The organism is Paraburkholderia sp. BR10937, from assembly GCF_040965695.1.
Taxonomy (GTDB): Bacteria; Pseudomonadota; Gammaproteobacteria; order Burkholderiales; family Burkholderiaceae; genus Paraburkholderia.
In genome coordinates this window covers 54192-110808 of the sequence record NZ_JBFRCL010000024.1, presented here as the reverse complement: position 1 = coordinate 110808, position 56617 = coordinate 54192, and the positions used below count along the sequence as shown (strand labels likewise).

49 protein-coding genes and 1 pseudogene (2 of these 50 only partly in view) are annotated in these 56617 nt (G+C 66.2%); 16 read left to right on the top strand and 34 right to left on the bottom strand.

Annotated elements, in window-relative coordinates:
* The 3 genes from AB4Y44_RS20915 to AB4Y44_RS20905 form a co-directional block, all read right to left on the bottom strand.
* Positions 1-778, bottom strand: partial view of an NCS2 family permease gene (locus tag AB4Y44_RS20915; RefSeq protein ID WP_342918958.1) — the 5' portion only. Its footprint begins 524 nt before the window's first position; only the first 778 of its 1302 coding nucleotides appear in the window; it begins with the start codon at positions 776-778; its stop codon lies beyond the left edge, outside the window.
* A 328-nt stretch (positions 779-1106) separates the two neighbouring features.
* The gene (locus AB4Y44_RS20910; protein ID WP_368700762.1) at positions 1107-1382 is read right to left on the bottom strand and encodes a DUF4148 domain-containing protein; all 276 of its coding nucleotides are present in this window, start codon (positions 1380-1382) and stop codon (positions 1107-1109) included.
* Between the two features lie 83 nt (positions 1383-1465).
* Entirely contained in the window at positions 1466-2476 is a 1011-nt protein-coding gene (locus AB4Y44_RS20905) for an AraC family transcriptional regulator (protein WP_368700783.1), read from the bottom strand.
* A gap of 226 nt (positions 2477-2702) precedes the next feature.
* On the opposite strand from AB4Y44_RS20905, the gene AB4Y44_RS20900 reads away from it, so the two are divergent.
* From AB4Y44_RS20900 to AB4Y44_RS20885, 4 genes are all read left to right on the top strand, one after another.
* Positions 2703-3836 (top strand): acyl-CoA dehydrogenase family protein, encoded by a 1134-nt coding sequence (locus AB4Y44_RS20900; protein WP_368700761.1) that lies wholly within the window; start codon positions 2703-2705, stop codon positions 3834-3836.
* Between the two features lie 119 nt (positions 3837-3955).
* A complete protein-coding gene (locus AB4Y44_RS20895) occupies positions 3956-5668 on the top strand; it encodes an AMP-binding protein (RefSeq protein ID WP_368700760.1) in 1713 nt (570 codons plus the stop codon).
* 19 nt (positions 5669-5687) lie between these two features.
* A complete protein-coding gene (locus AB4Y44_RS20890) occupies positions 5688-6473 on the top strand; it encodes an enoyl-CoA hydratase (protein ID WP_368700759.1) in 786 nt (261 codons plus the stop codon).
* A 3-nt stretch (positions 6474-6476) separates the two neighbouring features.
* Positions 6477-7625: an enoyl-CoA hydratase/isomerase family protein gene (locus tag AB4Y44_RS20885; protein WP_368700758.1), complete on the top strand. Its 1149-nt coding sequence runs from the start codon at positions 6477-6479 to the stop codon at positions 7623-7625.
* A 4-nt stretch (positions 7626-7629) separates the two neighbouring features.
* On the opposite strand, the gene AB4Y44_RS20880 is transcribed toward AB4Y44_RS20885, so the two are convergent.
* Together AB4Y44_RS20880 and AB4Y44_RS20875 are read right to left on the bottom strand one after the other, a co-directional pair.
* Complete coding sequence (locus AB4Y44_RS20880; protein WP_368700757.1) at positions 7630-9018, bottom strand: chloride channel protein; 1389 nt, start codon at positions 9016-9018, stop codon at positions 7630-7632.
* 154 nt (positions 9019-9172) lie between these two features.
* Positions 9173-9493 (bottom strand): pyrimidine/purine nucleoside phosphorylase, encoded by a 321-nt coding sequence (locus AB4Y44_RS20875; RefSeq protein ID WP_254316758.1) that lies wholly within the window; start codon positions 9491-9493, stop codon positions 9173-9175.
* A gap of 235 nt (positions 9494-9728) precedes the next feature.
* Between AB4Y44_RS20875 and AB4Y44_RS20870 the strand changes: the two genes are divergently transcribed.
* Positions 9729-11990 carry a TonB-dependent receptor gene (locus tag AB4Y44_RS20870; protein WP_368700756.1) on the top strand — a complete coding sequence of 754 codons (2262 nt, stop codon included), beginning with the start codon at positions 9729-9731 and terminating at the stop codon, positions 11988-11990.
* Positions 11991-12087: 97 nt separating this feature from the next.
* On the opposite strand, the gene AB4Y44_RS20865 is transcribed toward AB4Y44_RS20870, so the two are convergent.
* The gene (locus AB4Y44_RS20865) at positions 12088-12888 is read right to left on the bottom strand and encodes a family 1 encapsulin nanocompartment shell protein (protein ID WP_324161712.1); all 801 of its coding nucleotides are present in this window, start codon (positions 12886-12888) and stop codon (positions 12088-12090) included.
* Positions 12881-13966: a Dyp-type peroxidase gene (locus tag AB4Y44_RS20860; protein ID WP_342918949.1), complete on the bottom strand. Its 1086-nt coding sequence runs from the start codon at positions 13964-13966 to the stop codon at positions 12881-12883. Before AB4Y44_RS20860 ends, AB4Y44_RS20865 begins: the two co-directional genes overlap by 8 nt.
* A 148-nt stretch (positions 13967-14114) precedes the next feature.
* Between AB4Y44_RS20860 and AB4Y44_RS20855 the strand changes: the two genes are divergently transcribed.
* Entirely contained in the window at positions 14115-14387 is a 273-nt protein-coding gene (locus AB4Y44_RS20855; RefSeq protein WP_069261746.1) for a hypothetical protein, read from the top strand.
* A gap of 16 nt (positions 14388-14403) precedes the next feature.
* Here the strand turns inward: AB4Y44_RS20855 and AB4Y44_RS20850 are convergent, their stop codons facing one another.
* The 5 genes from AB4Y44_RS20850 to AB4Y44_RS20830 all read right to left on the bottom strand — a co-directional run bounded on the left by AB4Y44_RS20850 (position 14404) and on the right by AB4Y44_RS20830 (position 22513).
* Complete coding sequence (locus AB4Y44_RS20850; RefSeq protein ID WP_342918948.1) at positions 14404-16482, bottom strand: VTT domain-containing protein; 2079 nt, start codon at positions 16480-16482, stop codon at positions 14404-14406.
* A 267-nt stretch (positions 16483-16749) separates the two neighbouring features.
* Positions 16750-17964 (bottom strand): CaiB/BaiF CoA transferase family protein, encoded by a 1215-nt coding sequence (locus tag AB4Y44_RS20845; RefSeq protein WP_368700755.1) that lies wholly within the window; start codon positions 17962-17964, stop codon positions 16750-16752.
* Between the two features lie 55 nt (positions 17965-18019).
* Positions 18020-19156, bottom strand: coding sequence for an acyl-CoA dehydrogenase family protein (locus tag AB4Y44_RS20840; RefSeq protein WP_368700754.1), 1137 nt, complete (start codon positions 19154-19156; stop codon positions 18020-18022).
* A gap of 10 nt (positions 19157-19166) precedes the next feature.
* Entirely contained in the window at positions 19167-20363 is a 1197-nt protein-coding gene (locus AB4Y44_RS20835; RefSeq protein WP_342918945.1) for an acyl-CoA dehydrogenase family protein, read from the bottom strand.
* A gap of 26 nt (positions 20364-20389) precedes the next feature.
* Positions 20390-22513 carry a 3-hydroxyacyl-CoA dehydrogenase NAD-binding domain-containing protein gene (locus AB4Y44_RS20830; RefSeq protein ID WP_368700753.1) on the bottom strand — a complete coding sequence of 708 codons (2124 nt, stop codon included), beginning with the start codon at positions 22511-22513 and terminating at the stop codon, positions 20390-20392.
* Between the two features lie 147 nt (positions 22514-22660).
* Here AB4Y44_RS20830 and AB4Y44_RS20825 point away from each other — a divergent pair, with 147 nt between their 5' ends.
* Positions 22661-23569, top strand: a complete 909-nt coding sequence (locus AB4Y44_RS20825) for a LysR family transcriptional regulator (protein ID WP_368700752.1) — start codon at positions 22661-22663, stop codon at positions 23567-23569.
* Positions 23570-23622: 53 nt separating this feature from the next.
* On the opposite strand, the gene AB4Y44_RS20820 is transcribed toward AB4Y44_RS20825, so the two are convergent.
* From AB4Y44_RS20820 to AB4Y44_RS20765, 12 genes are all read right to left on the bottom strand, one after another.
* Positions 23623-24414, bottom strand: coding sequence for a DUF4397 domain-containing protein (locus AB4Y44_RS20820; protein WP_368700751.1), 792 nt, complete (start codon positions 24412-24414; stop codon positions 23623-23625).
* Between the two features lie 291 nt (positions 24415-24705).
* Positions 24706-25098 carry a Na+/H+ antiporter subunit G gene (locus AB4Y44_RS20815; RefSeq protein WP_368700750.1) on the bottom strand — a complete coding sequence of 131 codons (393 nt, stop codon included), beginning with the start codon at positions 25096-25098 and terminating at the stop codon, positions 24706-24708.
* A gap of 9 nt (positions 25099-25107) precedes the next feature.
* Positions 25108-25383 (bottom strand): K+/H+ antiporter subunit F, encoded by a 276-nt coding sequence (locus tag AB4Y44_RS20810; protein WP_342918940.1) that lies wholly within the window; start codon positions 25381-25383, stop codon positions 25108-25110.
* Entirely contained in the window at positions 25377-25871 is a 495-nt protein-coding gene (locus AB4Y44_RS20805) for a Na+/H+ antiporter subunit E (RefSeq protein ID WP_342918939.1), read from the bottom strand. The genes AB4Y44_RS20810 and AB4Y44_RS20805 overlap by 7 nt, the downstream gene beginning before the upstream one ends.
* Before the next feature lies 1 nt (position 25872).
* A complete protein-coding gene (locus AB4Y44_RS20800; protein WP_368700749.1) occupies positions 25873-27537 on the bottom strand; it encodes a monovalent cation/H+ antiporter subunit D in 1665 nt (554 codons plus the stop codon).
* Positions 27534-27887: a Na+/H+ antiporter subunit C gene (locus tag AB4Y44_RS20795; RefSeq protein ID WP_028202566.1), complete on the bottom strand. Its 354-nt coding sequence runs from the start codon at positions 27885-27887 to the stop codon at positions 27534-27536. Before AB4Y44_RS20795 ends, AB4Y44_RS20800 begins: the two co-directional genes overlap by 4 nt.
* Positions 27887-30700 (bottom strand): monovalent cation/H+ antiporter subunit A, encoded by a 2814-nt coding sequence (locus AB4Y44_RS20790; protein WP_342918937.1) that lies wholly within the window; start codon positions 30698-30700, stop codon positions 27887-27889. The genes AB4Y44_RS20795 and AB4Y44_RS20790 overlap by 1 nt, the downstream gene beginning before the upstream one ends.
* Before the next feature lie 168 nt (positions 30701-30868).
* Positions 30869-31054 carry a hypothetical protein gene (locus AB4Y44_RS20785; RefSeq protein WP_342918936.1) on the bottom strand — a complete coding sequence of 62 codons (186 nt, stop codon included), beginning with the start codon at positions 31052-31054 and terminating at the stop codon, positions 30869-30871.
* 132 nt (positions 31055-31186) lie between these two features.
* On the bottom strand, positions 31187-32890 hold the full coding sequence (locus AB4Y44_RS20780) for a lactate permease LctP family transporter (RefSeq protein WP_368700748.1): 1704 nt from the start codon (positions 32888-32890) through the stop codon (positions 31187-31189).
* 91 nt (positions 32891-32981) lie between these two features.
* Entirely contained in the window at positions 32982-34448 is a 1467-nt protein-coding gene (locus AB4Y44_RS20775) for a LutB/LldF family L-lactate oxidation iron-sulfur protein (RefSeq protein WP_368700747.1), read from the bottom strand.
* Positions 34445-35164: a lactate utilization protein C gene (locus tag AB4Y44_RS20770; RefSeq protein ID WP_368700782.1), complete on the bottom strand. Its 720-nt coding sequence runs from the start codon at positions 35162-35164 to the stop codon at positions 34445-34447. The genes AB4Y44_RS20775 and AB4Y44_RS20770 overlap by 4 nt, the downstream gene beginning before the upstream one ends.
* A gap of 11 nt (positions 35165-35175) precedes the next feature.
* Entirely contained in the window at positions 35176-35967 is a 792-nt protein-coding gene (locus tag AB4Y44_RS20765) for a (Fe-S)-binding protein (protein ID WP_342918933.1), read from the bottom strand.
* 205 nt (positions 35968-36172) lie between these two features.
* Here AB4Y44_RS20765 and AB4Y44_RS20760 point away from each other — a divergent pair.
* From AB4Y44_RS20760 to ppk2, 3 genes and pseudogenes are all read left to right on the top strand, one after another.
* Positions 36173-36826, top strand: a pseudogene (locus tag AB4Y44_RS20760) (FadR/GntR family transcriptional regulator); the annotation flags it as partial.
* A gap of 240 nt (positions 36827-37066) precedes the next feature.
* Positions 37067-37447: a VOC family protein gene (locus AB4Y44_RS20755; protein ID WP_368700746.1), complete on the top strand. Its 381-nt coding sequence runs from the start codon at positions 37067-37069 to the stop codon at positions 37445-37447.
* 110 nt (positions 37448-37557) lie between these two features.
* Positions 37558-38487: a polyphosphate kinase 2 gene (gene ppk2 / locus AB4Y44_RS20750; RefSeq protein ID WP_342919232.1), complete on the top strand. Its 930-nt coding sequence runs from the start codon at positions 37558-37560 to the stop codon at positions 38485-38487.
* Positions 38488-38568: 81 nt separating this feature from the next.
* On the opposite strand, the gene AB4Y44_RS20745 is transcribed toward ppk2, so the two are convergent.
* Positions 38569-40158 carry an inorganic phosphate transporter gene (locus AB4Y44_RS20745; protein WP_368700745.1) on the bottom strand — a complete coding sequence of 530 codons (1590 nt, stop codon included), beginning with the start codon at positions 40156-40158 and terminating at the stop codon, positions 38569-38571.
* A 172-nt stretch (positions 40159-40330) separates the two neighbouring features.
* On the opposite strand from AB4Y44_RS20745, the gene AB4Y44_RS20740 reads away from it, so the two are divergent.
* Complete coding sequence (locus AB4Y44_RS20740; RefSeq protein WP_342918930.1) at positions 40331-41956, top strand: sensor domain-containing diguanylate cyclase; 1626 nt, start codon at positions 40331-40333, stop codon at positions 41954-41956.
* A 43-nt stretch (positions 41957-41999) separates the two neighbouring features.
* On the opposite strand, the gene AB4Y44_RS20735 is transcribed toward AB4Y44_RS20740, so the two are convergent.
* Positions 42000-42404, bottom strand: coding sequence for a helix-turn-helix domain-containing protein (locus AB4Y44_RS20735; protein ID WP_028202557.1), 405 nt, complete (start codon positions 42402-42404; stop codon positions 42000-42002).
* 4 nt (positions 42405-42408) lie between these two features.
* Positions 42409-42762 (bottom strand): hypothetical protein, encoded by a 354-nt coding sequence (locus AB4Y44_RS20730; RefSeq protein WP_368700744.1) that lies wholly within the window; start codon positions 42760-42762, stop codon positions 42409-42411.
* A 447-nt stretch (positions 42763-43209) separates the two neighbouring features.
* Between AB4Y44_RS20730 and AB4Y44_RS20725 the strand changes: the two genes are divergently transcribed.
* Together AB4Y44_RS20725 and AB4Y44_RS20720 are read left to right on the top strand one after the other, a co-directional pair.
* Positions 43210-43608, top strand: coding sequence for a hypothetical protein (locus AB4Y44_RS20725; RefSeq protein ID WP_368700743.1), 399 nt, complete (start codon positions 43210-43212; stop codon positions 43606-43608).
* Positions 43609-43667: 59 nt separating this feature from the next.
* Positions 43668-44282: a hypothetical protein gene (locus AB4Y44_RS20720; RefSeq protein WP_368700742.1), complete on the top strand. Its 615-nt coding sequence runs from the start codon at positions 43668-43670 to the stop codon at positions 44280-44282.
* A gap of 25 nt (positions 44283-44307) precedes the next feature.
* On the opposite strand, the gene AB4Y44_RS20715 is transcribed toward AB4Y44_RS20720, so the two are convergent.
* From AB4Y44_RS20715 to AB4Y44_RS20695, 5 genes are all read right to left on the bottom strand, one after another.
* Positions 44308-44553 carry a DUF2964 family protein gene (locus AB4Y44_RS20715; protein ID WP_245623541.1) on the bottom strand — a complete coding sequence of 82 codons (246 nt, stop codon included), beginning with the start codon at positions 44551-44553 and terminating at the stop codon, positions 44308-44310.
* 320 nt (positions 44554-44873) lie between these two features.
* A complete protein-coding gene (fliD, locus tag AB4Y44_RS20710) occupies positions 44874-46316 on the bottom strand; it encodes a flagellar filament capping protein FliD (RefSeq protein ID WP_368700741.1) in 1443 nt (480 codons plus the stop codon).
* Positions 46317-46472: 156 nt separating this feature from the next.
* Positions 46473-47066, bottom strand: a complete 594-nt coding sequence (locus AB4Y44_RS20705) for a YigZ family protein (protein WP_342918925.1) — start codon at positions 47064-47066, stop codon at positions 46473-46475.
* An 803-nt stretch (positions 47067-47869) separates the two neighbouring features.
* Entirely contained in the window at positions 47870-48187 is a 318-nt protein-coding gene (locus tag AB4Y44_RS20700; protein ID WP_368700740.1) for a hypothetical protein, read from the bottom strand.
* 311 nt (positions 48188-48498) lie between these two features.
* A complete protein-coding gene (locus AB4Y44_RS20695; protein WP_342918923.1) occupies positions 48499-50169 on the bottom strand; it encodes an acyl-CoA synthetase in 1671 nt (556 codons plus the stop codon).
* 173 nt (positions 50170-50342) lie between these two features.
* Here AB4Y44_RS20695 and AB4Y44_RS20690 point away from each other — a divergent pair, with 173 nt between their 5' ends.
* Entirely contained in the window at positions 50343-51095 is a 753-nt protein-coding gene (locus tag AB4Y44_RS20690) for a Crp/Fnr family transcriptional regulator (protein ID WP_368700781.1), read from the top strand.
* A gap of 119 nt (positions 51096-51214) precedes the next feature.
* A complete protein-coding gene (locus AB4Y44_RS20685) occupies positions 51215-51571 on the top strand; it encodes a DUF4148 domain-containing protein (RefSeq protein WP_368700780.1) in 357 nt (118 codons plus the stop codon).
* 8 nt (positions 51572-51579) lie between these two features.
* Here the strand turns inward: AB4Y44_RS20685 and AB4Y44_RS20680 are convergent, their stop codons facing one another.
* Both AB4Y44_RS20680 and AB4Y44_RS20675 read right to left on the bottom strand, forming a co-directional pair.
* The gene (locus tag AB4Y44_RS20680; protein WP_342918922.1) at positions 51580-53364 is read right to left on the bottom strand and encodes a penicillin-binding protein 2; all 1785 of its coding nucleotides are present in this window, start codon (positions 53362-53364) and stop codon (positions 51580-51582) included.
* A gap of 220 nt (positions 53365-53584) precedes the next feature.
* Entirely contained in the window at positions 53585-55132 is a 1548-nt protein-coding gene (locus AB4Y44_RS20675; protein ID WP_368700739.1) for a methyl-accepting chemotaxis protein, read from the bottom strand.
* Between the two features lie 417 nt (positions 55133-55549).
* Between AB4Y44_RS20675 and aepX the strand changes: the two genes are divergently transcribed.
* On the top strand, positions 55550-56617 hold the 5' portion of the coding sequence (gene aepX / locus AB4Y44_RS20670; RefSeq protein WP_368700738.1) for a phosphoenolpyruvate mutase. The gene runs 624 nt beyond the window's last position; the window shows 1068 of its 1692 coding nt (coding positions 1-1068); it begins with the start codon at positions 55550-55552; its stop codon lies off the right edge, out of view.

Here is a 56617-nt window from a genome sequence, read left to right as displayed (position 1 = left end):
TGCCGGTCGCATCGAACAGCTCGACGAGGAAGAACACGAGCACCACGTTGAGCACGCCCGTGGAGAGCGCGGTCTTGATGTCGAGCTGCGCAAAAGTCGGCATGATCGACGGCGGCGGCGAGAAGACGCCGTGGAACTGGTTGCCGCCGAAGAAGAACGAGAGAATCGTGACGCCCACGATGCCGATCAGGATCGCACCGCGCACCTTCAGCACGTCGAGCGTGACGATCGCGAAAAAGCCGATGATCGCGAGGATCGTGTGCGGATCGTGCAGGTTGCCGAGCTCGACGAGCGTGGCCGGGCTGCCGACCACCACGCCCGAGGTCTTGAGCGAGATGATCGCGAGGAACAGACCGATACCCGCCGTGATCGACACGCGGATCGAATGCGGAATGCCATTGACGATGGCTTCGCGCACGCGCAGCAGCGTGACGATGAAGAACAGGCACCCGGAGATGAACACCGCGCCGAGCGCGGCCTGCCACGTGAAGCCCATGCCCTTCACGACCGTATAGGCGAAATAGGCGTTCAGGCCCATGCCGGGCGCGAGCGCGATGGGATAGTTCGCGTAGAGGCCCATGACGAGCGAGGCGAGCGCCGCGACGAGGCAGGTGGCGACGAATACGCTTTCCTTCGGCATGCCGGCGTCGCCGAGAATGGCCGGATTCACGAAGATGATGTAAGCCATCGTGAGGAAAGTCGTGATACCGGCGAGCAGTTCGGTGCGCAGGTTGGTGCCTGCTTCTTCGAAACCGAAATAGCGTTTGATGGCGTCCATGAAGATCGGGCCCTTGAGAGTCGAGCGGGTTGTTCGCTGCTTGTTGGTGTGGTGTCTTGCGTATAGCCGGCGCGGCAGGTCCTTGACGTGCCCATGCACGCGCGCGCCGCAGCGCGCGGCTACGGGCGCGATTGTAAACAATTGTCTGTCGAGCGCAGAAAAGCCGTTGTGAGCGTGGAACGGGTACAACAGCGGGCGTTGCGGTAGCAAGCGGGAGAGGGCGCGGCGAGTTGCGCCGCTGGCGGGGGAGAGGGGCACGACCGCTCGCGGGCGCCGGGCGTTGCTTCGCCCGGTGCCGGGTTACTGCGGCCGTCCTGCAATCAAGCGATTACTGCTGCATTTGACCGGCGGGAGCGCCATATCCGGCGCCGCCGCGCGCCGCACGCCGCTGCGCGACGATCGCGCCCGCGCGCTGCGCGTTTTCGGGGTAGTCGATCCAGTCGAGCGGATCGTAGCCCGCCTGCCGCCATTCGATCAGATCCGCCCGGACCTGGGCTCGAGTCAGCGGTTGTGAGGGATCGTACGGTTGGGCCACCGCCGCAGCCGACGCGAAGCAGCACGCTGCGGCGAGGACGCCGAGCGCTACACGCGGAAGGGAGTTCATGGCAAGGCCTTTCATATTAGGGATATCCCTAAAAGTATAGGCGCTATCTCATTAACTCAAAGGGGGATCGGGGACTTCCCGGGCTACCCGCGAGGCTTCGAAGAGTCGTTGCGGGCGTTTTCCGTGCGGTAGTCGGTCGGGCGCTGTCCGGTCCATTTGCGGAACGCCCGATGAAACGCGCTCGGTTCCGCGAATCCGACCGCGGCGGCGACATCGGCGACCGAGCGGCCCGGCTCCTGCAGCGCCGCGATCGCCAGGTCGCGGCGCAGTTCGTCCTTGATCGACTGGCAGCTGTGGCCCTCCTGGCTCAGCCGCCGGCGCAGCGTGGCCGGCGCCACGTTCAGCCGTTGTGCGATGGCGTCGGCATCGGGCCACGCGTTGACGGGCAGGGCGCGCAGCGCGCGTCGCACGCGTGCTGCGAACGAGCCCGGATTGCGGTATTTCACGACGAAGTTGCCGGGCGCGTTGCGCAGAAACGCCCGCGCCGAGCTGGCGGTCTGGATCACGGGCAGTTCGAGAAAGCCCGGCGCGAATTCGAACCAGGTGGCCGGCTGATCGAACGCCATGTCGTCGCAGAGCATGAGCTGGTATTCGTGCGCGGCGGCGGGCTGCGGGCAGCGAAAGCGCGCCGCGAGCAGCGGGATGCGCCGCCCCACGAGCCAGCACACGAGCCCGTAGACGAGGATGAACCAGGTGGCGTACGCGAACAGGGTGGGCGTGGGTTTGTCCGCGCGATGCGAGAGCGTGACGCGCACGCGCGTGGCGTCGATGTCGATCTCGCCCGACAGATCGTCGAGCACGAGCCGCATGAAGTGCACGGCGCGCTGCAGCGCCTGGCGGCCCGTGCTGGCGCCGAGCGCCGAGTGCGTCATGGCGATGAAGCTGCCGCTTTTCATCGCGTGCGAATCCTGGCCGAAGAATTCGTCGTCGAGCGCGCGCGCGATGCCCGACCACAACTGGCCATATTGCGCCGCGCTCACGCGCGCCCCGGGCGCGAGCAGCACGGCCGGCGCGATGCCGGCGGCATCCGTGAGCGGGGCGGTTTCGAGGCCGCCCGCGCGCGCCAGCGCCAGCGTCTCGTTCACGAGGCTCATCGAGATCGTGCCTTTTTCGCTCAGTGTCTGGATTTTCGCCGGTTGCACGAAGCCGCCTCTCAAATGGGTTGTAACAGACAATATGGTAAATCCGTTCAGTGACTTTGAGCGTGACGGGCATCGAATACGGCCGCTCGCGTGCCTACACTTTTCGCAAGCCTTGCAGCCGGGGCCGCATCGCGCCACAGTGGAAGGCAAGCGCAAGAGACACAGGAAGGGGACACACATGGACGAGTTCTATACCGACGACCAGCGCATGATTCGCGACGCCGCGCGCGACTTTGCGAGCGGGCAACTAGCGCCGAATGCGGCGCAATGGGACCGCGACGGCAGGCTGCCCGACGAGGTCGTCAAGCAACTGGGCGAGCTGGGTTTTCTCGGCATGATCGTGCCGCAGGAGCAGGGCGGCTCGTACACCGACTACGTGGCCTACGCGCTCGCCATGGAGGAGATCGCGGCCGGCTGCGCCTCGTGCGCGACGCTCGTGAGCGTGCACAACTCGGTGGGCTGCGGGCCGATCCTGCAGTTCGGCACCGACGCGCAGAAGGACCGCTGGCTCGGCAAGCTCGCGAGCGGCGAGCTGATCGGCGCGTTTTGCCTGACCGAGCCGCAGGCGGGCTCCGAGGCGAGCAACCTGCGCACGCGCGCCGAGCTGCGCGACGGCAACTGGGTGCTCAACGGCAACAAGCAGTTCGTGACCAACGGCTCGCGCGCGAACATTGCCATCGTGTTCGCTGTGACCGATCCCGACGCCGGCAAGCGCGGCATTTCCGCGTTCATCGTGCCGACCGAAACGGCGGGCTTCAATGTCGGGCCGCTCGAGAAAAAGATGGGCATCCGCGCTTCGGACACCTGCCCGATCTCGCTGGTGGACTGCGCGATTCCCGAAGGCAATCTGCTCGGCCAGCGCGGCGAGGGCCTGAAGATCGCTTTGGCGAATCTCGAAGGCGGGCGCATCGGCATCGCCGCGCAGGCGCTGGGTATCGCGCGCGCGGCCTTCGACGCGGCGCGTGCCTATGCGCACGAACGCGTGCAGTTCGGCGAGCCCATCATCAAGCATCAGAGTGTGGCCAACCTGCTCGCGGACATGCAGACGCGCATCAACGCGGCGCGTCATCTCGTGCATCACGCGGCGCGGCTGCGCACGCTTGGCAAGCCGTGTCTTTCCGAGGCTTCGCAGGCTAAGCTTTACGCTTCCGAAATGGCCGAGGAAGTGTGCTCCCACGCGATTCAGATTCATGGCGGCTACGGCTTTCTGAACGATTATCCGGTGGAGCGCCATTACCGCGATGCCCGCATCACGCAGATTTACGAAGGCACGAGCGAGGTACAGAGGATGGTGATTGCACGGCAGCTTTGACAGGCAGTGAGGATGACGAAGCAACAATAAGCGAGCGCACGAGCGCGCCGACAAAGGAAAGCTTTGCATGGGACCGGAGTACGCGCATTGCGCTAGCTCCGGCTCGACAGGAGACGACGATGACCGGGTTCACCCCTTCCGCGCAGGCCTTCATCGACGCACGCGAGCTGCTGCTGCGTCACCGCACCGACTACGCACGCGCGTACGATGAATTCGCGTGGCCGACGCTCGACACGTTCAACTGGGCGCTCGACTACTTCGACGTGATGGCGCGCGGCAACGACACCCCGGCGCTCTGGATCGTCGACGATCTCGCGGACGGCGGCACGCGCTATTCGTTCGCGCAGATGTCGGAGCGCTCGTCGCGCATGGCGAATTTTCTGCGCGAGCACGGTGTGGCGCGCGGCGACCGCTTGCTGTTGATGCTGCCCAATCGCGTCGAACTCTGGGACGTGATGCTGGCGGCGATGAAGCTGGGCGCCATCGTGCTGCCCGCCACGACGCAGCTCTCGCCCGACGACGTGCGCGAGCGCGTGGAAACGGGCGGCGCGCGTTACGTCGTCGTGGATGCGGCCGAACTCGGCAAATTCGATGCACTCGATCCGAGCGTGAAGCGCATCGCGGTAGGCGCGGCGCCCGGTGCGTGCGAAGGCTGGATCGACCTTTCGCGCGCGTACGAAGCGAGCCCCGCGTTCGAACCCGACGGCCCGACACTCGCCACCGACCCGCTGCTGCTCTATTTCACTTCGGGCACGACCTCGAAGCCCAAGCTCGTCGAACACACGCACGAGAGCTACCCTGTAGGCCACCTTTCGACGATGTACTGGATCGGCCTCATGCCCGGCGACGTCCACTGGAACATCAGTTCGCCGGGTTGGGCCAAACACGCGTGGAGCTGCTTCTTTGCACCGTGGAACGCGCAGGCCTGCGTATTCGTCTACAACTATGCGCGCTTCGTGCCGAAAGACACGCTCGCCGCACTCGTGCAATGCGGTGTGACCACGCTGTGCGCGCCGCCCACGGTGTGGCGCATGCTCGTGCAGGAGCCGCTCGCAAGCTATGCGGTGAAGCTGCGCGAGATCGTGGGCGCGGGCGAGCCGCTCAATCCCGAGGTCATCGAGCGCGTGCGTCACGCGTGGGGCATTACGATCCGCGACGGCTACGGCCAGACCGAAACGACCTGCCAGATCGGCAATTCTCCGGGCCAGCCCGTGGTGGCGGGCTCGATGGGACGGCCGCTGCCGGGCTACCGCGTGGAACTCGTCGATGCCGACGATCAGCCCGCGAGCGAAGGCGAAATCGCGCTGCCGCTCATGCACCGTCCGCTCGGCCTGATGACGGGCTACGCGAACAACGCGAAGGCGAGCGAATACGCCATGCGCAACGGCTACTACCACACGTCCGATGTCGCCCTGCGTCGCGACGACGGCTATTACGTCTACGTCGGCCGCGCCGACGACGTGTTCAAGTCGTCCGATTACCGCCTGAGCCCGTTCGAGCTGGAAAGCGTGCTGATCGAGCACGAGGCGATCGCCGAGGCGGCGGTCGTGCCGAGTCCGGACGAGCTGCGCCTGTCCGTGCCGAAGGCCTTCGTCATCGTGCGCCAGGGCTTCGAGGCGGGCCCCGAACTCGCACGCGAGGTGTTCCGCTTCTCGCGTGAAAAGCTCGCGCCGTACAAGCGCATTCGCCGCCTGCAGTTCAGCGAGCTGCCCAAGACCATCTCGGGCAAGATCCGCCGCGTCGAGTTGCGCCGCCGCGAAATGGAGCGCAGCGCCGAACCCCCGCGCCAGCCCGACGAGTATTGGGAAGAGGATTTCCCCGAGCTGCGCTGATATCAACACGGAGTCCGAAATGATCGAATTCGAGTACGCGCATGAGGGCGCGGTGGTCCTGCTCACGCTGTCGCGGCCGCCCGCGAATGCCTTTACGGTCGACGGTTTGCGTCAACTCCAGCAGGTCGTCGAGGCGTTCGACCGCGAGCCGCAGGTGCGCGCGGTCGTCATCACCGGCAGCGGGTCGAAGTTCTTCAGCGCGGGCGCCGACCTCAATGCCTTTGCCAGTGGCGACCGTGAGGTCGCACGCACGGCGGCGAGCGCGTTCGGCGCGGCATTCGAGGCGCTGCAGAAGGCGCGGCCCGTGGTCATCGCGGCGATCAACGGCTATGCCATGGGCGGCGGCCTGGAGTGCGCGCTCGCATGCGATATCCGCATTGCCGAAGAGCACGCGCAACTCGCGCTGCCCGAGCCTGCCGTGGGCCTGCTGCCCTCTGGCTGCGGCACGCAGACCTTGCCCTGGCTCGTGGGCGAAGGCTGGGCCAAGCGCATCATCCTCACGGGCGAACGCGTGGACGCGCAAACGGCGCTGCGTATCGGTCTCGTGGAAGAAGTCGTCGCAACGGGCGGCGCGCGCGAGGCCGCGCTCGCCATGGCCGCGCGTGTGGCGGCCCTGAGCCCGCAAGCGGTCACCTTCAGCAAGTCGCTGATCCATCAGGCGCGCAACGGCGTGCCGCGCGGCGCGGCGCTCGCCGTCGAGCGCGAGCGCTTCGTCGACCTGTTCGATTCGCCCAACCAGCGCGAGGGCGTCAACGCGTTTCTGGAGAAGCGCAAGCCACGCTGGCATATTGAAACGGAGAACTAGACAATGAATGCAACACCCGCTTCCGCCCAGGCTGCAACGGAAGCCGAAAGAGACGTGCTGTTCCGCGTGGTCGATCGCGTGGCGATCGTCACCCTCAACCGGCCCGCTGCGCTCAACGCGCTTTCGCACGCCATGGTGCGCGAACTGGCCGTGCTGCTGGAACGCGTGCGCACGGACGACGGCATCGTCGCGCTCGTGCTGGAAGGTGCGGGGCCAAAAGGCTTTTGCGCGGGCGGCGACGTGCGCGCGATCTATCAGCTTGCACGCGAGAAAGCGCGCGAAGACGCAAACGGCTGGCAGCAATTCTTCGTCGACGAATATCGCCTCGACTATGCGATGCACACGTTTTCCAAGCCGCTCGTCGCGCTGCTCGACGGCGTGACGATGGGCGGCGGCATGGGTCTCGGCCAGGCGGCCGCGCTGCGCGTGGCGACTTCGCGCACGAAGATCGCGATGCCGGAAACGCGCATCGGGCTCTTGCCCGATGTGGGCGCGACGCACTTCCTCGCGAAGATGCCGGTGGAGATAGCGCTTTACGTGGGCCTGACCGGCGCGATGCTCAGCGGCGCGGACGCGGTGCATTGCGGCCTTGCCGATGCCTGCGTGCCGGGCGAATGGCTCGATGGCTACGAGGCTCGTCTGCGCGCCGCGCAATGGTCGGGCAATGTGCATGCTTCGTTGCACGAAGTGTTCGTCGCGCCGTGTCACGAGGCCAACGATGGCGGGCTCGTTGCGTTCACGCCGCTCATCGTGCGGCACTTCGACCGCCGCCTGCGTGTCGAGCAGATCGTCGCCTCGCTGCGCGCCGACCTCGAACGCGAGCCCGCGCAAGCCGAACGAGCGTGGCTCGAAGCCACACTCGAAGCGCTCACGCACTATTCGCCCACGATGCTCGAAGTCACGCGCGAAGCGCTGCTGCGCGGCCGCCAGATGACGCTCGCCGAGTGCTTTCGCATGGAGCTTGGCATCGTTGGCCGTGCGATCGAAGAGGGCGACTTCTGCGAGGGCGTGCGCGCGCATCTCGTCGACAAGGACCGTAAGCCGCGCTGGGCGCCCGCCACGCTCGTCGAGGTGCGGCCCGAACGCGTGCAGCATTTTCTTGCGTCGCCGTGGCGCGGCGAGGCGCATCCGCTGGCGGACCTCGGCGCATAACGGTTCAGTCGGAGGACTCGCGCGCCGACGGCTCGCGCAGGGCGGCGAGCCGCAGTTCATGTTCGGCGCTAGCTGCCGGCATGCCGTGAGAAGGACCCTGCGCACGCGTCAGCAGCCGCAGCGTCGCGACTGAACCCGCCACGGCGAGCAGCAGCGGAATCGCGAGATCGTGATTCGCGTGCGTGAATTCGAGAATCAGCACGATTGCGGTGATGGGCATCTGCATCGAGGATGCGAGAAATGCACCCGCGCCGACGATCGCGAATGCACCCGGCGATAGACCCGGCCATACATGATTCACCAGCCCGGCGATCACGATGGCGAGCAGCGCGCCGTTCGCGAGCCCCGGCGTGAGCAGGCCGCCCTTGGCGCCCGCGCGCAACGTGGTCGTCGTGATGAACACGCGCAGCACGAGCAGCGTCGCCGCGAGGCCGATGCCGAGATTGTCGTCGAAGCTCAGGCCGGCCGCGCCCTTGCCGTTGCCGAGCAACTGCGGAAACCAGATGGCCAGCAGGCCAATGCCCGCGAAATTGACGAGCGTGTAGAGCGGCAGCCGCCAGTCTTTGGGCGAGGCGTCGCGCGCGCGGCTCGTCAGGCGCGCGAAACCGTGCGCGGCCGCGCCGAACAGCGGCCCGCAAAGTACCGACCACACCACGAGCTGCGCATTGATGCCATAGGCGGGCACGTGGTATTGCTGCGCGTCGCCGAGACCGATCCATGCGATCACGGCCGCAATGGCCGAGGTGCTGATCGCCGGCACCGCCACCGACCAGCCGAACGTGCCGAGCAGCACTTCGAGCACGAACATCGCACCGCCCAATGGCACGTTGTAGACAGCCGCGAGCCCCGCGCCCGCACCGCACGCGATCATCACGCGTCGCTCCGCAGCGGTGAGGCCCGTGCGCTTCGCGAGCCAGCTCGCGAACGCGGCGCCGATCTCGCGCGGTGCGACTTCGCGCCCGAGCGGCGAACCCATCGCGACGGTCACGATCTGCAGCAGCGCGTGCACGGTGGTCGCGAAGATGGGCATGCGCTTGCCGCCCGGCTTGATCGCCGCGCTGATGCTCACGAGCGGGCGCGCGTAGCGATAGAGCGCCCACCATCCGCCGCCGGCGATCAGCCCGCACGCCACGAGCACCGCTACGCGCCGCCAGGGCGCGGTATCGGTCACGCCCTGCAGAAAGCTCTCCTCGCCGATGATGTGCCCCGCGCCGTAGCCATAGGCGACGTGCTGGATCGCGTGCAGCAGCAGCGCGAGCAGCATGCCGGAGAGACCCGCGCCGATGCCGGTGAGCACGGTCACGAGCGCCAGCGTGACGAGCGGGCTGCGCGGAGGCGGACGATCGGCGTTGGCGCGAGAGCGCGGCGAGGGCTGGGAAGTGAGGGATGACACGGCGGGAAGACAGGCGTGGGAGTCGCCAGGCGACGGGCTGGCGCCCATTGTAGCGAGGGCATGCGAGCAGCGCGTCCAGCACGTTCAGCGCACCCGGTAAAAGCGAAAACGCCCGCCGCGAGTCACGCGGCGGGCGTTCGAATCGATGTCGCGCTTACAGGTAGCTGCAAACGTAGTCGAGCGTCTCGACCACTTCGATGTCGAAACGGCTCTTGCCCGGCACCGAGAACGACTCGCCGGCGCTGTAGGTCTTCCACTCGTCGGTGCCTTCCAGGCGGATGCGGCACTGGCCGGCCTGCACTTCCATCAGCTCGGCGGCGTCGGTGCCGAAGTTCAGCGTGCCCGGCAGGATCACGCCGAGGGTCTTGCGCGAGCCATCGGCGAACAGCACGGTGTGCGACACGCACTTGCCGTCGAAGTACACGTTGGCGCGTTTGATTACGGAAACCTGGTCGAATTGTGCTGCTGCCGTCATGGCGGTCTTCCTCTGTCTTCATGAATGGAACCGGGCGCCGGGACGACGCGTCGTCCGGGGCGAGGCCGCCATCATACCGGCAGTCGGGCGCGGCAGGCGCATGGGACCGCCATGCCGCCATACGGTTTGCGAATTGAATGTTTACAAATAAATAACGAGTTATTACAATCGCTATCACAAATGAGAATCATGCGCATTTGCAACTACGACAATTCGCCGACCAACTCGCCTACTCATGTCCGTCTATTTCCCGACGCGGATGCGCGCCATCGCCTCCGTCGCTGCGCTCTATTGCTCCGGTTTCTTCGCATCGCCGCTCGTTCACGCGCAAACCGCGCCCGCTGCCGATAGTCCTGCCGCCGCGAGCGCAGCGGCAGCCACGCCCGCATCGTCCACTGCGGCCGCAGAAAGCACGCTGCCCGCCGTGAAGGTCGTTTCGGCGCCTTCCGACATGCAGACCAAGACGCTCGAGTCGTACAAGTTCACCGCGCCGCTCATCGACACGCCGCGCTCCATCACGGTGATTCCTGAAGAGGTGCTCAAGCAGAAGAACGTCACGACGTTCCAGGACGCGCTGCGCACGGTGCCCGGCATCACGTTCCTCGGCGGCGACGCGGCGGCGAATCCGTCTGCGGACCGGCCCGTGATCCGCGGCTTCGAGTCGCGCAACTCGATCTTCGTGGACGGCATGCGCGACTCGGGCGTGCAGAACCGCGAGACCTTCGACGTGGAGAACATCAGCGTCATCAAGGGCCCGGACTCCGTGTATGCCGGGCGCGGGTCGGTAGGCGGCAGCATCGACATCACGACGAAAACGCCGCAGGCCGACAACTTCATCAACGGCAGCGTGGGCCTTGGCACCGATAGCTACAGGCGCGCCACCATCGACTGGAACCAGACGCTCAACGACACCACCGCGTTCCGCCTGAACGCCATGGGCCACGACGCCGACCAGGCCGGCCGCACCGACGTGTACAGCAAACGCTGGGGCGTGGCGCCCTCGATCGCGTTCGGCCTGAACACGCCGACCACGGTCACGGTGAGCTACTACCACCTGAACACCTACGACATGCCCGACTTCAGCGTGCCGTTCCGCTCGACGGGCGGCACGCCGGTGTCGTCCAACCGCGGCCAGTTCTACGGCCTGAACTCGCGCGACTACCGCTACGGCCAGACCGATACGGGCGAAGTGAAGGTGGAGCACCGCATCAACGACGCGTGGAAGATCAAGAACACGACGATGTTCGGCCGCTCGACGCTCGACTACGTGGCGACCAATCCGCAGCTGACGAGCGCGACCTCGAACATCCTCAGTCTGCAGGCCAAGAGCGGCAAGTACGCGACCAACAGCGTCGCGAACCAGACCGAGGCGAACGGCAAGTTCGATCTCTACGGCATGCGCCACACGTTCACGGCGGGCGTGGAATTCAGCCACGAGCAGGACCTGTACGAGGGCTATCTCGTGAGCGATTCGGCGGGCAACAACATTCGCTCGGGCGGCCCGTGTTCGGTTGCGTACAACTGCGCGTCGATCAACAACTGGAACCCGAATAACCCGTGGACGGGCAGCATCGTCCTCAATGGCGACAAGAGCTTCCCGGGACCTGCCACGCATACGCAGACGAATATCGCTTCGGCGTACATGTTCGACAGCGTGCAGCTTTCCGAGCGCTGGATCTTCAACGCGGGCTTGCGTTTCGATCGCTATGACGTGAGCGCGCAGCAGGCGGGCGTGGCTGATCTGTCGAACACGTCGAATCTGTTCAGTTACCAGTTCGGCCTCGTGTTCAAGCCGGTGCCGACCTTGAGCCTCTATGCGTCGTACGGCACCTCGGCGAATCCGCCGGGCTCGAATTCGGGCCTCGGCGGCGGCACGGACCAGATCACGGCCACGAACAAGGACCTCGCGCCCGAGCGCTCGCGCAATATCGAAGTGGGCGCGAAATGGGACGTGCTCGAGCAGCGCCTCTCGCTCACCACGGCGTTGTTCCAGACCGACAAGACCAACGCGCGCGTGAGCGACGGCCTGGGCGGGACGATCAACGCGGGCTCGCAGCGCGTGCGCGGCTTCGAGTTCGGCTTCGCGGGCAACGTGACGAACAAGTGGTCGGTGTTCGGCGGCTATTCGTACCTCGATGCGATCACGACCGATGCCGGCCCGGCCAGCCCCGCGCTCTCCGGCTTGCCGATGGTGATGGTGCCCAAGCACAACTTCACGCTGTGGACGAGCTATGACGTGCTTCCGAAGCTCACGGTGGGTGCGGGCGCGACGGTTTCGAGCCTGACTTATGCATCGGTTTCGGCGACATCGCGCAAGTGGACGCCGGGCTATGCGCGCTTCGATGCTGCGGCGACGTGGCGTGTGTCGAAGAAGATCGATCTGCAGCTCAACGTGAACAACATCTTCGACAAGGAGTACTACCAGAGCGCGTACCCGATCTACGCGACCTGGGCGCCGGGCCGCTCGGCGGTCGTGACGGTGAACTTCTATCAGTGATCGCGCACGCCGCTAACGCCGCTTTCGGCGAGGCATGAAAAAAGGGGCGCTCGAAAGAAGCGCCCCTTTTTCGTGGCCTGCAGGAATCAGCGCAGGCTCATTCCGGCTTCACCGCCACCGAAGCCTCGGAAGTCAGCATCATGAACGTGAAGCTCTCCTGCAGATACAGCTTCACGCTCTTGTCGTCATGCGACGAATACCCGATCGACAGGTCCTGGCCGAGGTGGAACGCGAAATCGCCGCCACGCGTGCTCAGGATCGCGCCGCCCTCGATGGCCGGCGCCCAGATGATCTCGCCGTTCACGAGACGGCGAATGTGCTCGAGAATCGGATAGCCCATGTCGCTCGCTTCGCTCACCGCCGTGTACGCATCGGAGCCGAGCAGGACCGCGTACGGGCCGTCCACGCCCTGCAGGCGCAACTGTTCGAGCGCCTTGGCGATGACCGTGGGGTAGTCGGCGATATCGGCCGGCATCGGCAGGATCGGGTTCGACGAGCCTTCGCGGATGCCCGTGATCTGCGCGGCCGTGTAGCCGTCGAAAATCGCGCGGTCTTCCGCGAACGCGAGGCGCGTGGCCGCGTCCTTGGCCGGCTGCCAGTCGGAGTCTTCGGCGCCGCGCTCGACGTCGTCGATGGCGTCGCGCGAAAGTTCGAACGGCACGCGCAGTTCCACGATCGCCTTCACTTCGCGCTGGCGCGCGCGGATGCCTTCGAGCGGCGCTTCGATGCCGTTCTGGTGGCCCGTGCCGACTGCGGCGAGCGCCGGGCCGCCGGGGCCCTCGACGTCCACGACGCGGCGGCCCGCGAGCGAGCGCTTGAAGGTGCGCGCAACTTCTTCTTCGATTTGCGACCACGCGGCCGTGGAAATGGGCGCCAGCTCGCGATGGAGGTTATTCATACCGGGGTGCTCCTTTGAGGGATCCGATGGCGAGCGAGCCGTCCGCGCTCGGCGCGGCGGCAGGCTCGGTTTCTGTTTCCGATGCTGGGTCGGCGCTCACCTCGATGGTGGGCGCGGCGCCCGGGTCGACTTCGGCGAGCGCTTCGAGCAGCGTCTGCGACGGCACGAAGAAGAGGCCCCCCGTGACGGCGCGGCTGAAGTCGAGCAGCCGGTCGTAGTTGCCGGGCGGCAGGCCGACGAACATGTTTTCGAGCATCTGTTCGATCGGCTCGGGCGAGCGCGCATAGCCGATGAAGTAGGTGCCGAATTCGGCCGAGCCGGGCCGGCCGAACGGCATGTTGTCGCGCAGGATCTTGATCTCGTTGCCTGCGTCGTCTTCGAGCGTGGTGAGCGAACTGTGCGACCAGCTCGGCTTCACGGCTTCGTCCAGTTCGATGTCCTGAAGCTTGGTGCGGCCGATGATGTGCTCCTGGGCCTCCACGGAAAGCGCGTTCCAGCCTTTCATGTCGTGCATGTACTTCTGCACGAGCACGTAGCTGCCGCCGCAGAATTCGGGATCTTCGTTTTCGCCGATCACCGTGAAATGGACGGCTTCGTTGCCCGTCGGATTCTCGGTGCCGTCGACGAAGCCGATCATCGCGCGCATGTCGAAGTTGCGAAAGCCGTGCACTTCGTCCACGGTCGTGACCGCGCCTTCCAGGCGCGTCATGAGCTGGGTGGCGAGCTCGAAACACAGGTCGGTTTCGTCGGCGCGAATGTGCAGCAGGATGTCGCCGGGCGTGGCGATGGCCTTGCGCTCGCCCGTGCCGAATTCGCGGAACGGGTGCAGACCGGCCGGGCGCGGCTCGCCGAACAGCTTGTCCCATGCGTCGGATGAAAAGCCGACCACGCACGACAGATTGCCGGCGGGCACGCGCTTGCCGACCGCGCGCACGAGGTTGGCGACGTCGGCGCACCAGGCGCGCACGGTGGCGCGGCTCGCGGCGTCGTCGTTGACGGTCGCGACGATGAAGAAGGCATTGCGCGTGACGGCGCTGGAGACGGACTGCGGTTCCTGCGTGAGAGAGGCCGGCGTCATGATGTGGGGTATCGCTCGTGAGTCCAGAGTCGGGTTTGGGTTCTGCTGTGCCCGCATAGTTTAGCCAAACTCGGGGAAAACGGCCGTTTGCAGGCGAGAGGGTGCCGTGCGAGGATACTCATCATCATGGCCATTGTGGAGACACACCATGTGGGACCACACCGAGCATGAAGGCTTCGAGATCTGGGTGCTGCCGATTCCGGCGTTCGGGCCGCGCGCGCCCGAGCCGCTGTTCCACTACAGCGGCTACATCTGCCGCCACGGCGCGGACGCCCATGTCGAAGGGCGCAGCGTGCGCTTTCACGACATGATGCGCAACTACACGGGCCCCGACGCCGCGCTCGACGCCGCCTACGCGGACGCCCGCAAGCGCATCGACCGCTTCCACGCCACGGGAAGCTGGGCCGAGAGCACGGCCTGAGCCTTCAATTTCCCTTTCAGCGGCCGCCCTGCACGATCAGCTTCACGGGCCGCCCTTCGCAGCTCACCTCGCCCGGCAGCGCGAGCGTACGCCAGCCCGCCGGCTGGCCGGGGGCGCTGAGGTCGGTGACGTCGTCGGGATAGGTCGTGACCACGTTGAACGGCCACGACCCGCGCCGCAGCCGCTCGTGGACGAGCGAGCCGACCCAGATCGGCGTGGGCTCCCCGTCGCTCGCGTGGCCATCGCCAGTGTCGTTCCCATTGCGCCGCGGCGCGAGCGCATAGCCCGAAGGCCAGAAGCGCAGCACGTCGCGGCGGCTGCCCGGCTCGCCCGCGTCGCCAGGCTTCCCGGCGAGGCGCGCGCGGGCGAACACGAGCGGCGAGGGCAGGCCGTTGTTCAGCTTCGGCAGCAGCGGCAGGGACATCACGTCCACATTCGGGGCGACGAGCGACAACACGCTCCTCACCGAGATCTGCGGACCTTCGGCCCAGCCCGCGTCGCGCAGCGCCGTGCGCAGATCGTCGGCGCTCGCGGCCCACTGGATCGTCATCGGTTCGCGGCGCGCGCCTTTCATGTCGAAGCGATAGCACGCAAACGTCCTCCACAGCGAATCGCTCCACTGCATTTGCGAGAGGACGACTGGCGGCGCCGCCGCGGTCGTGGGCGGCGCGGGCGTGCGCCCGCCCGGCACCGTCTGCAGCAGAACGGCGCCGACCAGCACGAGGAGCACGATGGGCGGCACGTATGCGCGTTGCGGCGGCCGCTTGGGGTAGCGCCAGAGCGAGGTGAGCACCACGATCGCCACCCAGATCGCGGCGAAGGCCGCGCCGCCGATGGCGTCCGAGAACAGGAAGCGGTCGAAATAGAGCCCCGCGAACGCCACGGCGACGATGATGCCGTTGCCGAGCGCGGCGACGAGCGCGGCCTCCAGCATGCTCGCGCGGCGCACGAGCAGGAACATCACGAAGCCGTAGACGATCACCATCGACGACACGCGGTCGCTCGGGAACACATAGGCCTCGACGGCCTGGCCGCCGCCCGGCGACGTATGGTGGATCACGAAGCGCAGGATGAGGATGAGCAACTGCGAAACGGCTGCCGCGATCATCCAGTAAGCGATGGTGCGCCAACGCCGCTCCAGCACCATCCAGATGCCCACCGTCGCGATGAGCGCCGCGAGCGTCCAGGTGCTGCCGAGCGTTTCGACGCGCGCGAGGGCCGCGTCGGCCCAGGTGGTGCGGATCGACTGCAGGAACTGGCGCACGGACTGGTCGATCTGCACGAGCGGCGCGCCGCGCAGCACGTTGCCGAGCACATAGGAAAACACGGCTGCGCACACCGGCACGAGGCCCGTGATCACGATGACGGGGCCGAGCGCGGGCTGCGCGGGGTCGAGCAGGCGGGCGATGCGCTTCGAGGCGCGCCCGGGATGCTGCGCTGCCCACTGCGCCGCGCTGCGCCGCGACGCGCCGGCCCAGTTGTCGATGTGCAGTAGCAGCATGCGCACGAAGCGCCAGATGAGCCAGAGCGCGAGAGCGACGATGCCGATGACGACCACCAGCCGGAACGACACCGCGCCCGCGAGCTGGAGCGAGGCGCCGAACACGACGCCCGGCACGATATGCGCGGGCGCCCAGACGAGCGCGGAAATCACGTTCATCATGAAGAAGCGCATGGGCTTCATGCCGGCCATGCCCGCGACGATCGGCACCACGGCGCGCAGCGGCGCGATGAAGCGCGCGAGGATCACGCTGCGCGTGCCGTGGCTCACGAAGTAAGCGTGTGCACGCTCGAGAATGGCGGGGTGGCGGCTGAACGGCCACATCTGGGCCAGCGAGCCGCGGTAGCGATGGCCGATCCAGAAGCTCACGCCGTCGCCGGCCACGGCGCCCGCAATCGCGCAGACGAAGAGCCAGCCGAGGTTGATCGTGCCGGTGGCGGCGAACGCGCCGGCAATGAACATCGCCGTGCTGCCGGGAATGAACGTGCCGATGAACGCGAGCGATTCGAGGAAAGCGGCGACCACGACAAAGCCGAGCGTCCACGTCGCGTGCGCGGCGAGCAGGTGCAGCAAATGATCGTAGGCGTGCTCCATGAGCGGGGCGGGTTCGTTTGCTGGGGCTCGCGGGGCGGGCGCGAGATCGGGCGGGTGCCGGTCCGCACCGGCCTTGCGCAACTAGCCGCAAGCGGCGTGCGGGACCATCAGGCGCAATATAACCGGGCGCGCGCAACTACGTGCGACGCGAGGCCAGACGGGGCGCAGCGAGGGGGCAAAGGCGGGACCGCGTCGCGCGGCGGCGACGCGGAAGGGGGAGCGGCGAATTTTTTGCGCTCGCAAGTCCGGCTATGACCGGGACAAGACTCAGATGACCCCCTTCTCCTTCAACCCGGCCAGTTGTTCCGCCGAATAACCGAGCATCGACTGCAAGATCTCCTGCGTGCCTTCGCCCAGCTGCGGAGGCGCATGCCGCACGGGCATTCGCTCGCCGTCGAAGCGCCACGGCGGCGCGAGCACCGGCGTCGTGCCGCTTTCAGTATGCGGATGCGGCTGCTGCGTGACGAGCCCGCCAAGCGTTGCGCGCGGCGACAGCAGCGCCTCGCGCAAGCCCGCGACTTCGCCGCACGGAATGCCCGCGCCCGCGAGCCGTTCGAGCAACAGTTTGCGCGGACGGCTGCCCAGTTCGCGCGTGAGTTCGGGCACGAGCGTCTCGCGGTTCTGCCCGCGCAGGATGTTGGTCTTGTAGCGCGCGTCGTCGGCGAGGTCGGCGCGCTCGATCACCTCGCGGCAAAAGCGCTCGAACTGCGCGTTGTTGCCCACGGTGATCACGAGCGGACCATCGGCCGCATCGAACACGCCATACGGCACGATCGACGGATGCGCATTGCCGTAACGCGGCGGGTCCTCGCCGATCAGCAGCGCTTCGAGGCCGTAGTAAGCGGTAATCATGAGGCCGCAGTCGAACAGCGCCATCTCGATGTGGCGCCCGCGACCCGTGCGCTCGCGCTCGTAGAGCGCGGCGAGCATCGCCTGTGCGGAATACATGCCCGTGAAAAGATCAACGGCCGCCACACCGAATTTGAGCGGCGGCTGGTCGGCTTCGCCATTCATCGCCATGAGGCCCGTTTCGCCCTGCACGACGAGGTCGTAGCCGGGGCGCTTCGCTTCGGGTCCCGTGCGGTCGTAGCCCGAAATCGAGCAATAGATGAGACGCGGATTCTCCGCGCTCAGCTGCTCATAGCCGAGCCCGAGCTTTTCCGCGCCGCCGAACTTGAAGTTCTGCACGACGATGTCGCTGGTTTGCGCCAGCTCGCGCACGATCTGCTGGCCTTCGGGCGTTTGCAGATCGAGCGTGATCGAACGCTTGTTGCGATTCACGCTGTTGAAGTACGCAGTCTCTGTCTTGCCGACGCGCACGCCCCAGTCTCGCGTGTCGTCGCCGCGGTCGGGATGCTCGATCTTGATGACTTCCGCGCCGAGGTCGCCAAGCACCATCGCGCTCCACGGCCCGGCCAGCACGCGCGAAAGATCGAGCACGCGCACGCCCGATAGAGGCAAGCTGTTTTTGTCCGTCTGCATCAACCGGTACTCCTGGTTCGTTGTCGGGGCAACACAGTCGCCCCTTCTTCATGGCTCACGCCGCCTCACGCCCCAATGCGATATAGCGCGCGAGATGATGATCCTCGTCGCCAAGCTGATGATCGATCATCACGAGCCGCTTTGCATAGTGCGCGAGCGGCAATTCCCACGTCATGCCGATGCCGCCGTGCAGCTGGATCGCTTCTTCGGCCACGCGCGCGCCAATGCGCCCGATCGTGTACTTGGCGGCCGAGAGCGCACGTTCGCGCTGCGCGCGCGGCGCGTCGATCGCCGCTGCCGCGTTGATGACCGCCGAGCGCGCCTGCTCGATTTCGAGCAGCACGTCCGCCATGCGATGCTGCAGCGCCTGGAAACTGCCGATGGGCAAACCGAACTGCTTGCGCGTGCGCAGGTATTCGAGCGTGAAGTCACGCGCGATCTCCATCGCGCCCACGGCTTCCGATGCGAGCGCGACGATGCCGTATCCGCGTGCATGTTCGAGCGTCGCGAAGCCGCTGCCTTGCGCACCGACGAGCGCATCGGCATGCACCTTCACGTTGTCGAGCGCCACTTCCGCTGCGCGGCCGCCGTCGATCTTGCGGTAGCCGCGCAGGCTCACGCCCGCTGCATCGCGCGGCACGAGGAAGAGCGAGATGCCCGCTTCGGCGAATGCATCGCCGGAGGTCCGCACCGAAACGAGCAGCAAATCGGCATGTTCGGCATGCTGCACGACGCCCTTCGCGCCCTGCAGCACCCAGCCATCTCCGCTTTTCTCCGCACGCGTCGCCACGCGTGCCTCCTCGTAGTGCGAACCGGGCTCGTCGTGTGCGAGTGCGGCGATTTGCGAGCCGTCGATGAACGAGGCGATGCGCGCGCGCTGTGCCGCGCTGCCCGCGTGGGCGAGCGCGCGGCCCACGATCAGCGTGTCGAGGAACGGCTCGACCACGAGTCCGCGCCCGAGCGCTTCGAACACCACGGCGACATCGAAGCCCGCGCCGCCAAAGCCGCCATCGGCCTCGTCGAACAGCGCGCCGATCACGCCGAGTTCGGCGAAGCGCTGCCACATGTCTGCGCTAAAGCCTTCTTCGGAGCGCGCGATTGTATCGCGCGTATTGAAACCGTATTGCTCCGTGATGAAACGATTGAGCGTATCCGCAAGCATGCGGCGGTCTTCTGTATGCTGGAAGTCCATGGCGTGCCTCTCAAAGCCCGAGAATCATCTTGGAAATGATGTTCTTCTGAATTTCGTTGGAGCCGCCGAAAATCGACAGCTTGCGGTTGTTGAAGTATTGCGCGGCGGCGCTGGCGGCATCGTCGGGGCCGATTGCCTCGCCCGCATAGCCCTCTTCGAGCGCTTCCTCGACGAACGGCGCCGCATACGGACCCATCGCGCGGCGCAGCAGCGAGGAGATCTCCTGGCGGATCTCGGTGCCGCGAATCTTGAGCATCGAGCTTTCCGCACCGGGTACGCCGCCGCCCGCCACCGCAGCGATCACGCGCAGGTTGGTCGTCTTCATGTTCTCCAGATCGATCTCGACCCTGGCGATGCGCGCCGCAAATTGCGGATCTTCCGCGAGCGGCTTGCCGTTGCGCGTGATGTTCTGCGCGGCGCGCTTCAGGCGCGCGAGCGCCGCCACCGAAAAGCCCACGCCCGCGATGTTCGTGCGCTCGTACGTGAGCAGATATTTCGCGTAGGTCCAGCCGCGGTTTTCTTCGCCAACGAGGTTCGCCACCGGCACGCGCACGTCGGTGAAGAACACTTCGTTTACCTCATGTTCGCCGTCGAGCGTGACGATGGGGCGAACCTCGATGCCCGGCGTGTTCATGTCGATCAGCAGGAAGCTGATGCCTTCCTGCTTGCGCACGTCGGTGGCGGTGCGCACGAGGCAGAAAATCATGTTCGCGTAGTGGCCGAGCGTGGTCCACGTTTTCTGGCCATTCACCACGTAGTGGTCGCCGTCACGAACGGCGGTCGTGCGCAGCGAGGCGAGGTCCGAGCCCGCGCCCGGTTCCGAATAGCCCTGGCACCACCAGTCCGAGCCGTCGAGAATGCGCGGCAGCCAGTAGCGCTTTTGGGCCTCGCTGCCGTACTTGATGAGCACGGGCCCGAGCATGTTGACACCGAACGGCACGATGCGCGGTGCGCCTGCAATCGCGCATTCGTTCTCGAAGATGAACTTCTGCACGGCGCTCCAGCCGGGGCCGCCGTATTCCTGCGGCCAGTGATTCGCGAGCCAGCCTTTTTCGTGGAGGATCGCATGCCATTGCGCCATGTCGTCGCGCGTCAGGTGCCGGCCGTTGCTCACCTTGCTGGCTAGGCGCTGTGGCAGGCGGTCGTTCAGGAACGCGAGCACTTCGCTGCGAAACGCCTCTTCTTCGGCGGTGAATTTCAGGTCCATGTGTGAAAAGCTCCTTCAGGGCACATTCAGGCCGATTGATTGAGGCTCGCGAAATTCTCGCCGCGCTCGACCAGTTCGACGAGCAGCGGCGAAGGACGCCAGAACAGCGGATCTTCCTTCGCATACTCGCGGATATCGGCGAGCACGTTGGCGAGGCCCACGCTATCGGCGTACTTCATCGGGCCGCCGCGATAGCGCGGGAAGCCGTAGCCGTAGAGCAGCGTGACATCCACATCGAGCGGGCGCAGCGCGATCTTTTCATGCACGACGTTCGCGCCTTCGTTGATCATCGCGGCCATGTAGCGGCGCATGATGGCTTCGTCGCTGAAGCTGCGCGGCGTGATGCCCGCGCGTTCGCGTTCGCTGTGGATGATCGCTTCCACTTCGGGGTCGGGCGTGCCCGTGCGTGCGCCTTCCGGGTAGAGATAGAAGCCGCGGCCCGTCTTCTGGCCGAACCAGCCGCGCTCGCAGATGCGGTCGGCGATCTGCACGTAGCGCGCCTGCGGGTCGCGCGTGGCGGCGCGGCGCTTGCGCGTGGCCCAGCCGATGTCGCCGCCCGCGAGATCGACCACCTGGTACGGGCCCATCGGAAAGCCGAAGTCGCGCACGGCCTTGTCGATCTGGTACGGCGAAGCGCCGTCCTCCATCAGATGATCCGCAGCGGTGCGGAACACCGCGAGAATGCGGTTGCCGATGAAGCCGTCGCACACGCCCGCGCGCACCGGCACCTTGCGCAGCTTCTTCGCCAGCTCGAATGCCGTGGCCACGACATCGGCACTCACCTGCTTCGGCACCACGATTTCGAGCAGCTTCATGATGTTGGCGGGCGAGAAGAAGTGCAGGCCTACCACGTCCTGCGGGCGTTGGATGCTGGCGGCAATGGCGTCGATGTCGAGATATGAGGTATTGGTCGCGAGCACGGCGCCGGGCTTGCACACGCGGTCGAGTTCGGCGAACACGGCCTGCTTCACGGCCATGTCCTCGAACACGGCTTCGATGACGAGATCGGTGGTCGCGAGCGCATCGTACGAGGTGCTGCCGTTGAAGCGCGCGAGGATCTGCGCCTTCGCTTCGGGCTTCATGCGGCCCTTGGCGATGAGGCCGTCGTAGACTTTTTCCACGTGGGCGCGGCCGCGTGCGAGCGAGGCCTCGTCGCGTTCGATCATCGTCACGGGCAGGCCCGCGTCGAGCACGGCCACCGCAATGCCCGCGCCCATCGTGCCGCCGCCGATCACGCCGACGGTGTCGATCGCGCGCGGCTTCGCGCTCTTCGTTTCAGGGGCCTTCTGCACTTCGCGCTCGGCGAAGAATGCGTGCACGAGACCGGCGCGCTGCGGGCTTTCGAGGCATTCGAGGAACTGCTTGCGCTCGAAGCGCAGGCCTTCGTCGAACGAGAGATCGAGCGCGGCCTGCACGCAGTCGACGATCTTCAGCGGCGAGAACAGGCCACGCGACTTCTTCGCGGTCTCGGCGCGCGCGGCGTCGATCGCGGCTTGCGCCTGGGAGCGATCGGCGAGCGCCTGGGCGTCGCGCGTGCGGCGCGCCGGCGCATGGCTCGCGAGCAGTTCCTGCGCGTAGGCAAGGCCTTCGGCGAGAATGTCGTCGCTCGCGCCCACGCGGTCGACGAGGCCCAGCTTGCGCGCATCCTGCGCGCTCGCGTGACGGCCGCTCAGCATCAGCGAGAGCGCCGCTTCGGCGCCGATCAGGCGCGGCGTGCGTTGCGTGCCGCCGGCACCAGGCAGCAGGCCCAGCTGCACTTCGGGCAGGCCGAGCTTCGCGCCCGCCACGGCGAGCCGATAGTGCGCCGCGAGCGCCACTTCGAGGCCGCCGCCGAGCGCCGCGCCGTGAATGGCGGCGATCACCGGCTTGTGGCAGGCCTCGATGCGGTTGCACACGTCGGGCAGCGCGGGCGGTTGCGGCGGCTTGCCGAACTCGCGGATGTCCGCGCCGGCAATGAAATTGCGCCCCGCGCCGACGATCAGCACGGCCTGCACGGCGTCGTTCGCCTCGGCGTGCTCGATGGCGGCGGCGAGGCCGCGGCGCACGTCCACGCCCAGCGCGTTGACGGGCGGATTGTCGACGGTGACGAGCAGCACCTTGCCGCGCAGTTCATGAGTGACGGGGGAGGTGTTCACGGGATCGGATGCCATGGCGATGCTGTCTCCATAATGAGGGCCGGACTGGCGGGCCAGACGGCAATGTTTCATGTTCGCGTCGATTCTCGGCGTGATAGGGACAATTGACAATCCCATCGCTCGTTGACAGACTGTCAAAGTATTTTTGACAGTGGATGTGCCATGGACGTCAACGCGCTGACCCTGCTGGTCGAGATTCTCGACGCGGGCAACCTGAGCGAGGCGGCGCGCCGGCTCAGGATGAGCCGCGCGAACGTCAGCTACCACCTCAACCACCTGGAGAAGTCGATTGGCCTGCAGCTCGTGCGCCGTACCACGCGCCGTGTCGAGCCGACCGAAATCGGCCTGAAGCTTTACGAGCACGGCCGGGCGATCCAGAACGCGCTGCTCGCCGCGCGCGAATCGGTTTCCACCCTCGGCCAGAGCCTGCAGGGGCGCGTGCGGCTTTCGGTGCCGAGCGGCTACGGGCAGCTCGTGATGTCGGACTGGCTGATCCAGTTCAAGCGGATGTACCCCGGCATCGTGCTCGACGTGATGTTCGAAAATCGCGTGGAAGACCTGCTGCGCGACGAAGTCGATATTGCCGTGCGCGTGATGCACGAGCCGCCGCAGAATCTCGTGGCGCGCGACATGGGGCCGGTGAAGTACATCGCATGTGCGTGTACGGAATGGGCCGATAAGCACGGCATGCCGCAAACGCTCGAGGATCTGGCGCGTGCGCCCGTCATCACGGCAACGGTGGTGGGGCGGCAATTGCGCCTTGCGGGTTATCTAAACGAGGACCGGCACGAGGTGTTGCTCGAGCCCTCGATCATTTCGGAAAACTTCCTGTTTCTGCGCCAGTCGATTCTTGCGGGACTCGGCGTGGGCATCGTGCCCGACTACGTCATGCACGACGACATTCGCCAGGGCGCTGCCGTCACGTCGCTCGACGCGTGGCGCCTGAGCATATTCGGTACGCATATGTACATGCTCTATATGCCGAACCGCCATCACACGCGGGCGGCGTCCACCTTCATCGATTACGTGCTGGGCGAGGCCCGCAAGACCGGGCGCGGCGCTGCCGCGTGAGCGGCGGACGTAGCACGCCGCCACCCGGCCGCGCCGGTTGCATGCGCAACGGCCTATTGGCCCGTGAGCGTGTTGCTGTACTCCACGGCGGGCTGCGAGGTGTTGCCGCCCTGCGCGACGAGCAGGTGAATCTGCCCCGGCAGGAGCTGCGAGAGCGTGCCCGAGATCGGCACGGTCGTAATGAGCCAGTCCGCATTGTTCGCGAGGTTGAACGAGGCCGACTCGAAAATCGCCGTCTTGCTGCCCGCCGTCGTGACGATCGCCACGTAGTTGCCGCCGTTCATGTAGATCGAGTCCTGGCCGCTCGCGGGCACGGCGTTCTTGTATCCCACGGCCGGCAAGGTCGGCTGCACGCCGTTGATATCCGTGCCGGGAGCGACGATGTAAATGTCGAGGTTCTGCGCATTGACGGTGGCGTTGAACGCGCGCAGGCGTGCGCTGCTGGAAAGCAGGCCCTTGTCGAACGGATCGTCGATCAGGCCGATGTCGCCGCCCGAGAGCGCGGGCAGCGCGAGCACGGTGTACTCGTGACCCTTCGCCACGTCGGGGAAGGCGCCGCTAGCAATCGGCGCGGTCGTGCCCGTGTTCGCATACGAAACGTTGGTATTGCCGGTGTTGATGTTGGCGAAGTTCGTGACCTGCTTGTACGCGATGTTCGTCTGCAGCGCGCTGCCGTTCACCAGAAAATCGACGTTCGGGCCGCCCGGCAGGGCATGCACGAAATGAATCTCGGGGTTCTGCACGCCGATTTCCTTGCCCACGTCGTTGCTGCTGCTGCTGCCGCCGCATGCCGTGAGCAGGGCTGCCGCGCTCGCAAACGCGAGCAGGGTGCGTATCGTCTTCATTGTTGACCTCATTCGTTTCGTTCAGGCTGCACGGTGTACGGCCTCGATTGCGGCCGCGCGTTGTTATTGCGCCCCTGCGCGAGCCGGGACGGCGGCGCGATGCTGCATAGGGGCGAGCAAGATCAGCAATTGGTGTGCCGTGCGTGGCGATTCGACGCGATGCGTGTGTGCGCAACGGGATGAGGGGAGGGGGAGTGATGGGGGGCGGCGCGCGGATGAAGCGTGGCGCGCCCGACCTTTGCGACGTTCGATGGCAGCTTTTACCGGCGGCGCGAAGATCCGCGCCGATATTCAAGCGTCCTGTGCGGCATTGTTGTCCGGGTTCGCGTCTTGCTTGCCGACTGCACTGGCGCTGGCGGCATCCGGCCGTCCGCGTGTGGCGGACGAAACGGCTACGCGTTGCTGAATCCCGGCCTTGGTGAGCATATGCGCGCTGATCGGCGCGGTGAGAAACAGGAACGCCGGAATCAGCACTTCGTGCAGGCTCGCAAAATTATTGTGCGCACTGAAGTACACGACGGAGGCGAGCACGACGCCGCCTACGCCGAGCGTGGTCGATTTGGTCGGTCCGTGCAGGCGCATATAGAAGTCGGGCAGGCGTGCGAGGCCGATCGCGCCGATCAGCGTGAACGCGCTGCCGAGCAGGAGCAGCACGCAGACAAACGCTTCGATGACGGTTTGCATGGCGAAGCCCTAGTTCAGTTCGATGATGTCGCCGCGCTGCAGGTACTTCGTGAACGCGACGGTCGCCACGAACCCCATGACCGCGATGAGCAGCGCGATTTCGAAGAAGACCGTCGAGCGCAGCATGATGCCGTAGACGACGATGAGTGCGATTGCGTTGATATTGAGCGTGTCGAGCGCGACGAGCCGGTCGGGCAGCGAAGGCCCGCGCACCAGGCGCGCGAGTGTGAGCAGGAACGCGAGCCCGAGGATCGCGAACGACACCGGAATGACGATGGCTAGCATGCGAAGATCTCCATGAGCGGGGCTTCGTAACGGGACTTGATCAAGGCGACGAGCGCGGCTTCGTCTTCGAGATCGAGCACGTGCACGACAAGGCGCCTGCGGTCGTCGGAGAGTTCGGCGCACAGCGTGCCGGGGCTCAGCGAGACGATGCTGATGAGCGCCGAGAGCGCGATTTCGTGAGTGCTGTCGAGCGGCACGTCGATGAAGGCAGGGCGCAGGCGCTGCGTCGGGCCGAGCACGAGCAACGCGACTTCGAGATTTGCCACGAGGATGTCGTAGAGCACATGTCCGAAAAGCCGTACGAGCAGCCACGGTCTGCCGAAGCGCACGGGCGCGAGCCATAGCCCTTCGCCCACGCGGTAGGCGATGGCGGTACCGAGCACGAAGCCAAGGAGCAGGTTGCCCGGCGACACGTCGTTCATCAGCAAGACCCAGCATACGAGCAGCACGACGGTGAGCCAGGGGTGTGGAAAGAGCCTCTTGAGCATGTCAGCTTCCTCCGCCCTGTGACGTTTGCGCGGCCTGGGCGGGCAGGATCGCGTGAACGTAGGCTGCGCGGTCGAGCAACTGCGCGGCGGTGGCGTCGAGATACTGCTTGAGCGGGCCGGCAAATACCGTTGCGGCCACCACGCCCGCGAGCAGCAGCGCACACGCGGCGAGCTTGGCGCGGCTGCCGCGCGGCGCGGTGGCGGGTGCGCCGTCGTAGGCGCGCGCAGCGGGAACTGCCCACAGCAGGCGTGTGCCTGTGCGGCTGAGCGCGACGATCGACAGCAGGCCCGCGACCAGCACGGCGGGCCAGAGCACGACAGCCCGTGAAAGCGGCGTGGCGGCGAGCACCATGGCCTTGCCCAGAAAGCCCGAGAGCGGCGGCAGGCCGACTGCGCCAACCGCTGCCGCGAGATAGAGCACGCCGGCGAGGTTCGAAGGCCAGGGCTTGGGCGTTTTTTCGGGGTTCGCTGCCTTGGGAGGCGTTGCGATCGGCTCGCTGTCTGCATCGGGTGTGATGGCTGGCGCGGTGGCGTCGTCGAGCGATTCGAGCGAAGCGGGCTCGCGCGTTTCGGCTGCAGCGGGCACGGCCGCCGGTTCGCTTGCTTCGGACTCCAGCGTATCGGCGAGCATGAACAGCGCGCCCGTGCATAGCGTCGTGCTGATGAGGTAGTACAGCAGCGCGCTCCAGGCGAGCACGGTCTGCAGCGTGACAGCCGCAATCAGCAGGCCGACCGAGACCAGCACGAGAAAACCGGTCGTGGTCTTAAGGCTCGATACCGCGAGCGCGCCGAGCGCGCCATAGACGATCGTCGCAATCGCAAGCCACCACGCCCATTGATGCAGGAACGCGTCGAGCACGCCGCCCGCTGCGCCGAACACGAGTGCGTCGCAGCGAAGCATCGCGTAGATGCCCACCTTGGTCATGATCGCGAACAGCGCGGCCACGGGCCCGATCGCGCTTCGATACGCCAGGGGCAACCAGAACGACATGGGGAAGACGGCGGCCTTCAGGCCGAATACGAGCATGAGCGTCGCGCCCGCGAACTGCGCGAGGGGCAGCGAGGCGGGGTCCAGCTGCGCAAGCCGCTCGCCCGCGTCGGCCATGTTGAGCGTGCCCGTGAGGCCGTAAAGCACGCCCAGCGCGATGAGAAAGAACGACGAGCCCACGAGGTTCAACAGCATGTAGTGCAGGCCGTTGCGCACGCGGCGGCGTCCGCCGCCATGCAGCAGCAGCGCGTAGGAGGCGATCAGCAGAAGTTCGAAGAAGACGAACAGGTTGAAGAGATCGCCGGCGAGAAACGCGCCGTTCAGGCCCATCAGCTCGAACTGCACGAGCGCGCGATAGTAGCGCCCGCGCCGGACATCGGCGCTCGTGGTGCCGAGCAGGCAGCAGCACGCGAGCAGCGCGGTCAACACGAGCATGAGTGCGCCGAGCCGGTCGATCTGCAACACGATGCCGAACGGCGCGGGCCACGCGCCGAGCGCATAGCTCGCAACCTGCCCTTGCGCGGCGAATTCGGCGAGCGCCACCGCGATGGGCAGCAAGGCGAGCGTGGCAATCACGTTGATCGCACGCTGCAAGCGCTTCGCGCGCAGCGGCAGCGCAACGATCGCGCCGGCCGCGAACAGCGGAATCAGGATGGGGAGGATGAGAGCATGACTCATTCGCCGCGCATCTCCAGGCCGCTGCGCTGCGGGTTGTCGCCGTCCACGTGATCGGTGCCGTCGATCGCTAGCGCGCGCAGCGCGAGCACGACCGTGAAGGCCGTCATGGCGAAGCCGATCACGATCGCAGTGAGCACGAGCGCCTGCGGCACCGGGTCAGCATACTGCGCGCCCGGCGCGATCACGGGCGGCTTGCCGGTGGAGAGCCGGCCCATGCCGAGCAGGAACAGGTTGATCGCATACGAGAACAGCGTGATGCCGAGGATCACCGGCAGCACGCGCGCGCACAGCAGCAGGTAGAGGCCGCTCGCGCAGAGCACGCCGAGCGTAATGGCGAAGGCGGCTTCCATCAGCTTTTCTCCACGGATTGCATGTCCTTGTCGCGCACGCCGAGGTGCGAGACGATCGTGAGCGTCGTGCCGACCACGGCGCCAAGCACGCCGAGGTCGAACAGCATGGCCGTGCTCAGCTCGATTTCGCCGATCAGCGGCACGTGCAGATGGCCGAACGCGCTAGTGAGGAACGGGTGGCCGAGCACGATCGCGCCTACGCCCGTCGCGGCCGCGACGAGAATGCCGAGGCCCGCGAGCCCGCGGTAGTTGATGCGGATGCGCGACTCGGTCCACAGCACGCCGCTCGCCACGTATTGCAGCAGCAGTGCAATGGAGATCACGAGCGAGGCGATAAAGCCACCGCCGGGCAGACTATGGCCGCGCAGAAAGATGAACACGGCAACGAGCAGGGTGAGCGGCAGCATGAGGCGCGCGAGAATGGCGAGCAGCAGCGGATGCGACTGCGACGACCATGGCAGACCGCCCGGGCCCGTGTCGGGCGATTTCAGGCGCAGGCCGCGCAGCAGTGCCTTCACGGCGAGCCCCGCCACCACCAGCACGCTGATCTCGACCATCGTATCGAAGCCGCGGAAATCCACGAGGATCACGTTGACGACGTTGTGGCCGCCGCTGCCCGGCAGCGCGTTCGCGAGAAAGAATTGGCCGACGCCGTCAATGGGAGCGCGCGTCATCACCGCATACGCCACGGCGCCGATCAGCGTGCCGCCCGCGAGTGCGAGCAGCGCGTTGCGGGTACGCGCGGCTGGAGGCTCCTGCGCGCGCTGCACGACAGGCAAAAAGTAGATGGCGAGCACGAGCAATAGTACCGTGACCACTTCCACGGAGATCTGCGTGAGCGCGAGGTCTGGCGCGGAAAAACGCACGAACGCCAGCGTGACGAGCAGCCCGCAGGTGCTCAGCATCACGAGTGCGTAGAGCGTATTGGCGCGCACGAGCACGACGCCCACGGCCATCAGCGCCATCAGCACGAGGCCGACGAGCGTCATCGCATCGAGCGGCGCCGAGCGGTACGCGCCGTCCAGCGAAGTAAGCGCGAGGAGCGCCGCACCCGGCACGATCAGCATCGCCGCGATCATCCACGCGAGATAAGCCGGCAGCGAGCGCGTTTCGAAGCGATTGACCACGACGCCCGCGGCCTTTTCGAGCTGCTGCACGAAGCGGTCGAAGCCTTCACTCGCGTTCATTTCGGAGAGCACCGAACGATGATGGCGGAACGCGTCGCGGCGATAGAAGAACAGCAGCGCGCCCCCCGCGAACGATACGCAGCTCATCAAGAGCGGCAGATTGATGCCGTGCCACAAGCTCAAGCTGTACGTGGGCACGCTGCCGCCCAGCGCGAACCATGCCGCGGACTCGAGCATCCTGCCGATGGTTTGCTGCGGCACGAGGCCCACGAGCAGACAGATGACGACGAGAATCTCGACGGGCAGCTTCATGAAACGCGGCGGCTCGTGCGGCGGATAGTGAGGAAGGTCGTGCGGCGTCTCGCCGTCGAAGAACACGCCCCACACGAAGCGCAGCGAGTACGCAACCGAGAGCCCCGCCGCGATGACGGCGAGCGCGGGAATGATCCAGCTGAAGTCACCGAGGAGTCCTTGTGCAAGCGTTTCGCCGAAGAACATCTCCTTCGAGAGGAAGCCGTTGAGCAGCGGCACGCCTGCCATCGCGAGCGATGCCACAGCGGCTAGCGCAGCGGTATGCGGCATGAAGCGGCGCAAGCCACGCAGGCGGCCCAGGTCGCGCGTGCCCGTTTCATGGTCGATGATGCCCGCCGCCATGAAGAGCGAAGCCTTGAACACCGCGTGATTGAAGGTGTGAAAGAGCGCGGCGACGGTGGAGAGCTGCGTGTCGAGGCCGAACAGCAGCACGATGAGCCCGAGATGGCTGATGGTGGAATACGCGAGCAGCCCTTTGAGATCGCGCTGCACGAGCGCCAAGGCTGCACCTCCCGTGAGTGTGACGAGGCCGATCAGGCTCGTCACGTAGAAGAACCAGTCGGTGCCTTCGAGCACGGGGTAAAAGCGCGCGATGAGGAAGATGCCCGCCTTCACCATGGTCGCCGAATGCAGGTACGCGGAAACGGGCGTGGGCGCCGACATCGCATGTGGCAGCCAGAAGTGGAACGGGAACTGTGCCGACTTCGTGCAGGCCGCGAACAGAATGAGCAGGAGAATCGCCGGGTACAGCGGATTGCGCTGCACGAGGCCCGCATGCGCAAGCACGACGTCGAGGTCGTAGCTTCCGCAGACGTGGCCGAGCAGCAGCACGGCGGCCAGCAGCGCGAGACCGCCCGCGCCCGTGATGGTGAGCGCCATGCGCGCGCCGCGCCGCGCCTCGGGGCGCGAAGGCCAGAAGCCGATCAGCAGGAACGACACGATGCTCGTGAGTTCCCAGAAGATCACGAGCAGCAGCAGGTTGTCCGACAGCACCACGCCGAGCATCGCGCCCATGAAGAGCAGCAGCAGCGCGTAAAGGCGCGGCAGCGACTCGCTGCCCGCGAGGTAGTAGCGCGCGTAGACAAAAACGAGCAGGCCGATCGCGAGCACGAGCAGCGCGAACATGAACGAAAGACCGTCCAGACGCAGCGCGAACGAGAGGCCGAGCTGCGGGATCCAGTCGGCTTGCCAGTGAAGCACGCCATGGGTGGCCATGCCTACACGTTCGCTGCCCAGCAGTCCCAGGCCGAAGAGCGCGGCCGCGAATGCGATCCACGTGCCGGAGGGGGACGCCCAGCGTCCGGCGAGCGGCCCCGCGAACGCGACGAGCGCTGCGGCGACGAACGGTAATACGACGAGCCACCCCATTGCCATTCGACACTCCCCGTGAATCCGACAGGGCGCCGAGCCGCCGCGCCGCAGTTCACGATCATAGCCGCAAACGGGGACGGAGTTCATTCATGTGGCATCAAGGCGGCCATGGGGTGTCATACGAACGAAACGTGCGTCAGGTCCTCCGGCCTGGGGGCTCATCGACGATCTTCACATCGGCCAGACGAAGGTTTCGTGAGCGCGTGTCGTTTTGCCGATGTCCACCGTGCGCCGCTCCGTGTTGCCGCCATGGCTCGCGGTGATCACATAGCGGCCGTCCGGAATCGAAACGAGCATGAACGGGCCGCGTGTGCGCGTGGAAAGGAGCGGCGTGCCGTACATGTCTGCGATCTTCACGAGCACGGCGGCTTAAAAGCCGCTTAAAAACCCGCTTTTTTCGCGCCCACATGCAAGAAGGCCATCGCCCGCGCGCGGCGGGAGACGGCCTTCGTCACTGCATTACGGCGCGTTGCTACCGCGCCTACTTCATCACTGCGGAATCATGCCGGTCAGCACATACGCCTGAATCAGCGTCACCACGCCCACGACAGCCGCAAAGAACAGGCTGTGACGCACGGTGAAGCGGAACAGAGACGACTCCTTGCCGACGAGGCCGGTTGCCGCGCAGGCCACCGCGATCGACTGCGGCGAAATCATCTTGCCGCTCACGCCGCCCGAGGTGTTGGCCGCCACGAGCAGCGTGTCCGACACGTTGATCTGGTGCGCCGTGGTGTGCTGCAGCGAGCAGAACAGCGCGTTCGACGACGTATCGGAGCCCGTGAGGAACACGCCGAGCCAGCCGAGGAACGGCGAGAAGAACGGGAAGGCTGCGCCCGTTCCGGCAAGCGCGAGAGCGAGCGTGGACGACATGCCCGAGTAGTTCGCGACGAACGCGAAGGCGAGCACGAGACCGATGGACAGCACGGGGCGGCGCAGTTCGCCGAGCGTCTCGAAGAACGCGGTCACGGCGGCGCGCGGCTTCATGCGCAGCAGGATCGCGGAGAGGATCGCGGTGATCATGATCGCGGTGCCCACGGCCGAGAGCCAGTCGAGCTTGAACACGGCCTCATAGGGCTTGGGCGACGCGACGATCGGCGCCGTGCGCACCACGAGCTGATCGAGGCCCGGTACGTGCAGGCTCAGAATCGTGCCTGCGAGCGGCCCCTTCGCTGCGAAGAGCGCCTTGAACGGCTTGACGCTCCACACAGTCACGATGGCCGTGAGCAGAATGAACGGCGACCATGCGCGCACGGTTTGCCCGATGGTGTACGGCGAAGCCTTGCGGCTCGAAGCCGTCGCACGCGAACCGCCGCCGCCGAAGCCGCCCAGCGCAGCGGCACCGCCGCTGACCTTCACGCTCGTGCCTTGCGTTGCCCGGCGCGGCTGCCACACATTGAGGAACGCGGCGAGCGCGACGAGGCTCACGAGCGCCGAAGTGATGTCCGGCAGCTCCGGCCCAATGTGGTTCGACGTGAAGTACTGCGTCACGGCGAAGCTGCCGCCGGCCACGAGCGCGGCGGGCCACGTTTCCTTCACGCCGCGCTTGCCGTCCATGATGAAGACGAGCCAGAACGGCACGAAGAGCGAGAGCAGCGGCAACTGGCGGCCCGCCATCGCGCCGATCAGGAACGGATCGATGCCCGTCACCTGGCCCGCAACGATGATGGGAATCCCCATCGCGCCGAATGCAACTGGAGCGGTATTGGCGATGAGGCACAGGCCCGCGGCATAGAGCGGCTCGAAACCGAGGCCGACGAGCAGCGCCGAGGTGATCGCCACCGGCGCGCCGAAGCCCGCCGCGCCTTCGAGGAACGCGCCGAACGAGAAGCCGATCAGCAGCAGCTGCAGGCGCTGGTCGTCGGTGATCGAGAGCACCGAGGCGCGGATGATCTCGAACTGTCCCGTCTTCACGACGATCTTGTAGAGGAACACCGCGGTGACGATGATCCACGCGATCGGCCAGATGCCGTACGCAAAGCCGAAGCCCGCGGAAACGAGCGCCTGGCGCACGGGCATGCCGTATTCGAAGATCGCCACGGCGAGCGCGAGCAGCAGGGTGATCGCCGCGGCGACATGGCCCTTCATGCGCAGGCCGGCGAGCGCGACGAAGAAGAAGAGAATGGGAATGGCGGCCACGAGCGCGGACAGCCACAGACTGCCGAGCGGTGTGTAGATCTGGTACCAGGGTTGCACTACGGTCTCCTCCGATGATGCGGGTAGAAAATTTATGTGAGGCCGTCAGGCTCGCTTTGAGCGTTATTTCGCAGGCCTGACGACGTAAATGCTATTGCGGCTGGTCGCGTTCGCGCAGCAGGTCGTGCAGGCTGCGCGGGGCGGGCTTGAGCGGCGTGCGATGCCGCGTCCAGCCCATTTGCTGCGAGGGCGCGAGGCCGCGCAGACGCGTCACGGCCCAGCGCAGCGCACGGTAGGCGCGCGGATGCGCAAACGCGCCGCTCCAGAAGCGCCAGATGAACTGCTCGCTCCTGCTGTGATTCGCGCCCTGGCCGCGCAACGGATGCGCCACGCTTTCCTCGGGGTCGCGGTTCGCCTCGGTGCGCAGGCGCACGAGCAGTTGCGGAATCGGAATGCGCACCGGGCAGACTTCGCCGCATGCGCCGCACAGGCTCGAAGCGGTGGGCAGCTCGGCGGTCGCATCGAGCCCGAGCAGATGCGGCGAAATGATCTTGCCGATCGGCCCCGGGTACGTCGTGCCGTACGCATGACCGCCGATGCGCGTGTACACCGGGCAGTGGTTCATGCACGCGCCGCAGCGGATGCATTGCAGCGTGGCGCGCAATTGCTCGTCGGCGTAGGCCTGGCTGCGGCCGTTGTCGAGCAGGACGAGATGCACCTCGCGCGGGCCGTCTTTCTCGCCTGCGCGGCGCGGGCTGCTGATCAGGTTGAAATACGTCGTGATCGGCTGGCCCGTGGCCGAGCGCGTGAGCAGGCTCGAAAGCGGCACGATGTGCTCGAGCTTTGCCACCACCTTTTCCATGCCCATGATCGCGATATGCACGTCGGGGACCGTGGTGGAAAGGCGGCCGTTGCCTTCGTTTTCCACGAGCCAGAGCGTGCCCGTGTCGGCGGCGGCGAAGTTCACGCCGGAGAGGCCGATCTGCGCATCCACGAAGGCGCGGCGCAGCGCGCGGCGGCCCGTTTGAATGAGCGTATCGACGTCTTCCGTAAACGGCGTATCGGGTATGTGTTCCTCGAACAGGTGGCCGATATCGCCCTTCGTCTTGTGAATGGCGGGCATCACGATGTGCGAGGGCTTTTCGCCTGCGAGCTGCACGATGTACTCGCCCATGTCCGATTCGATGCAGTCGACGCCGCGCGCTGCGAGGTAATGGTTGAGCTCGATTTCCTCGCTCGCCATCGACTTGCCCTTGATCACGCGCGTGGCCGCGTGACGCTGCGCGATGGCGTGGACGATACGGTTCGCCTCGTCGGCGGTCTCGGCCCAATGCACCTGAATGCCGTTCTCGCGCAGCTTCGTTTCCAGTTGCTCGAGCAGTTCGGGCAGGCGCGCGAGCGCATGCTGGCGCACGGCTTCGCCGAGATCGCGCAGGGCTTCGAGTTCGTCCGCTTCGGGGAACTGCGCGGCGCGCTTGCCTTGCAGGAAATCCATCGCGCCGCGAAAGCTCTTGCGTAACTGCGGGTCGTCGAGCGCCGTGCGCGCGCGCTGGCGGAATTGCGCAGTCGGGACGAAATGGAGCGTGTTTTCCTGCGAGATCTGCGTGGTCGTGCTCATTCGGCGGCTCCGTGCTGCGCACCCGCTGCGCGATCCTCATCGGTCACGACGACGACCCACAGGGCGCGGGGACCATGCGCGCCATAGGCGGTGGTCTGCTGGATATCCGAGGTCTTCGAAGGACCCGAGATCATCACGAGATTGGTGGGCATGCCGTCACGCCAGCGTTCCGCGGCCACGGCGGCGTGCAGGTCCGCGTGCAGCGTGCTCGCGTGGATCAGCGCGACGTGCAGCGGCGGCACGAGCGAGACCGTGCGCGGCGCGTTCGCGTCGGGCACGACCACGAGCGTGCCCGTCGCCGCGAGTCCCGAGCGCGCGACGGTGAAGCCCGCGTCGACGGTGTCGAAGAGTTCGGCCTTCCACTGCTCGATCGGCTGCGCGTAACTGCGCGCCTGCACGGCGGCCGGCAGCGCTGCGGTGAGCGCCTGGCCTTCGGCGCAGGCGGTGTCGAGCAGCAGGCTGCGCACGCCTGCCGCTGCGAGCCGCCCGGCGAGATCGATGGCCCATGTTGCGGCGCTCGCGCAGATCACCTCGGCGTGCGCGGCTTCGAGCATGCGCTGGAACTGCGCGATGCGTTCGTTCAGCGCCAGCGGGGTGAGCGCCCGGCGCCCGGTGAAATGCGCGTCGATGCGCGCGTCGAGCGCTTCGAGCGTCGTGGAGGGCGCGGCGGGTGCATGGCCGCGCAGGCGTTCCAGCGTGCGCGCCCGCGCGCTCATCGTATCGAGGTTCATGCGGCCTCCCCGCCGGTGCGGCGCCAGAGGAACGAGGCGAGGTGTTCCACGGCGAGCGGCGCGCCCTTGTGCGCCGCCGCGTGGCCGATGTTGAGCAGGCACCCGCAGTCGGCGGAAACCAGGCGCTCGCAGCCCGTGGCGCAGGCGGAGGCGATCTTGTCGGCGACCATCGCGCCGGAGATGTCCGGGTGCTTGAGCGAGAACGTGCCGCCGAAGCCGCAGCATTCCGATTCGCGTTCGTGCTCGATGCGAGTGACGCCCGGCAGCGCATCGACGACTTCGACGCCGTGCACACGCGTGCCCATCTCGCGCCGCGCGCCGCATGAGGTGTGCAGTACGACGCGCTCGTCGGGCTGGCGGACGGCAGCCTGTACGCCATACGCGTCGAACTCGACGTTCAGCACGCGCACGAGGAATTCCGTGAGTTCGTACACGCGCGTCGAGAGTCCCTCGGCGCGCGCGGCGTTGGCCGCGTCGCCATCGAACAGCGCGGGCCAGTGATGGCGCATCATGCCCGCGCACGAACCCGAAGGCACGATCACGGGCCAGGACTTTTCGAAGAGACCGAGTTGCGCGAGCGCGACCTCGCGCGCCTGGCGCGGGTTGCCGCTGCTGTACGCAGGCTGGCCGCAGCAGCTCTGGCTGCGCGGGAAATGGACCGTGAGTCCTTCGCGTTCGAGCAGCTTCACCGCGTCGAGGCCGGCTTGCGGCACGAACAGGTCGACGAGGCAGGTGGCGAACAGATAGACGTCGGTGGGGCGCTCGGTGGGGTATTGCCGTGGCTTCATGTCTCGCTCGGTGTCTTGGCGCGCTTTCGTGCTCCTTTCCCGGGACTGGGGCCGGGCAGCTTGGAGACGAGCGCTGGTTTGGGCGCATAATTCCCGCTTCGGCCGAACGGTTCAAACTGGTTGGACCACTTGCCGCAAGCTAGAACGAGACTCGGGTATGACAATGAGGGACAGGGCAGGCTCGCGCGGGCGCGTGGAGACTGTGATGCGTCAGATGGAGACGTCGCTGCTCGACGGTACCTGGCGCGCGGGAGCGAAGCTGCCATCCGAGCGCGTGCTCGCGCTGGAATACGACGTGGCGCGCAACACGGTGCGCGAGGCGATCCAGCGCCTGGCCGCGCGCGGCCTCGTGCAGAGCCGGCCGGGAGCGGGCGTGTTCGTCACCGACCAGTTGCGCACGGGCTTTGCTTCGCCGTGGGGGCAACTCGTGGCCGATCATCCGGCCTTGCGCGAAGACATCCTCGAGTTTCGTCGCGTGCTGGAAGGCGCGACGGCGTATTTTGCGGCGCTGCGCGCGAGCGACGAGGATCTCGAGCGCATTCGCGCGCTCATGCAGGAGCTGGAGCGCACGCGCGAAGTGGACGACAAGGCCGCCGAAGCCGACACCGATGCGAAGCTGCACGAAGTGATCGCGCAGGCCTCGCACAACGCGATGTTCCTGCATCTGCACACGAGTGTGCTGGGCGTGCTGCGCGAGCACATCACGATCAACGGCACGGGGCTGCGCGTGCAGAACGAAGACGCGCCGGACCAGTTGCTGCTGCAGCACCGCACGCTGTGCGACGCGATCGTTGCGCGGCGTCCCGAGGAGGCGCGCACGGCGATGCAGACGCATATCGACTTCGTGCGCACGCGGGTGGGAGAGGAGATCGGCTGGCCGGAAAGTGGTCCGACCAGTGACGATGCGCCGCGCGCCGCGCCAGCGGCTGCGCAGGCGGGCAAGCCGGCGCGCAAAACCGCGCGCAAGGTGGCGGGCGGCAGAGAGAAAACGCCAGTGGCCCGCGCCGGGCGGGCGAACGCTGCTAAAGTCGGCTGATCGGGCCGACGGGCCTCGTTCCGGGCCGCAGGCAGTACCTGGCCACATGAGCAGGAGGAGCAGATGAACGAACGCGCCGCGCAAATCGTGGCGTTGAGCGCCGTGACGCTGACCGTCAGCGACATCGCGCGGTCGGTGCCCTTCTACGAGGCGCTCGGCTTCGGGCAGAGAGCCGGGCCGGCGGTGCCGGGCTTCGCGTCGTTCGAACTGGGCGGCGCGGCCGGCGTCTCCTATCTGAACCTGCTGGAGGGACCGCACGGCGCCGTGAACGGCTGGGGCCGCGTGATCCTCTACGTCGCCGACGTGGACGCGTTCTACGCCCATGCACTGGCCGCGGGCGCGAAGCCCGAATTCGCACCGCGCGACGCGCCATGGGGCGAGCGCTATTTCCATCTCGTCGATCCGGACGGCCACGAGCTGAGCTTCGCCAGGCCGCTCACCTGAGCCGCCGCAATGCATTTGAAATATTCGTGACACTCGCTGCGCCGATAGTGGCGCGAGTTGACAGCATATCGACCAAGGAGAGAGTCGCCATGAATGAACTGGACCGCACGATGGATGCCGAACAACGGGATGCGCAAGAGCAGGAAGCCGAACTGCATCGTCGTCGGCGTCTGGATGAAGAGCTCATCGACGCCTATGACGAAGAGCTCGAAATGGAGGTCGACGACCGGCTGCAGGAAAGCGGTCTGCAGATCAGCGACGAGGCGCGTGCGCTGCGACGCGTCTATTTCCGCGAGCTGATCCGCCTGCAGGGCGAACTCGTGAAGATGCAGGACTGGATCGTGAGCACGGGGCACCGGCTCGTCGTGATCTTCGAGGGACGCGACGCGGCGGGCAAGGGCGGTGTCATCAAGCGCATCACGCAGCGGCTGAACCCGCGCATGTGCCGCGTCGCGGCGCTGCCCGCGCCGAACAACCGCGAGCGCACGCAATGGTATTTCCAGCGCTACGCGCAGCATCTGCCCGCGGGCGGCGAGATGGTACTGTTCGATCGCAGCTGGTACAACCGCGCGGGCGTGGAGCGGGTGATGAACTTCTGCACTGACGAGGAATACGAAGAGTTCTTCCGCTCGGTGCCCGAGTTCGAAAAGATGCTTGTGAGGAGCGGCATTCAGATCGTCAAGTACTGGTTCTCGATCACCGACGACGAGCAGGAAGTGCGCTTCCAGAGCCGTATCGACGATCCGCTCAAGCAATGGAAGCTCTCGCCGATGGACCTCGAAAGCCGCCGCCGCTGGGAAGCCTACACGCACGTGAAGGAAGTGATGCTGCAGCGCTCGCACATTCCCGAGGCGCCGTGGTGGGTCGTGCAGGGCGTGGACAAGAAGCGCGCGCGCCTGAACTGCATTCATCACTTGCTGAGCCAGGTACCGTATCACGAGATCGAGCACCCGCACGTCACACTGCCGGCGCGCGTGCATCATCCGGATTACATTCGCCAGCCGGTGCCGCAGGACATGATCATTCCGGAGATTTATTGAGGGGTTGGCCCGTTCGCAGCGTTCAATTGAAAAGCCGTGCTCCCATCACAGGGAGCGCGGCATTTTTCTGGCCGCTCGTGCTCAGAACACGTGCTTGAACACCCAATAGAGCGCGCCAGCCAGCACGATCGAAGCGGGCAGCGTGAGCACCCATGCCATCACGAGGCTGCGCACCGTATTCCATTGCAGGCCCGAGCCGTTCGCGGCCATCGTGCCCGCCACGCCCGAGGAGAGCACGTGCGTGGTCGAGACCGGCAGACCGTACACGTCCGCCGCGCCGATCGTCACCATCGCCACGACCTCCGCGCAGCCGCCCTGGCCGTAGCTCAGGTGCTGTTTGCCGATGCGCTCGCCCACCGTCACCACGATGCGCTTCCAGCCCACCATCGTGCCGAGCCCCAGCGCGATCGCCACGGCCACCTTCACCCATGTCGGGATGAATTTCGTCGCGTGGTCGATCTGGCTGCGGAAGTTGTTGATGGACTTCAGGTCGTCGGCCGAGAAGGGCACCGCCTTCTGCTTGTCGAGCAGGCGGATCGCTTCGGAAACCACGTACATGTTGTTGCGCACGTTATCGACGACCGATTGCGGCACTGCCGCGAGCGAGCCGTAGCTGCGCACCTGTTCGGTCACCTGGTTCGAGAGCGCGGCGAGCGCGGGCACCGTCGTGCTCGACAGCGTGCGGCGGCCGATGAAGCGTTCGACTTCGGCGCGCGGATCGGCGGGCGCGGCCACGCCGTTCGTGTAGCGCTCGAGCGCGCGCGTGGCGTCGTGCGCGACGGCGATGAAGGTCTGCGTCTGCTCGGCCGTCACGGCGCGGTTCAGCGCATATGCCGTGGGCACCGTGCCGATCAGGATCAGCATGATGAGGCCCATGCCCTTCTGACCGTCGTTGGAGCCGTGCGCGAACGACACGCCCGTGCAGGTGAGGATGAGCAGCGCACGGATCCAGAACGGCGGCGGCTCCTTGCCCTTCGGCTCCGAGTAGAGCGCGGGCACGCGCACGACGGCCTTGAGGATGAGCAGCAGCAGCCCGGCCAGCAAAAAGCCGACGATCGGCGAAAAGAGCAGCGACTTGCCCACGCCGAGCGCCTGGCTCCAGTCCACGCCGCTCGTGCCGTTCGCGCCGTGCATGAGCTGGTTCATGAGGCCCACGCCGATGATCGAGCCGATCAGCGTATGCGAGCTCGACGAAGGCAGGCCGAAGTACCACGTGCCCAGGTTCCAGATGATCGCGGCAATGAGCAGTGCGAACACCATGGCGAAGCCGGCGCTGCTGCCCACCTGCAGGATCAGCTCCACAGGCAGCAGTTGCAGGATGCCGAAGGCCACCGCGCCGGTGGAGGTGAGCACGCCGAGGAAATTCCACGCGCCCGACCACATCACGGCGATATTGGGCGAAAGCGAGTGCGTATAGATGACGGTTGCGACCGCATTCGCGGTATCGTGGAAGCCGTTCACGAACTCGAAGCCGAGCGCGATCAGGAGCGCGATGCCGAGCAGGATCCAGGGCATCGCCGAGCTTTCGCGCACCGGCGAGAGGTCGTCGGCGAGATGCATCCCCACGTACACGGCGCCTGCGGCGATGACGACGAGGAAGGCGAGCAGGCTCGCGTTGCGCCCACGTGCGGGGGCGGTGCCCGGTTGCGGTGACAGGGAAAATTCTGGCATGGCAGGCGGGCTCCTGGGGGAGGGAGTGGGCAAAGGTTTCGCCTCCGATCCTGACGCGCCCAGGTGTCCGTTTGATGACGGATTCGTGCCAGCCATGCCCGATGCATGCCCGACAGACCGGGGCTCCATCGAATGAATCGCGCCGTCAGCAGACAGCAAGAGGATTGCGCAGATGCCAAAACGGGTTCTTTCGCTGCGTCTTCTGGTGCACCGCTGGGCCCACGCTCGGGCGAAGGCGGCGACGCGCCTGATCGGCAACTATCCCTTCTTCGCGGGGCTTTCCGGCACGCTCGTCGCGACGGTGATGGCGATCCTCACCTACGCGGCGCTATACGAGGGCCGTGCCGAGGAATTGCGCCACGCGCAGGAGAATTCGCGCAACCTCGTGCAGCTCATCAGCAACGACATTGCGCGCAACGTCGAGATTTACGACCTGTCGCTGCAGGCCGTGGTCCAGGCGGCGCAGCAGCCGCAGACCTGGAGCATGCCCGAGGCGCTGCGCCAGCGCGTGCTGTTCGACCGGGCGACGGCGGCGTCGAGGCTGGGTGGAGCCTATGTGATCGACGCCACGGGCCATGTGATAGCCTCGCACAGCAACGCCTTCGACGCTTCAGCCGCCGGCATTTCGTTCGCCGACCGCGATTACTTCGTCGCGCAGCAGCGCGACCCGCATGTGGGCCTGTTCTTTTCGAAGCCGTTCCATTCCCGCCTGCGCGGCGGCGCGCTCACGATCGGCCTCACGCGCCGCATCAACGCGCCCGACGGCTCGTTCGCGGGCGTCGCGCTGCTCGGGGTGCGCCTCGACTATCTCGAGCAACTGCTCGAGCGCATCGACCTGGGCCCGGGCGGCCACCTCTTCATCCTGATGCGCGACGGCACGTTGCTCGCGAGCAAGCCGCCCTCGATGCGCGGCGCCGGCTGGAGCTACGCGGACCTGCCGAATTTCGCGTTCTTTGCGCGTCGCGACGCCGGCACCTACACGTCGCACTCGGCAATCGACGGGGTCGAGCGCATCTACACCTTTGCGCATGTGGGCAACTCGCCGTTCATCGTCGTCGTGGCGCCCGCCGTCGGGGACGTGCTCGCCGGCTGGCGGCGGCGCAGCTATATCGCACTCGTGATGACGACGGTGTTCGGCGGCGCGTGGGTCGCGGTGTCGTGGATGCTCGCCTTCGCGCTGCGCGACAAGGTGGTGGCCGAGGGCAAGCTCGTGCGTCTCGCGGTGACCGACCCGCTCACGGGTCTTGCGAACCGCCGCGCGCTCGACAGCCGTCTCGCGGAGGAATGGCATCACGCGGTGCGCGAACGCACGCCGCTTTCCGTGCTGTTTTTCGACATCGACCACTTCAAGCTCTTCAACGACACCTACGGGCACGCCGCCGGCGACGAGGTGCTGGTGTTCGTGGCCGGGCGCATCGCTGCAGGATCGCGGCGCGCAACCGATCTCGCCGCGCGCTTTGGCGGCGAAGAGTTCGCGGTGGTGCTGCCGGGCACGGCGCTCGACGCCGCGACGCGCATGGCGGAAAAGATCCGCAAGCGCATCGAGTCGGACAATCTCACGCTGAGTGGTACGCACCATGGGTGCGTGACGGTGAGCGCGGGGTGTGCGAGCTGCAATCCGCCGGACGGCGGCAGCGGCGCGAAGCTGCTGGCCGCCGCCGACCGCCTGCTCTACGAGGCCAAGGAAGCGGGCCGCAATCAGGTTCGGTCGCAGCAATGGACGGGCGAGGGGGCGCAGCCGCTGGTGGATTCCGAAGCAGGAAGCCGAGGCCGCGATGCACCCGCGACGCGAGGCTGAGGCGCACCGGCTTGCGTGCGGCGCGCGACGCCCGCCATGCCGTTCAGCGCGCGGACTTCGACAGCCGGTGGCCGAGGCCGAGGTTCGAGACGATCTGCCAGGTATAAACGCGCGAATAGTGCACGCCGAACTGGCGGCCGATCAGCTCGCGCACGCGGCTGTTGGTCCACGCATCGCTCGCAAAGCCATGCTCTCGCGCGGAGCCGTGCAGGGCGCTCGCGATCCAGCCTAGCGCGGCCTGATCGAGCACTGAAGGCCGGCCACCCACGCTCATCTGCTGGAGCGCTGCAAGGCCGCCGTCCTCGACGATGGACTTGTAGCGCCTCACCGTCTGGGCGGAAAGGTGGAGTGAGTCGGCGACGCTATTCACGGTCGCGCCTTCCATCAACATCTGGCCGGCGGCCATTCTTCTCGCGACGCTCGGCAGGTTCTCGGTTCGGGTAAGCATGTGTTCACTCGTCGACGAAAGATTCCGGACACGCGGCATTGCGGATGTGCCGCTCCTGTAACCCTTCCTGCAAGCGGGTCTTGTCGCTTGCCATGGATCCGGCGCCGGTGCGGTGACGCGGGAGCCATGACGGACGGCGAAATCGACGCCCGGTGAAGGGCGCTTGTTGCGAAACGCCTCGGTGTTCCGCAGCGGATATTAATAATTGTTTTTGTAGGGAATGTGTATAGCTAGCGGAAAAATAGTCTTCTTGACTTGTGGATAATCCTGAACTAATGGAAAAAACAACCGACTCGCGTCGGTCAACAATCGGCGCCGCCGTTTCGCACAGATTCCGCAATGCGAAGTTTGCTCCCATTGCAGCCAGTTATCCTGACTTAATTGCTCAAACATTGAAAAGCAACACTTCGTCTTGTTTTGTATGACTAATTCAGTATTCAGCATATATTGAGTTGAAACGGTTTTATCCAAAATGAATTAAATAGCGATGGTCGCACCTTTAAATGTTTGTTAGCGTTTTTGATCTGCGCGGTAAAAATTGGCATGGTCCAGCGCGGGTGATGACGGCTATGGGGCAATTTCAGGGAGTGATTTGGCTTTTTTGTGCAGAATGGTTTTCGCGAACATTTCGAATCGATTGCAATGCAGATTGGATTCGAATGAACGAATGCAGAATGCCGGATTCGCCGCGCAGCGTATCGCGAAGCGAAACGGGCCCCTGAATCCCTCGGGCCGCCAAATGCGTCCGTGCGTTTCGTCAAACGACGCGCGGCATGGGCGGCGGCCCGCTTTCTGGCCGCTGCGGATGAATCAAGAACTCGATGAAAAGGTAGGTCGTTTGTTGCGCCGCGCTGCGAGCCGGCGCTCGCTCGTGCCGTACGGTGCGTTTCATGCCCTGTTCGCGGGCGACGTGCCGTTGCGGGTGCGTTACGAAAAGCTCGAGGCGGCTGCAGCCGCGTTGTGCGAGCCGCGCGAGGCCGACTATGCCTCGCTGCTCTCGACCGATTCGGGCCTGCCCGGCCCGGACTTCTATACGCGCTTCAAGCGCTTGCATACCGAGCGCTACTACGAAACGCTCGGCGCGGACCGGCACCGCATGCTGCGGCTTGCCGAAAAGCGCCAACTCGCCAACGAGGAACGCGAGCGTGTGTATGCCCATTACCTGCGCTGCGCGGCCGAAGAAGCCTGCATGAACAGCGCTTGATGCGTGCGAGCGGCGCCATGCCGCGCTCTTGTCATTCACGATCCACACAAGGAGGCTTCATGTTCACGCGCTACCATTCTTCCGCGCCGCTGCTCGGCGCCATACTCGTGCTTGCCCTCGGCGTGTCGCCGCATGTACCGCTGTTTGCGCAGACGGCGTCCGATGCCGCGCCAGAGAGTGCGCCCAACGCCACGCTGCAGATCGGCGAGGTGCAGACCACGGCGACCGTCGTGAGCATCGACGCGGCCACCAACTCGGTCACGCTGCGCGGCGCGCGCCGCAACCTGGTGACGGTCGCCGTCGATCCCGCAGTCGGCGATGTGAGCAAGCTCAAGCCCGGCGATCATGTGAACATCCTCTACAAGGAGGCGTTGCTGCTGCGTGCCGAAAAGGTGGCCACGAGGGGCATCCGCTCGCGCGTCGATACAGTCGCCACCACGCCCGCTTCCGGTGGCATGACGGCGACGGCGCGCAGCGTGCAGGTGATCGCGACGGTGGAGAAGATCGACCGCAAGAGCCGCAAGGTCGCGCTGCGCGGACCGAATCGCACGGTCGTCGTGGTGGCGCCGCCGGACGTGCCGCTCGAATCGATCAAGGTGGGCGACAGCATTCGCGCCGACTACGTGGGCGCGACCGCCGTGCATGTCACGCGCGACGGCCAGAACCTGCAGTGAGGCAGTGACGCCTGGGCGGCGTGCGTTAGTCGGCGCGATTGCGGTCGCGCACGAGGATCGACACGTAGATCGCCGTGCAGACGATGATGACGGCCACGCCGGCAATCACCTTCTGGTGGTCGAAGTTGATGAGCCCGACCACTGCGATGGCGATGCCGGCGGCAGAGCCGAGCGTGCCCATTGCGGCCACGAAAATGCGCACCTTGCTCCAGACGCGATGGCGCCGCTCGGGACCTGCGCCTTCCATAAACCGATGCAGTCGATCAAACATGGCGGCTCTTCCGGGTTGGGTAGAAGACGGTCATGCGGGCGCGAATGAATGCGCGGCCCGGACCAGATCAAGTATAGCCAGCCCATTATTACGCGTTCTTTCAATTGCCTGCGCCCTGGTGCGCCGGAATTCCCGATCGTTTTTTGCGCGCGTTTAAGTTTGTCTTAATTTTCGCTCGCCATGATGGAGCGGTCGGGTCGATTCGATAGTTCGATTCGCGGTTGTTCTTCACGTCCCCTGTTGGCCGCCGATTCACTCGGCGGCCTTTTTTTCGTCTGCCGTCGACGTTTGCTAGCGTCGATCACCGCGCATTCACGCCTTTATTTGTGATTCGTCGCGAGGGCGCCCGCGCTGTTTGCACCGCCAAAGAGCTGTGTCAGATATTGCTGGTTGTTGTTCATGATCGACATGAGGTTATTGAGCGCGGTGAACTGGCGGTTGAATTGCGCAGTGAGCTGGGTTGCGCGCACATCGAGCATCGACGACTGCTTTTTGATGTCGTCGAGCTCCTTGTTGATGGCCGTGCTGCGCCGCTCGATGATGCCGCTCGACTGCACGTAGGGCGTAATGGCGCTGTTGAGCTTCGTGGTCATGCCGCTGCTGCCGAACAGCGCCGCAATCGCAGTGTTGCCCGGTTGCAGCGCCTTCTTGAACGCCTCGTCGTCGATCTCAAGCTTGCCGCTCTTGTCGAGCTTGATGCCGATCTCGCCCAGCGAATGGCTCACGCCGTCGCTGCCCTTCACGCCAGCCGAAACGACCGCGGGCAGACTCGCCGCGAGCGTGCGCGCGATCGAGTCGCCGAGCAGCGCGCCCGCTTGCGCGCTCGTCGAAGCGGTCGCGGCCGTGTAGGAGGTCAGCCCGTTCAGGGCATCCACATAGCTGTTGTACGCCTTCACGAAGTCGCGGATGGCGGTGCCCGTCGCTTCAGTGTCGGGGGCGATGGTGAGCGTTTGCTTCGTGCCCACCGAGGCGCTTGCGAGCTTGATCGTGATGTCGCTCACCACGCCTTCGAGCGTGTTGCTCGCGCTCGTGACGCGCGTGCCGTCGATGCGCAACTCGGCGTCGCTGGCCGCCTCGACCTCGCGCATCTGCGAGGAAGCGAGGCGCGTATCGACGCCTGGGCCCGCCTGCACATCGATCGCGTTGGCCGCGCCGGTCTTGTTCGCGGTCAGCACGAGGTGCTGGCCGTCGGCGCCGTTGACGATCGAAGCCGTGACGCCGGGGTTGTCCGTCGCCCGGTTGATCGCCGCGACGACGTCGGTGAGTTTGTTGCTGCCCGCGGCGATCGTCAGATGCATGGACTTGCCGCCCATCGAGATGTCGAGGTTGCCTTCCCCGAGCGCCTCGCCCGTGTCGAAGCTGTCCGAGGCGAGCTTGTGCGCCGTCGCCAGGCGATCGACCTCGACCGTGAAGCTGCTCGCCACCGCGTTCTTGCCGGCGACCGCGCTCAAGCCCTTGTCCTTCTCGCTCGTCGTGACGGTGAAGCTTTGCAGCGCGGCGCCATCCTTGAACCGCTCGAGTGCGGTCTGGAGCGAAGCGAGCGCCGACTTCAGCGTGCCGAGCGCCGAAAGTGTTGTATTGCTGGTGGTCTGCTTCGCGCTGAGGATGGCGCTCGGCCCCGCGATCTTTGCGTTGACGAGCGCCTTGACGAGCTGGTTGACGTCGAGCGTGGAGTTGGTCGCGCCGCTGATGATCGACTGGGCGGCGTCGCTCAGCGCGCTGTTCGCGCTGGCGGTCGTGGTGTTCGTGATCGTGCTTGCCATGAAAGAAGTCCGTTCGTTCTGGTGCGTCGAGTCGACGGAACGCGCGAATGCGCGGCCATGCTTTCATTACGGCAAGCTTTCATGAAACTTTATGAAAGAAATGAAAAGAATTTGAAAGTGCGCGATCTGCGATGCGACGGCAGCCAGCCGTCCGCGTCAAACGTGCTCGGGGAAGCCCGAGCGGCCTTGCGTGAGATCGGTGAGCGTGGTGCGCGCGGCGTCCACGGCGCTGGCGGGCAACTGGATCGTGAGGCGGACCGTCATGGCGTACTGGCTTTCCACGAGGGTGAACTGCTCCTGGTCGATCCAGTGGCGCACGCGGGTTTCGTCGGGATAGCCGAGTTCGACAGTGAGGCGCGCCTGCGCAATGCGCTCGACGCGCTCGGCTCGCTGCAGGGCGCTGGCAATGGCGTCGGTATAGGCGCGCACGAGGCCGCCCGCGCCGAGCTTCACGCCGCCGTAGTAGCGCACCACGGCGGCGAGCACGCCGTCGAGGTCGTGATGGCGCAGCACTTCGAGGATCGGGCGCCCGGCGGTACCGGAGGGCTCGCCGTCGTCGGACATGCCGGACTGGCCGCCCGCGAGCAGCGCCCAGCAAACGTGCGTGGCGGTGGGATGTTCGTCGCGCAGACGGCGGATTTCGGCCATGGCCGCTTCGCGGTCGGCAACGGGAATGGCGTGCGCGATGAAGCGGCTCTTGCGGATATCGAGTTCCGCGGTGACGGGACGGGCGAGCGTGAAAGTTGGCACTAGCGGGGTGGCACGGCTGGCGAAACCCCCATGTTAACCGATGCGCACAGCCCGGCTTTCCACGTCCGTCCCCAAATCTTGCCAGTTTATGTAATGGTTCTTTGCGCGAGACGCTAGTGACGCCCCGGCCTTCCGCCCGGATAATGCACGGCATGACGGATCTAGCTCTGGCTGGAGCGAAGCCGAACTCCTCATTCGGTGATCCGTCATAGCTCTTTCTCTCGCGGCGCCGCTGTACCGTTCCGGCAGACGCGATTCTCCAAAGCCCGGAAGCCAAAAAAATCCCCGGTCGGACGGTGTCGCGACCGGGGGTCACAAGGCTCGCCTGTTCTCAAGAGGCAATCCCACCTTACGTCCGCAAAATTGCGGCCGCAATCGGAAAAAAAACCTGGTGCGCGTGCCACCCGAAGGGCGCTAGTGTTCTCATCCGTGCGCAAAAAAATCCCGGCCATCTCTGGCCGGGCAATGAGAATACACCGTGCGCTCCGGGGAACGAAACGCCCATCAACGTTACCCGCGGGCCGTGCGGCCGGCAACACTTCCGAATTACCTGCAATTACTGACGTTTGCCTTTCCGGTCGCACCCGGCGCGCGGCGCGTCAGGCCATGTCCTCCATGCGGCGGGCATTGCGGTCACATTGATTCGCATGCCGAACGAAATCAATGCGCTCGCACGCGCGTGGCGAAGTAAGGCGCCGAAATGCGCCGAGGCCGGTCTCCCTTGGGGGGAAGACCGGCCTCGGTGTGCCGCTTCAGGGGCCTCCGGAGAAGGCGGCCCCTGGATCACGCGTGCGTCACGCGGATCAGTAACGCGGCGGGGGCGGCGGACGATGGTCGTCGTCGCGGTAGCGCGGGGGACCCGGATCGTGCGGATGATGGTGCATCCACTCGTCGTGTTCCCAATAGCGGTGGCCGTCGTAGTAACGGTTTTCATGCCAGCCGATCGAGACGTGCGCGTCCACCGGCATCATGTGCGGTTGACCGTATTGCGGCGCCGATTCGGCACGCAGCCCATACGGTGCGGATTGAGCGAAGGCGCTCGAGGCGCCCATCAATGCGCCGCCGGCGATCAGTGCTGCGGCGATGGCGCGGGCGGGGGTCTTCCAGTTCTTCGTGTTCATGAGTTACCTCCTCTTTGGTTGCGTCGTCAGTCACGCGGCATCGGGATGCCTTTGTGTTGCGACCACGGTTCAAAGCTTATCGGCCCGAAGCGGAGGAAAACGTGACCACTTGTAAGCTTTCGTTTCATACGATTCTTCATGCAAGAAAGGCCGCTTTGACAGTTGGCCCTTGATGCAGAAAGGATTAAGCACCGCACCTGACAATCGCGACCGAGCCACTGGGGGTCGAGTTGTCAACTGACGTTACATTCGGGCGGTATGGGCCGCCCGAATGCGTCACCTGTACCGGCCAGCTGAGGCCGCTGTCGTTCTTACCGAGGTGTTTTTGGCGCAGGCGGGGCGCCAGCCACGTCGATCGCACTTTGCGAACCTAGTTGCGCGCGCAACTCATATTTCTGGATCTTGCCCGTGGCCGTGCGCGGCAGTTCGCCGAATCGCACCGCGCGCGGCACCTTGAAGTGCGCGAGAAAGAGCCGGCAGTGCGCGATGATTTCCTCGGCCGTGGCGCTCGCGCCGGGCCGCAGTTCGACGAACGCGCAAGGCACTTCGCCCCACTTCGGGTCGGGCATCGCCACGACGGCGGCGAGCGCGACGGCCGGATGGCGATACAGCGTGTCCTCCACCTCGATGCTCGAAATGTTCTCGCCGCCCGAGATGATGATGTCCTTGCTGCGGTCGGTGATGCGCACGTAGCCGTCGGGCGTCATCACGCCGAGGTCGCCCGTGTGGAACCAGCCGCCGCGGAACGCCTCTTCGGTTGCGCGCTCGTTCTTCAAATAGCCCTTCATGCAGATGTTGCCGCGGAACATGATCTCGCCGAGCGTTTCGCCGTCGGCGGGCACGGGTTCCATCGTCTGCGCGTTGCGCACGCTCACGCCGCTCTGCAGGTGATAGCGCACGCCCTGGCGCGCGGCGAGGCGCGCCTGTTCCTCGTCGGGCAGCGTCTGCCAGCGCGCCTGCACCGCGCATACGGCAGCGGGGCCGTACACCTCGGTCAGACCATAGACATGCGTGAGTTCGATGCCGATCGCCTTCATCTTCGCGATCACGGCCGGCGCGGGCGGCGCGCCGGCCACCATCGTGCACACCGTGTGAGCGATACCTTCGCGATACTCCGCGGGGGCGTCGGCGAGCGCGCCCTGCACGATGGGCGCGCCGCAATAGTGCGTGACGCGCTCGCTGCGAATGAGGTCGAACACGAGCTTCGCGTCGAACTTGCGCAGGCACACGTTCACGCCCGCGCGCGCGGCGACGGTCCACGCGAAGCACCAGCCGTTGCAGTGAAAGAGCGGCAGCGTCCAGAGGTACACGGCGTGCTTGGGCATGTCCCATTCGAGGATGTTGCTCACCGCGTTGAGGTACGCGCCGCGATGGTGATAGACCACGCCCTTGGGGTCGCCCGTCGTGCCCGAGGTGTAGTTCAGTGCAATGGCGTCCCATTCGTCGCGCGGCGGCTCCCAGGCGAACTCGGGATCGCCTTGTTCGAGGAACGCCTCGTAGTCGGTTGCGCGCGGGAAGTACTCCGGGTCGGCGGCCGCGATGTCGGCCACGCTGATGATCCTGAGGTTGGGGAATTCGAGCGCCGCGCGCTGCGCGAGCGCCGCGAATTCGGTATCGACGATCAATGCCTTCGCTTCGCCATGGCGCAGCATGAACAGCATGGTTGCGACATCGAGTCGCGTGTTGAGCGTGTTGAGCACCGCGCCGAGCATGGGTACGCCGAAGTGCGCCTCGACCATCGCGGGGATGTTGGGCAGCAGCGCCGCCACCGTGTCGCCGCGGCCGATGCCCGCCTGCGCGAGCGCGCTCGCGAGCCGCCGCGTGCGCGCATAGGTCTCGCGCCAGTTGCGGCGGACCTCGCCGTGGACCACGGCCAGGCGGTCACCATAGACTTCGGCGGCGCGGGCGATGAAATCGACCGGCGTGAGCGGCACATAGTTGGCTTCGCGTTGCGCGAGCCCTTCTTCGTAGGGATGCAACATGGCGGTGTCTCCGAACGGTTATTGGTTTGTCGATATGATTCGCGCTACCGTAGCAGGGCCGCGCATGCCAGTCTGTCGCCGGCGCGACAGAGCGGGCCACGACGCACGGTCCGCCCGAGAAGATCGACCCAAAGATTGACCTAACCCAGGAAAGCGCGATGTCGCAATCCATTATGCCCCCGGACGGGACACCGCCCGCCCGCGATTCATGGCGCGAAGGCGAGCGCATCGACGCCGCCAATGCCGCGCGCCTGGCCGCGCTGTTCGAGCGCTACGCGTGGTTCCGCGCGCTCGCGCCCGAGCATCGCGAGTGGGTGCTCGCGTCGTCACATGCGCAGGGCTATGCCGCGGGCGCGATCGTCGCCGCGCGCGAAGCGCCCTCCGACTGGTGGCTCGGCGTGAGTTCCGGCCTCGTGAAGCTGGCGATCTTCAATGCGTCGGGGCGCGGCTGCACGTTCTCGGGCGTGCCGCACGGCGGCTGGTTCGGCGAGGGGAGCGTGATCAAGCGCGAGCCGCGCAAGTACGACGTGATCGCACTGCAGCCGTCGCTCGTGATGGCTGTCGCCACCGATACGTTCCACCGGCTCATGGACTGCAGCCTGCCGTTCAACCGCTTCGTGATCCATCAGCTCAACAACCGCATGGGCGAGTTCATCGCGTTGATCCAGAACAGCCGCTTGCTCGACGTGGATGCGCGCGTTGCGCAGTCGCTCGCGCAAATGTTCAATCCCGATCTCTACCCCGAGACGGGGCGGGCGCTCGACATCTCGCAGGAGGAGATCGGCATGCTGGCGGGCGCGTCGCGCCAGCGGATCAACCAGGCCCTGCAGACGCTCGAGCGCCAGGGGCTCGTCGCGCTCTCGTACAACCGCGTGGACGTGCTCGATCTCAACGGGCTGCGCGCGTTTGGCCGCGATCAGATCTGAGGATCGCAGAACTCCTTATCAATCTTGCGAGGGATGGAAGACTCTCTCCCTCGCGAGCCGGTTTTTAGGCATGGCCGCGCTGCGTAGACTTGGCTCACTGAATTCATACGGAGAGCATGGTGAAAAGCGCAATGCTGCGCGCAGCGCTGGTGTCGATGATGGCGATCGTTCCGGCGCTCTCGTTTGCCCAATCCGCCGGCACGCATAACGGCCCGGTGACGCGCGCCCAGGTGCTGCAGGAATTGGTCGATCTGGAGTCGGTGGGGTACAACCCGGCCTCGGCGAACGACGCCACGTATCCGGAAGATGTGCAGGGCGCCATGCGCCGGCTCGCCGAAAAGCGCGCCAGCGAAGCGCGTCTGGCGCAGGAGCAGGTCGCGCAATCGGGTTACGGCGCACCGCCCGCGCCCAATGCAGAAGCGGGCGTGCCCGCCGTCTCGGGCGGCGAGCCGCCGCCCGCGTATCGCCACCACTGATTGCGGCGCTAACCGCGCCCTGAGCCGCCCCGGGTGCCGCTGGCACCTTTGGCGCTCTCGGGGCCGGCGGCGACATCGGGCGGCACGCCGAGCAATTGGAGCGTGCCGGCCGTCACGCCCGAGAACACCGGTCCCGCGACCGTGCCGCCATAGAACGCCTTGCCCGCCGGATCGTCGATCATGACCGCGACGATCACGCGCGGCGCGCTCATCGGCGCCATGCCGACGAACAGCGCCCGATAGCGATTCTTCGCGTAGCCCGCGCCGATCTGCTTGCGCGCCGTGCCGGTCTTGCCGCCCACCCGATAGCCTTCCACATTGGCGGCGCGCCCCGTGCCGCCGTCGCTCGTCGCCATTTCCAGCATCTTGCGCATCGCGGCGGCCGTGGCCGGCGTCGTGACCGCGCGCGCCGCCGTCGCGGAGGCACCGCCCGCGCCGCCTGACGCTTCACGCAGCAGCGCGGCCGGATGCAGCGTGCCGTCGCCGGCGTAGGCCGTGTAGATCTGTGCCATCTGCAACAGCGAAGTGGACAGGCCGTAGCCATATGCCATCGTCGCCTGCTCGATGGGGCGCCAGCGCGCCCACGGCCGCACGCGGCCAGGCGCCGCGCCCGGGAACGTGACGCCGGGCCGCTGCCCGAGCCCGTACTCCTGATACTTGTCCCAGATCGTTTGCGCGGGCAGGTTCAGCGCGAGCTTGGCGAGCGCGATGTTGCTCGACTTCTGGATCGCCTCCGCCACGGTCATACGGCCGTGATTCGAGGTGTCGTGAATCGTCGCGGGGCCGATGCGGTACGTGCCGGGCGCGGTGTCGATGATGGTGTTCGCGTTGACCTTGTGCAGGTCCATCGCCAGCGAAACGACCACCGGCTTGATGGTCGAGCCGGGCTCGAACGTGTCGACCACGGCGCGGTTGCGCAACTGCTTGCCCGTGAGCCGCGCGCGGTCGTTCGGGTCGAACGACGGCCAGTTCGCGAGCGCGAGGATTTCGCCGTTCTGGGCGTCGAGCACGACGACGCTGCCCGCTTCCGCATGATTCTTCGCCACGGCGGCCTTGAGCTGCGTATACGCGAGCTGCTGCACGCGCCGGTCGATGGTGAGCTGGACGGTGTCGCCGTTGCGCGGCTGCACGCGCTCGCTCGGCTCGGAGACGACGCGCCCGAGCCGGTCGCGGATCACCTCGCGCTGGCCCGGCGTGCCGCGCAGGCGCGCGTTCGCGGCAAGCTCCACGCCTTCCTGGCCGGCGTCTTCGACGTCGGTGAAGCCCACCACGTGCGCAGCCGATTCGCCTTCGGGGTAATAGCGCTTCGAGTCGGCGATCAGGGTGATGCCGCCCGCGCCCATCTCGTCGATGTGCGCGGCGGTTTCGGCGTCGACCTGGCGCTTGAGCAGCACGAAGGAGCGGTCGCCGGCAACGCGCCGCTCCAGTTCCGCGAGCGGCATGTCGAGCAGGCGCGCGAGCGGCGTGTGCGCGGCGGCGTCGAGGAGCCGCGGATTCACCCAGACTTCGAAGGTCGCGAGACTCACGGCCAGCAGCGCGCCATTGCGGTCGACGATGCGCCCGCGCATGGCGTCGAGCTCCAAGGTGCGCTGGTAGCGCTTTTGGCCCTGCTTCACGTAAAAGCCGTGATTGGCGACCTGAATCCAGAACGCGCGCCCGGCCAGCGCCGCAAAGGCCGCGAAGGTGATGAACACGATGAACTTCGAGCGCCACGCGGGCAGACGCGGCGCAAGCATCGGGTGGCGGGTCGCGGCTGCGTGCGGGTCGCGCGGCGGTTTCCTGGAACGGATCATCGGCAAGGCGGGATGGCGGGGGGTAGAGTCACATTGTAAACAGTATGTAATTGAATTGAAATGTTGGGTGCGCACGGCCGCGAGGCAATAGGGCGCGCGGTGCACGCCGTCATGCGGCGAGCATGCAGGGGAGCGGGGAGAGGCGCAAAGCGAACCGGGCCGCGAATGCGGCCCGGCGGCTAGACATGCAGACCGGCGGTGAGCCGGTGTGGCGACAGCGTTACGCGTGCGCGGGCAAGCGGAAACTCGCGATCGATTCGCGCAGCCCGCTCACCTGATCCTTGAGCGAGTGGGCGGCGGCGGCAGCCTGTTCCACGAGCGCCGCGTTCTGCTGCGTCACCTGATCCATTTCGCCCACGGCGCGGTTGACCTGCTCGATGCCGGCGCTCTGTTCGCGCGACGCGTTGCTGATCTCTTCGAGGATCTCGTGCACGCGTCGCACCGACTGCACGATCTCGGTCATCGTCGAGCCCGCGTTGGTCACGAGATGCTGGCCTTCGGTCACGGTGCCGGTCGACTTTTCGATCAGCGCCTTGATCTCCTTGGCGGCGGTGGCGGAGCGCTGCGCGAGGCTGCGCACTTCGGCGGCCACCACCGCGAAGCCGCGGCCCTGCTCGCCCGCGCGCGCCGCTTCGACGGCCGCGTTCAGGGCGAGGATGTTGGTCTGGAACGCAATGCCGTCGATCACGCCGATGATGTCGCCGATCTGCTGCGAGCTCGTCGTGATGTCGCCCATGGTGCGCACCACGTCGTCGACCACGGCGCTGCCGCGCGTCGCGACGTCGGCGGCCTGGCTCGCGAGCGACGCCGCATGCTGGGCGCTGTCCGCGTTCTGGCGCACGTTCGCCGTCATCTGATCCATGCTCGACGCCGTTTGCACGAGCGCTGCCGCCTGTTCCTCGGTGCGTTGCGAGAGATCCGTGTTGCCAGCCGCAATCTCGTTCGCGCCCACGTTGATGTTTTCCGCGCCGCTGCGCACGCGCGAGACGGTTTGCACGAGCGCCGTCTGCATCGTCGCGAGCGCGCGCATCAGGCTGGTCTCGTTCGTGCCCTGCACCTGCAGGCGCAAGGTGAGGTCGCCCTGGGCGATGCGATTGGCCGCGTCCACCGCGCCCTCCAGTTCGCCGCCGATGCTGCTGCGCACGCTGCGCACCACGAGCACCATCACCGTCGTGGCGGCGGCGCCCAGCAGGAACGTCACGCCGAGCCAGCGCAGCAGGCTGTCGTAGAACTCGGCGCGCACGTCGTCCATGTACATGCCCGTCACGATCACCCAGTCCCACGGCGCGAAGCGCCGGCCATAGCCCGTCTTCGGCACGGGATCGCTGTGGCCGGGCTTGGACCAGAGGTAGTCGAGGAAGCCGCCGTTCGGGCCGCTCGCGGCGTTCACGAGCCCGGTGAACACGTGGGTGCCCGCGGGGTCGGTGAAGTCGCTGAGGTTCTTGCCGTCGAGCTCGGGCTTGATCGGATGCATCAGCATGACCGACTGCGAGTTGTTGATGCTCAGGTAGCCATCGGTGCCGTAGCGGATCGAGCCGATCATGGCGAGCGCCTGCTTCTGCGCATCGGCTTCGGGCATGGCGTTGCGTTGCGAGAGCCCGTAGTAATAGTTGACGATGCTCGTGGCTTCGTCGACGAGCGTGGTGAGCTGCGCGCGCCGCTCGCGGATCATCGCTTCGCGGCTTTGCCAGGCGCCAAAGGCGACGATCAACAGCAGGCCGATCCAGAGGATCGCGATCATCGAGCGGAGCTTTTTGTTGAGGGTCATGTTCTGCATGGTCGGTCGGGTATTTCACAGGGCTGGAGCGGTACGACAGGCGATGCGTTGCCGCCAGAGTGTGTTTACGGCCCACGCAAACGTGCGCGAGACCCAGGGTGAACCCTGCTTAGGCAGCTTTTTCTTCATACAAAACAAAGTCCTTGATCTGGCGCATATGACGCACCGCTGAAACACCAGCGAACGCGCCCGTAAAAGCCACAAATTTCACTGTATCTCCATGATTTGCCACTCTTTGCAGGGATCGACTGCGGATAGGAATCATTTCCGATATAGTCGCGACTTTGCCCCGGCCGGCCTGAGTTCGAGGCCTGCGATCAAGCCGGGATGAAGGACTTTTCCCAACGATGCGACGCACACGGCGCAGCCCCCGCTGCCGCCCGCATGACGTCCACTGGAGCAACAAGAATGAACGCACGCGAACCCGCCCTGGTCCCCGCCGCTCTTGCCACATCGCGCAGCGCGCGGCTGCGCCAGATGCTGACCAGCAACGAACTCGAATTCCTGATGGAAGCGCACAACGGCCTTTCCGCACGCATCGCGCGCGAGGCGGGCTTCAAGGCGATCTGGGGCTCGGGCCTCTCGATCTCCGCGCAGTTCGGCGTGCGCGACAACAACGAGGCGAGCTGGACCCAGGTGGTCGACAACCTCGAGTTCATGGCCGACGCGAGCGACCTGCCCATCCTGCTCGACGGCGACACCGGCTACGGCAACTTCAACAACGTGCGCCGGCTCGTGCGCAAGCTGGAGCAGCGCGGCATTGCGGGCGTGTGCATCGAAGACAAGCAGTTCCCGAAGACCAACAGCTTCATCAAGGGCGAGGCGCAGCCGCTCGCCGACATCGACGAGTTCTGCGGCAAGATCAAGGCCGGCAAGGACTCGCAGACCGACGAGCACTTCTCGATCGTCGCGCGCGTCGAGGCGCTGATCGCGGGCTGGGGCATGGACGAAGCGCTCAAGCGCGCCGAGGCGTATCGCCGGGCCGGCGCGGATGCGATCCTCATCCACAGCAAGCTTTTCAAGCCTGACGAGATCCTCACGTTCGCGCGCGAGTGGGCGGGCCGCGGCCCACTTGTGATCGTGCCGACCAAGTACTACAGCACGCCGACCGAGGTGTTCCGCAAGGCGGGCATCAGCACGGTGATCTGGGCGAACCATCAGATCCGCGCGGCCGTTTCGGCCATGCAGGCCGTCACCAGGACGATTTACGAAACGCAAACGCTCGTCGATGTCGAAGACCGCATTGCTACAGTTAACGAAATTTTCCGCCTGCAGGACGCCGACGAATACTCGGAAGCCGAAGACCGCTATCTTTCCGCTTCGTCGCGCGGCGCAGGCTCGGCGATCGTGCTGGCCGCGAGCCGCGGCTCGGGCCTCGACGCCTACACGGAAGACAAACCCAAGGTCATGCTGCCGGTGGCGGGCAAGCCGCTCCTGCGCTGGCTCGTCGATGCGTTCAAGAAGCAGTCGGTCAAC

Excerpts from the sequence above, each read along its gene's own strand:
- AB4Y44_RS20910 (WP_368700762.1), bottom strand. The coding sequence starts at position 1,382 with ATGAACTCCCTTCCGCGTGTAGCGCTCGGCGTCCTCGCCGCAGCGTGC.
- AB4Y44_RS20905 (WP_368700783.1), bottom strand. The coding sequence starts at position 2,476 with ATGAGCCTCGTGAACGAGACGCTGGCGCTGGCGCGCGCGGGCGGCCTC.
- AB4Y44_RS20900 (WP_368700761.1), top strand. The coding sequence starts at position 2,703 with ATGGACGAGTTCTATACCGACGACCAGCGCATGATTCGCGACGCCGCG.
- AB4Y44_RS20895 (WP_368700760.1), top strand. The coding sequence starts at position 3,956 with ATGACCGGGTTCACCCCTTCCGCGCAGGCCTTCATCGACGCACGCGAG.
- AB4Y44_RS20890 (WP_368700759.1), top strand. The coding sequence starts at position 5,688 with ATGATCGAATTCGAGTACGCGCATGAGGGCGCGGTGGTCCTGCTCACG.
- AB4Y44_RS20885 (WP_368700758.1), top strand. The coding sequence starts at position 6,477 with ATGAATGCAACACCCGCTTCCGCCCAGGCTGCAACGGAAGCCGAAAGA.
- AB4Y44_RS20875 (WP_254316758.1), bottom strand. The coding sequence starts at position 9,493 with ATGACGGCAGCAGCACAATTCGACCAGGTTTCCGTAATCAAACGCGCC.
- AB4Y44_RS20870 (WP_368700756.1), top strand. The coding sequence starts at position 9,729 with ATGTCCGTCTATTTCCCGACGCGGATGCGCGCCATCGCCTCCGTCGCT.
- AB4Y44_RS20865 (WP_324161712.1), bottom strand. The coding sequence starts at position 12,888 with ATGAATAACCTCCATCGCGAGCTGGCGCCCATTTCCACGGCCGCGTGG.
- AB4Y44_RS20860 (WP_342918949.1), bottom strand. The coding sequence starts at position 13,966 with ATGACGCCGGCCTCTCTCACGCAGGAACCGCAGTCCGTCTCCAGCGCC.
- AB4Y44_RS20855 (WP_069261746.1), top strand. The coding sequence starts at position 14,115 with ATGTGGGACCACACCGAGCATGAAGGCTTCGAGATCTGGGTGCTGCCG.
- AB4Y44_RS20850 (WP_342918948.1), bottom strand. The coding sequence starts at position 16,482 with ATGGAGCACGCCTACGATCATTTGCTGCACCTGCTCGCCGCGCACGCG.
- AB4Y44_RS20845 (WP_368700755.1), bottom strand. The coding sequence starts at position 17,964 with ATGCAGACGGACAAAAACAGCTTGCCTCTATCGGGCGTGCGCGTGCTC.
- AB4Y44_RS20840 (WP_368700754.1), bottom strand. The coding sequence starts at position 19,156 with ATGGACTTCCAGCATACAGAAGACCGCCGCATGCTTGCGGATACGCTC.
- AB4Y44_RS20835 (WP_342918945.1), bottom strand. The coding sequence starts at position 20,363 with ATGGACCTGAAATTCACCGCCGAAGAAGAGGCGTTTCGCAGCGAAGTG.
- AB4Y44_RS20830 (WP_368700753.1), bottom strand. The coding sequence starts at position 22,513 with ATGGCATCCGATCCCGTGAACACCTCCCCCGTCACTCATGAACTGCGC.
- AB4Y44_RS20825 (WP_368700752.1), top strand. The coding sequence starts at position 22,661 with ATGGACGTCAACGCGCTGACCCTGCTGGTCGAGATTCTCGACGCGGGC.
- AB4Y44_RS20820 (WP_368700751.1), bottom strand. The coding sequence starts at position 24,414 with ATGAAGACGATACGCACCCTGCTCGCGTTTGCGAGCGCGGCAGCCCTG.
- AB4Y44_RS20815 (WP_368700750.1), bottom strand. The coding sequence starts at position 25,098 with ATGCAAACCGTCATCGAAGCGTTTGTCTGCGTGCTGCTCCTGCTCGGC.
- AB4Y44_RS20810 (WP_342918940.1), bottom strand. The coding sequence starts at position 25,383 with ATGCTAGCCATCGTCATTCCGGTGTCGTTCGCGATCCTCGGGCTCGCG.
- AB4Y44_RS20805 (WP_342918939.1), bottom strand. The coding sequence starts at position 25,871 with ATGCTCAAGAGGCTCTTTCCACACCCCTGGCTCACCGTCGTGCTGCTC.
- AB4Y44_RS20800 (WP_368700749.1), bottom strand. The coding sequence starts at position 27,537 with ATGAGTCATGCTCTCATCCTCCCCATCCTGATTCCGCTGTTCGCGGCC.
- AB4Y44_RS20795 (WP_028202566.1), bottom strand. The coding sequence starts at position 27,887 with ATGGAAGCCGCCTTCGCCATTACGCTCGGCGTGCTCTGCGCGAGCGGC.
- AB4Y44_RS20790 (WP_342918937.1), bottom strand. The coding sequence starts at position 30,700 with ATGGCAATGGGGTGGCTCGTCGTATTACCGTTCGTCGCCGCAGCGCTC.
- AB4Y44_RS20775 (WP_368700747.1), bottom strand. The coding sequence starts at position 34,448 with ATGAGCACGACCACGCAGATCTCGCAGGAAAACACGCTCCATTTCGTC.
- AB4Y44_RS20770 (WP_368700782.1), bottom strand. The coding sequence starts at position 35,164 with ATGAGCGCGCGGGCGCGCACGCTGGAACGCCTGCGCGGCCATGCACCC.
- AB4Y44_RS20765 (WP_342918933.1), bottom strand. The coding sequence starts at position 35,967 with ATGAAGCCACGGCAATACCCCACCGAGCGCCCCACCGACGTCTATCTG.
- AB4Y44_RS20755 (WP_368700746.1), top strand. The coding sequence starts at position 37,067 with ATGAACGAACGCGCCGCGCAAATCGTGGCGTTGAGCGCCGTGACGCTG.
- ppk2 (WP_342919232.1), top strand. The coding sequence starts at position 37,558 with ATGGATGCCGAACAACGGGATGCGCAAGAGCAGGAAGCCGAACTGCAT.
- AB4Y44_RS20745 (WP_368700745.1), bottom strand. The coding sequence starts at position 40,158 with ATGCCAGAATTTTCCCTGTCACCGCAACCGGGCACCGCCCCCGCACGT.
- AB4Y44_RS20740 (WP_342918930.1), top strand. The coding sequence starts at position 40,331 with ATGCCAAAACGGGTTCTTTCGCTGCGTCTTCTGGTGCACCGCTGGGCC.
- AB4Y44_RS20735 (WP_028202557.1), bottom strand. The coding sequence starts at position 42,404 with ATGCTTACCCGAACCGAGAACCTGCCGAGCGTCGCGAGAAGAATGGCC.
- AB4Y44_RS20730 (WP_368700744.1), bottom strand. The coding sequence starts at position 42,762 with ATGGGAGCAAACTTCGCATTGCGGAATCTGTGCGAAACGGCGGCGCCG.
- AB4Y44_RS20725 (WP_368700743.1), top strand. The coding sequence starts at position 43,210 with ATGAATCAAGAACTCGATGAAAAGGTAGGTCGTTTGTTGCGCCGCGCT.
- AB4Y44_RS20720 (WP_368700742.1), top strand. The coding sequence starts at position 43,668 with ATGTTCACGCGCTACCATTCTTCCGCGCCGCTGCTCGGCGCCATACTC.
- AB4Y44_RS20715 (WP_245623541.1), bottom strand. The coding sequence starts at position 44,553 with ATGTTTGATCGACTGCATCGGTTTATGGAAGGCGCAGGTCCCGAGCGG.
- fliD (WP_368700741.1), bottom strand. The coding sequence starts at position 46,316 with ATGGCAAGCACGATCACGAACACCACGACCGCCAGCGCGAACAGCGCG.
- AB4Y44_RS20700 (WP_368700740.1), bottom strand. The coding sequence starts at position 48,187 with ATGAACACGAAGAACTGGAAGACCCCCGCCCGCGCCATCGCCGCAGCA.
- AB4Y44_RS20695 (WP_342918923.1), bottom strand. The coding sequence starts at position 50,169 with ATGTTGCATCCCTACGAAGAAGGGCTCGCGCAACGCGAAGCCAACTAT.
- AB4Y44_RS20690 (WP_368700781.1), top strand. The coding sequence starts at position 50,343 with ATGCCCCCGGACGGGACACCGCCCGCCCGCGATTCATGGCGCGAAGGC.
- AB4Y44_RS20680 (WP_342918922.1), bottom strand. The coding sequence starts at position 53,364 with ATGATCCGTTCCAGGAAACCGCCGCGCGACCCGCACGCAGCCGCGACC.
- AB4Y44_RS20675 (WP_368700739.1), bottom strand. The coding sequence starts at position 55,132 with ATGACCCTCAACAAAAAGCTCCGCTCGATGATCGCGATCCTCTGGATC.